Annotated in this window: 46 protein-coding genes and 4 pseudogenes (1 of these 50 cut by a window edge); 38 read left to right on the forward strand and 12 right to left on the reverse strand. The window is 73.0% G+C overall.

Annotation, left to right across the window (positions count from 1 at the left end):
- Window positions 1–175, forward strand: partial view of an adenosine deaminase gene (locus tag GVV04_RS25770; RefSeq protein ID WP_161691342.1) — the 3' portion only. Its footprint begins 851 nt before the window's first position; 175 of the gene's 1,026 nt are visible here — the last part of the coding sequence; the start codon falls outside the window, past its left edge; its stop codon occupies window positions 173–175.
- Between the two features lie 238 nt (window positions 176–413).
- On the opposite strand, the gene GVV04_RS25775 is transcribed toward GVV04_RS25770, so the two are convergent.
- A complete protein-coding gene (locus GVV04_RS25775) occupies window positions 414–1,817 on the reverse strand; it encodes a HAMP domain-containing sensor histidine kinase (protein WP_201754131.1) in 1,404 nt (467 codons plus the stop codon).
- Between the two features lie 29 nt (window positions 1,818–1,846).
- Entirely contained in the window at window positions 1,847–2,536 is a 690-nt protein-coding gene (locus GVV04_RS25780; RefSeq protein WP_161691344.1) for a response regulator transcription factor, read from the reverse strand.
- A 72-nt stretch (window positions 2,537–2,608) separates the two neighbouring features.
- Between GVV04_RS25780 and GVV04_RS25785 the strand changes: the two genes are divergently transcribed.
- Together GVV04_RS25785 and thrS are read left to right on the forward strand one after the other, a co-directional pair.
- Window positions 2,609–3,529: an ADP-ribosylglycohydrolase family protein gene (locus GVV04_RS25785; protein WP_161691346.1), complete on the forward strand. Its 921-nt coding sequence runs from the start codon at window positions 2,609–2,611 to the stop codon at window positions 3,527–3,529.
- Window positions 3,530–3,636: 107 nt separating this feature from the next.
- On the forward strand, window positions 3,637–5,646 hold the full coding sequence (gene thrS, locus GVV04_RS25790; RefSeq protein WP_161691348.1) for a threonine--tRNA ligase: 2,010 nt from the start codon (window positions 3,637–3,639) through the stop codon (window positions 5,644–5,646).
- A 78-nt stretch (window positions 5,647–5,724) separates the two neighbouring features.
- Here the strand turns inward: thrS and GVV04_RS25795 are convergent, their stop codons facing one another.
- Entirely contained in the window at window positions 5,725–6,462 is a 738-nt protein-coding gene (locus tag GVV04_RS25795) for a D-Ala-D-Ala carboxypeptidase family metallohydrolase (RefSeq protein WP_328822575.1), read from the reverse strand.
- A 221-nt stretch (window positions 6,463–6,683) separates the two neighbouring features.
- On the opposite strand from GVV04_RS25795, the gene GVV04_RS25800 reads away from it, so the two are divergent.
- Together GVV04_RS25800 and GVV04_RS25805 are read left to right on the forward strand one after the other, a co-directional pair.
- Window positions 6,684–7,196, forward strand: coding sequence for an HIT family protein (locus tag GVV04_RS25800; protein ID WP_161691596.1), 513 nt, complete (start codon window positions 6,684–6,686; stop codon window positions 7,194–7,196).
- Window positions 7,197–7,269: 73 nt separating this feature from the next.
- Complete coding sequence (locus tag GVV04_RS25805) at window positions 7,270–8,328, forward strand: aldo/keto reductase (protein WP_161691352.1); 1,059 nt, start codon at window positions 7,270–7,272, stop codon at window positions 8,326–8,328.
- 156 nt (window positions 8,329–8,484) lie between these two features.
- On the opposite strand, the gene GVV04_RS25810 is transcribed toward GVV04_RS25805, so the two are convergent.
- Window positions 8,485–10,647, reverse strand: coding sequence for an elongation factor G-like protein EF-G2 (locus GVV04_RS25810; protein ID WP_161691354.1), 2,163 nt, complete (start codon window positions 10,645–10,647; stop codon window positions 8,485–8,487).
- Between the two features lie 253 nt (window positions 10,648–10,900).
- Between GVV04_RS25810 and pgsA the strand changes: the two genes are divergently transcribed.
- The 9 genes from pgsA (at window position 10,901) to GVV04_RS25855 (ending at window position 19,178) form a co-directional block, all read left to right on the forward strand.
- Entirely contained in the window at window positions 10,901–11,527 is a 627-nt protein-coding gene (pgsA, locus tag GVV04_RS25815) for a phosphatidylinositol phosphate synthase (RefSeq protein WP_161691356.1), read from the forward strand.
- 2 nt (window positions 11,528–11,529) lie between these two features.
- Window positions 11,530–12,477 carry a phosphatidylinositol mannoside acyltransferase gene (locus GVV04_RS25820; RefSeq protein WP_161691358.1) on the forward strand — a complete coding sequence of 316 codons (948 nt, stop codon included), beginning with the start codon at window positions 11,530–11,532 and terminating at the stop codon, window positions 12,475–12,477.
- A gap of 16 nt (window positions 12,478–12,493) precedes the next feature.
- Window positions 12,494–13,654 (forward strand): glycosyltransferase family 4 protein, encoded by a 1,161-nt coding sequence (locus GVV04_RS25825; protein ID WP_161691360.1) that lies wholly within the window; start codon window positions 12,494–12,496, stop codon window positions 13,652–13,654.
- Window positions 13,655–13,736: 82 nt separating this feature from the next.
- Window positions 13,737–14,237, forward strand: coding sequence for a hypothetical protein (locus tag GVV04_RS25830; protein ID WP_161691362.1), 501 nt, complete (start codon window positions 13,737–13,739; stop codon window positions 14,235–14,237).
- A 162-nt stretch (window positions 14,238–14,399) separates the two neighbouring features.
- Window positions 14,400–15,317 (forward strand): pyridoxal 5'-phosphate synthase lyase subunit PdxS, encoded by a 918-nt coding sequence (gene pdxS, locus GVV04_RS25835; protein WP_161691364.1) that lies wholly within the window; start codon window positions 14,400–14,402, stop codon window positions 15,315–15,317.
- A 72-nt stretch (window positions 15,318–15,389) separates the two neighbouring features.
- Window positions 15,390–15,992, forward strand: coding sequence for a pyridoxal 5'-phosphate synthase glutaminase subunit PdxT (gene pdxT / locus GVV04_RS25840; protein WP_161691366.1), 603 nt, complete (start codon window positions 15,390–15,392; stop codon window positions 15,990–15,992).
- A 242-nt stretch (window positions 15,993–16,234) separates the two neighbouring features.
- A complete protein-coding gene (locus GVV04_RS25845) occupies window positions 16,235–16,984 on the forward strand; it encodes a YebC/PmpR family DNA-binding transcriptional regulator (RefSeq protein WP_161691368.1) in 750 nt (249 codons plus the stop codon).
- A gap of 22 nt (window positions 16,985–17,006) precedes the next feature.
- Complete coding sequence (locus GVV04_RS34855; protein ID WP_161691370.1) at window positions 17,007–17,681, forward strand: recombinase family protein; 675 nt, start codon at window positions 17,007–17,009, stop codon at window positions 17,679–17,681.
- Window positions 17,682–17,921: 240 nt separating this feature from the next.
- Complete coding sequence (locus GVV04_RS25855) at window positions 17,922–19,178, forward strand: hypothetical protein (protein ID WP_201754133.1); 1,257 nt, start codon at window positions 17,922–17,924, stop codon at window positions 19,176–19,178.
- A 59-nt stretch (window positions 19,179–19,237) separates the two neighbouring features.
- Here the strand turns inward: GVV04_RS25855 and GVV04_RS25860 are convergent, their stop codons facing one another.
- Window positions 19,238–20,185: a permease prefix domain 1-containing protein gene (locus tag GVV04_RS25860; protein WP_161691371.1), complete on the reverse strand. Its 948-nt coding sequence runs from the start codon at window positions 20,183–20,185 to the stop codon at window positions 19,238–19,240.
- Window positions 20,182–20,523 (reverse strand): PadR family transcriptional regulator, encoded by a 342-nt coding sequence (locus tag GVV04_RS25865; protein WP_161691373.1) that lies wholly within the window; start codon window positions 20,521–20,523, stop codon window positions 20,182–20,184. The genes GVV04_RS25860 and GVV04_RS25865 overlap by 4 nt, the downstream gene beginning before the upstream one ends.
- A gap of 195 nt (window positions 20,524–20,718) precedes the next feature.
- Between GVV04_RS25865 and dnaE the strand changes: the two genes are divergently transcribed.
- Window positions 20,719–24,252 carry a DNA polymerase III subunit alpha gene (gene dnaE / locus GVV04_RS25870; RefSeq protein ID WP_161691375.1) on the forward strand — a complete coding sequence of 1,178 codons (3,534 nt, stop codon included), beginning with the start codon at window positions 20,719–20,721 and terminating at the stop codon, window positions 24,250–24,252.
- A gap of 217 nt (window positions 24,253–24,469) precedes the next feature.
- Window positions 24,470–25,507 (forward strand): aminotransferase class V-fold PLP-dependent enzyme, encoded by a 1,038-nt coding sequence (locus tag GVV04_RS25875; protein ID WP_161691377.1) that lies wholly within the window; start codon window positions 24,470–24,472, stop codon window positions 25,505–25,507.
- A gap of 39 nt (window positions 25,508–25,546) precedes the next feature.
- Here GVV04_RS25875 and GVV04_RS25880 read toward each other — a convergent pair whose 3' ends face one another.
- Both GVV04_RS25880 and GVV04_RS25885 read right to left on the reverse strand, forming a co-directional pair.
- On the reverse strand, window positions 25,547–26,407 hold the full coding sequence (locus GVV04_RS25880; protein WP_161691379.1) for an SPFH domain-containing protein: 861 nt from the start codon (window positions 26,405–26,407) through the stop codon (window positions 25,547–25,549).
- A gap of 853 nt (window positions 26,408–27,260) precedes the next feature.
- A complete protein-coding gene (locus tag GVV04_RS25885; RefSeq protein ID WP_161691381.1) occupies window positions 27,261–27,860 on the reverse strand; it encodes a hypothetical protein in 600 nt (199 codons plus the stop codon).
- A 552-nt stretch (window positions 27,861–28,412) separates the two neighbouring features.
- Between GVV04_RS25885 and GVV04_RS25890 the strand changes: the two genes are divergently transcribed.
- The 12 genes and pseudogenes from GVV04_RS25890 to GVV04_RS25940 all read left to right on the forward strand — a co-directional run.
- The gene (locus GVV04_RS25890) at window positions 28,413–29,984 is read left to right on the forward strand and encodes an MFS transporter (RefSeq protein ID WP_161691383.1); all 1,572 of its coding nucleotides are present in this window, start codon (window positions 28,413–28,415) and stop codon (window positions 29,982–29,984) included.
- Window positions 29,985–29,995: 11 nt separating this feature from the next.
- Window positions 29,996–30,604 carry a TetR/AcrR family transcriptional regulator gene (locus GVV04_RS25895; RefSeq protein WP_161691385.1) on the forward strand — a complete coding sequence of 203 codons (609 nt, stop codon included), beginning with the start codon at window positions 29,996–29,998 and terminating at the stop codon, window positions 30,602–30,604.
- Between the two features lie 135 nt (window positions 30,605–30,739).
- Window positions 30,740–31,267 (forward strand): crossover junction endodeoxyribonuclease RuvC, encoded by a 528-nt coding sequence (gene ruvC, locus GVV04_RS25900; RefSeq protein ID WP_161691387.1) that lies wholly within the window; start codon window positions 30,740–30,742, stop codon window positions 31,265–31,267.
- Window positions 31,264–31,866: a Holliday junction branch migration protein RuvA gene (gene ruvA / locus GVV04_RS25905; RefSeq protein ID WP_161691389.1), complete on the forward strand. Its 603-nt coding sequence runs from the start codon at window positions 31,264–31,266 to the stop codon at window positions 31,864–31,866. The genes ruvC and ruvA overlap by 4 nt, the downstream gene beginning before the upstream one ends.
- Window positions 31,863–32,085, forward strand: a pseudogene (locus tag GVV04_RS25910) (Holliday junction branch migration DNA helicase RuvB); the annotation flags it as partial. The gene ruvA and the pseudogene GVV04_RS25910, both read left to right, overlap by 4 nt.
- A gap of 164 nt (window positions 32,086–32,249) precedes the next feature.
- A pseudogene (locus tag GVV04_RS34860) lies at window positions 32,250–32,891 on the forward strand (LAGLIDADG family homing endonuclease); the annotation flags it as partial.
- A gap of 81 nt (window positions 32,892–32,972) precedes the next feature.
- Window positions 32,973–33,947: pseudogene (gene ruvB / locus GVV04_RS33520) on the forward strand (Holliday junction branch migration DNA helicase RuvB); the annotation flags it as partial.
- Between the two features lie 140 nt (window positions 33,948–34,087).
- Complete coding sequence (yajC, locus tag GVV04_RS25920; protein ID WP_161691391.1) at window positions 34,088–34,435, forward strand: preprotein translocase subunit YajC; 348 nt, start codon at window positions 34,088–34,090, stop codon at window positions 34,433–34,435.
- Between the two features lie 220 nt (window positions 34,436–34,655).
- Window positions 34,656–36,569 carry a protein translocase subunit SecD gene (gene secD, locus GVV04_RS25925; RefSeq protein WP_328822578.1) on the forward strand — a complete coding sequence of 638 codons (1,914 nt, stop codon included), beginning with the start codon at window positions 34,656–34,658 and terminating at the stop codon, window positions 36,567–36,569.
- Window position 36,570: 1 nt separating this feature from the next.
- Entirely contained in the window at window positions 36,571–37,761 is a 1,191-nt protein-coding gene (gene secF / locus GVV04_RS25930) for a protein translocase subunit SecF (protein WP_161691393.1), read from the forward strand.
- 103 nt (window positions 37,762–37,864) lie between these two features.
- The gene (locus GVV04_RS25935) at window positions 37,865–38,431 is read left to right on the forward strand and encodes an adenine phosphoribosyltransferase (protein ID WP_161691395.1); all 567 of its coding nucleotides are present in this window, start codon (window positions 37,865–37,867) and stop codon (window positions 38,429–38,431) included.
- Window positions 38,432–38,960: 529 nt separating this feature from the next.
- Window positions 38,961–41,240 (forward strand): annotated as a pseudogene (locus tag GVV04_RS25940) (RelA/SpoT family protein); the annotation flags it as partial.
- Between the two features lie 58 nt (window positions 41,241–41,298).
- Here GVV04_RS25940 and GVV04_RS25945 read toward each other — a convergent pair.
- Both GVV04_RS25945 and GVV04_RS25950 read right to left on the reverse strand, forming a co-directional pair.
- A complete protein-coding gene (locus GVV04_RS25945) occupies window positions 41,299–42,138 on the reverse strand; it encodes a peptidylprolyl isomerase (RefSeq protein ID WP_161691396.1) in 840 nt (279 codons plus the stop codon).
- Window positions 42,139–42,201: 63 nt separating this feature from the next.
- Complete coding sequence (locus tag GVV04_RS25950; RefSeq protein ID WP_161691398.1) at window positions 42,202–43,086, reverse strand: peptidylprolyl isomerase; 885 nt, start codon at window positions 43,084–43,086, stop codon at window positions 42,202–42,204.
- Between the two features lie 262 nt (window positions 43,087–43,348).
- On the opposite strand from GVV04_RS25950, the gene GVV04_RS25955 reads away from it, so the two are divergent.
- The 4 genes from GVV04_RS25955 to GVV04_RS25970 all read left to right on the forward strand — a co-directional run bounded on the left by GVV04_RS25955 (window position 43,349) and on the right by GVV04_RS25970 (window position 48,054).
- Window positions 43,349–44,068 (forward strand): MBL fold metallo-hydrolase, encoded by a 720-nt coding sequence (locus tag GVV04_RS25955; protein WP_161691606.1) that lies wholly within the window; start codon window positions 43,349–43,351, stop codon window positions 44,066–44,068.
- Between the two features lie 70 nt (window positions 44,069–44,138).
- The gene (gene hisS / locus GVV04_RS25960) at window positions 44,139–45,473 is read left to right on the forward strand and encodes a histidine--tRNA ligase (RefSeq protein ID WP_161691400.1); all 1,335 of its coding nucleotides are present in this window, start codon (window positions 44,139–44,141) and stop codon (window positions 45,471–45,473) included.
- A gap of 100 nt (window positions 45,474–45,573) precedes the next feature.
- The gene (locus GVV04_RS25965) at window positions 45,574–46,509 is read left to right on the forward strand and encodes an acyl-ACP desaturase (RefSeq protein ID WP_161691402.1); all 936 of its coding nucleotides are present in this window, start codon (window positions 45,574–45,576) and stop codon (window positions 46,507–46,509) included.
- A 492-nt stretch (window positions 46,510–47,001) separates the two neighbouring features.
- On the forward strand, window positions 47,002–48,054 hold the full coding sequence (locus GVV04_RS25970; protein WP_161691404.1) for a S1 family peptidase: 1,053 nt from the start codon (window positions 47,002–47,004) through the stop codon (window positions 48,052–48,054).
- Window positions 48,055–48,177: 123 nt separating this feature from the next.
- Here the strand turns inward: GVV04_RS25970 and GVV04_RS25975 are convergent, their stop codons facing one another.
- The gene (locus tag GVV04_RS25975; protein WP_161691405.1) at window positions 48,178–48,789 is read right to left on the reverse strand and encodes a DUF998 domain-containing protein; all 612 of its coding nucleotides are present in this window, start codon (window positions 48,787–48,789) and stop codon (window positions 48,178–48,180) included.
- Between the two features lie 190 nt (window positions 48,790–48,979).
- On the opposite strand from GVV04_RS25975, the gene aspS reads away from it, so the two are divergent.
- The 4 genes from aspS (at window position 48,980) to GVV04_RS25995 (ending at window position 53,800) form a co-directional block, all read left to right on the forward strand.
- Window positions 48,980–50,785: an aspartate--tRNA ligase gene (aspS, locus tag GVV04_RS25980; RefSeq protein WP_161691407.1), complete on the forward strand. Its 1,806-nt coding sequence runs from the start codon at window positions 48,980–48,982 to the stop codon at window positions 50,783–50,785.
- 69 nt (window positions 50,786–50,854) lie between these two features.
- Window positions 50,855–51,670 carry a sugar nucleotide-binding protein gene (locus tag GVV04_RS25985; RefSeq protein ID WP_161691409.1) on the forward strand — a complete coding sequence of 272 codons (816 nt, stop codon included), beginning with the start codon at window positions 50,855–50,857 and terminating at the stop codon, window positions 51,668–51,670.
- Between the two features lie 85 nt (window positions 51,671–51,755).
- A complete protein-coding gene (locus tag GVV04_RS25990) occupies window positions 51,756–52,349 on the forward strand; it encodes a winged helix-turn-helix domain-containing protein (RefSeq protein ID WP_161691411.1) in 594 nt (197 codons plus the stop codon).
- Window positions 52,346–53,800, forward strand: coding sequence for an MFS transporter (locus GVV04_RS25995; protein WP_161691413.1), 1,455 nt, complete (start codon window positions 52,346–52,348; stop codon window positions 53,798–53,800). Before GVV04_RS25990 ends, GVV04_RS25995 begins: the two co-directional genes overlap by 4 nt.
- Window positions 53,801–53,848: 48 nt before the next feature.
- On the opposite strand, the gene GVV04_RS26000 is transcribed toward GVV04_RS25995, so the two are convergent.
- A complete protein-coding gene (locus GVV04_RS26000; RefSeq protein ID WP_161691415.1) occupies window positions 53,849–54,589 on the reverse strand; it encodes a GNAT family N-acetyltransferase in 741 nt (246 codons plus the stop codon).
- A 138-nt stretch (window positions 54,590–54,727) separates the two neighbouring features.
- Here GVV04_RS26000 and GVV04_RS26005 point away from each other — a divergent pair, with 138 nt between their 5' ends.
- Complete coding sequence (locus GVV04_RS26005) at window positions 54,728–54,958, forward strand: hypothetical protein (RefSeq protein WP_161691417.1); 231 nt, start codon at window positions 54,728–54,730, stop codon at window positions 54,956–54,958.
- 75 nt (window positions 54,959–55,033) lie between these two features.
- Window positions 55,034–56,530, forward strand: a complete 1,497-nt coding sequence (locus GVV04_RS26010) for a replication-associated recombination protein A (RefSeq protein ID WP_161691419.1) — start codon at window positions 55,034–55,036, stop codon at window positions 56,528–56,530.
- The last annotated feature ends 1,141 nt before the right edge of the window (window positions 56,531–57,671 follow it).

Genomic DNA, 57,671 nt, shown 5'->3' on the forward strand with positions numbered 1-57,671 from the left:
GTTCGGCACCACCCTCGACGACGAGTACGCGGTGGCCGCCCGGCTGCTCGGGATCGGCCCCGAGGGAGTGGCCGCGCTGGCCAACGCCGCGGTGACCGCCGCGTTCCTGGAACCGGGGGAGAAGTCGCGGCTCACCGCCGAGATCGACGGCTACCTGGCTGCGGCGACCCGCTGACCCACCGCCGCCTGCCGGTGGGAGCCGGTTGTGGTGTCGGCGCGCGCGGCGGGAGCCGGTTGTGGGGAAACCGGGCTCCCGCCGCGTGCACGGACTCCACCGGCCAGGGGGTGGATCCGGGAGCGGCCGGTGGAACTGGTGGGTTCGCTCCTCGATCCTGTCAGGCCGCGCCCGGCCCACCGGTGCCGTTAATCCGAATCTAAGAAAGACTTGCGTCTGCCCACAGGCGGGAAGGCGGTCAGCCGTCCGTGGGGCGCTGCCGGGGCCAGCGGCGGCCCCCGCTCTTCTGCTCCCGCGCCTCCCTGGCCATCCGGCCGACCAGGCCGAACCGGCTGACCTGCCTCGGGGTGGCCTCCGGGTCGGCCAGCAGCATCACCACGCTGGCCCCGCCGAGCCGGGCCCGGTCGATGCTCACCGACCCGTTGGCCTGCAAGGCCACCCGCTTGGCGATGTCCAGGCCCAGCCCCGTGGAGCCCTGGTCGCTGGCCCCCCGGCGCAGCGCCCGGTCCGGGTCGGCGATACCCGGGCCGGCGTCGTCGATGCGGATCGCCACGTACCCGTCCCGGCGGGAGACCGCGAGCTCGAACGCGGTGCCCTGCGGGGTGTAGCGGAACACGTTGCCGATCACCGCGTCGAGGGCGGCGGCCAGCTCGGCCCGGGGCACGGGCGCCGGGATGCGCAGCTGCGCCCCGCTGACCCGGTGTGGCCGGTTCTGGTCCCCCGCGAGGGCCGACCAGAACACCATCCGGTCCCGGACCAGCTCGCTGACGTCACACATCGCCGGGCCGGCCTCGTGGGCGACCGTCTTGCGGGTCGTCTTGATCAGCACGTCGATCTCGCCCTCAAGGGTCACGATGGCCTGCCGGATCCGCCGGATGGTGCGCCGCCGGTCCAGCTCCGCCTCCGTGAACGAGCCCACGCTGGTGTCGTCGGAGTCCAGCCCCTCGGCGTCCAGCCGCAGCACCGTCAGTGGCGTACGCAGCCGGTGCGACAGGTCCGCCACCAGTTCCCGCTCGGCGGTGTGCGCCGCCGCCATCCGGTCGGCCATCCGGTTGAACGCGTAGCCGGCCTCGGCCAGCTCGCGCGGGCCGCTCGGCTCGACGCGTACCCCGAGGTCGCCGTCGCCCACCGCGAGAGCGGCCTTCACCAGCCCCCGGGTCGAGTCGACCGCGCGGGCGGCGACCCGGTCCACCACCAGCACGGCTGCCCCGGCCAGGGCCACCGCCACCGCGGCCAGCAGCAGCCAGCGGCCCCCGGAACCCTCGTCGAGCGCGGAGTCCGGCACGAAGACCTCGACCACGGCCACCGTGTCGCCGAGCACCACCGGATCCAGCCGCAGCGCCCCGCCGGGCACGTCGACGACCATCGAGCGCCGGCCCTCGGTGGCCCTGGCCAGCGCCGCCGCGTCGGCCCGGCCGGCCGGCGCGGCACCGCCCAGCCCGTGCACCACCGGCCGGGTCGCCGGGTCCGCGCCGCTGGCCTCCACCGCGCGGCGCACCACCGCCGGCTCGGTGCTGACCGCGAGCGCGCCGGTGACCAGCGCGCCGCGCCGGGCGGCGTCGGCGAGGGCCTCCTGACGGGTCTGCTCGCTCAGGCTGATGCCGAGGGGGACCAGGAACGCCAGCGCGACGAGCGCGCACATGCCGGCCGTGAGCCAGGCCAGCGCGACCCTCAGTCCGGGGCCACCAACCGGAAGCCGACCCCCCGCACGGTGCGCAGGTAGCGCGGCTTCGCCGCGGACTCGCCCATTTTGCGGCGCAGCCAGTACAGGTGAACGTCGATGGTCTGGTCCTCGCCGACCGACGGCTGGCGCCATACCTCCTCCAAGAGTTCCCGGCGGGAAACCACCCGCCCCGGTCGGGCGGCGAGATACGCCAGCAGGTCGAATTCCTTGCGGGTCAGCACGAGCGCCATCCCGTCGAGCTGGGCGCTGCGCTCGCCGACGTCCACCCGCAGGCCGCCGACGGTGTGCACGGCCGGCTGCACCGTCCGGCTGGCCCGGCCGGCCCGGCGCAGCACCGTGGTGATCCGGGCGTCCAGGTGCGCGCCGGTGAACGGCTTGACCATGTAGTCGTCCGCGCCCGCCCGCAGCAGGCGCACCACCGACTGCTCGTCGTCGCGGGCGGTGGCGATGATGATCGGCACGTCGGTGATGCCGCGCAGCATCCGCAGCGCGTCCGAGCCGTCCAGGTCCGGCAGGCCGAGGTCGAGCACCACCAGGTCGGGGGTCTCCGCGGCCACCCGGCGCAGCGCGTCCAGCGCCGTTCCGACGGCGTGCACGGCGTGCCCCCGGTCGGCGAGGGACCGCAGCATAGCGCCGCGTACGACGTGGTCGTCTTCGACCAGGAGCACCGTGGCCACGTCAGCACCGTACTCGGCAGGGCAAGCTGACACGTTGCGGCGCACCCGCGAACCGGGCAAGCTGGTACGACCATGTCCTTCACGCTCTTCCCGGACACCCGACTGGCGCTCGCCCGGGACAGCCTCGCCGGGCTCTCCGTCGGCGACGCCCTCGGCTCCCAGTTCTTCGTGCCGGGGCACCGGCCCGCTGACCTCGCCGCCGGCCGGCTCCCCGCGCCGCCCTGGCAGTGGACCGACGACACCGAGATGGCGTGCTCCGTGCTGGCCGAACTGGCCGGCGCCGGGGAGGTCGACCGGGACCGGCTGGCGCTGGCGTTCGCGCACCGGTGCGAGCCGTACCGCGGCTACGGCCCCGGGGCGGTGACCATCCTGCGCCTGATCCGCACCGGCACGCCGTGGCCCGTCGCCGCGGCCTCCGCGTTCGACGGGCAGGGCTCGTGCGGCAACGGCGCGGCGATGCGGGTCGGGCCGCTCGGGGCGTGGTTCGCCGACTCGACGCGGCGGGCGGCGGCCCAGGCCCGGGCGTCCGCCGAGGTCACCCACGCCCACCCGGAGGGGATCGCCGGCGCGGTGGCGGTGGCGGTGGCCGCCGCCCTGGCCGCCCGGGCCCGCCTCGACGGGGACCGCCCGCCGCCGTCGCGGCTGCTCGCCGCGGTGGCCGCCGCCCTCGATCCGGGCGGTCAGGTGCACCAGGGGGTCCTCCGGGCCGCCGGCCTGCTGGGCCGCCCGGTGGCGGTCGCGGCCGACGCGCTCGGCAACGGCTCCCGGGTGACGGCGCAGGACACCGTCCCGTTCACGCTCTGGGTCGCCGCCACGCGCCTCGACGACTACCCGGCCGCGGTCCGGGCGTGCGTCGAGGCGGGCGGGGACGTGGACACCACGGCGGCGATCGCCGGCGCGGTGGTGGCCGCCCACACCGGCGTCGGCTCGCCGGGCGGGGTGCCCGCCGACTGGCTCGCCGCCCGCGAGCCGCTGCCCGACTGGGCGGGCTGACCCCCCCGCGCCTTCACCGAATGCGACAAGAAGGGGCCCCTCGCTGCCCGCTAGCATCAGCGGGGGCGGTCGTTCGGCCGCGTCCGTCGTCAGCTGAAGGAGTCACCGTGTCCGCACCCCGTACCCCCGTCGTGGCCGACCCCGTCGTCGTCGCCGCCGGGACGACGGCGGCCGACGCGGTGGCCGCGGCCGGCCTGCCGGCCAGCGGCCCCAAGGCGGTCGTCGTGGTCCGCGACCCGCAGGGCCAGCTCCGCGACCTGGACTGGTCGCCGGCCGAGGACGTCACCGTCGAGCCGGTCGCCCTCGACTCGCCGGACGGGCTGAACGTGCTGCGCCACTCGACCGCGCACGTGCTCGCCCAGGCCGTGCAGGACCTCTTCCCCGAGGCGAAGCTCGGCATCGGCCCGCCGATCGAGAACGGCTTCTACTACGACTTCGCCGTGGCCACGCCGTTCCAGCCCGACGACCTGGCGAAGCTCGAGAAGCGGATGCAGGAGATCGTCAAGTCCGGGCAGCGGTTCCGGCGGCGGCGCTTCGACAGCCTGGACGAGGCGAAGGCCGAGCTGGCCGCCGAGCCGTTCAAGCTGGAGCTGATCGAGGTCAAGGGCGAGGGGCTGGACTCGGCCGAGGTGATGGAGGTGGGCGCCGGCGAGCTGACCATCTACGACAACCTCGCCGCCAAGGAGGACAAGGTCTGCTGGTCGGACCTGTGCCGGGGCCCGCACCTGCCCAACACCCGGCTGATCGGGGCGTTCAAGCTGATGCGCTCGGCCGCCGCGTACTGGCGGGGATCGGAGAAGAACCCGCAGCTCCAGCGGGTGTACGGCACCGCGTGGCCGACCCGCGACGAGCTGAAGGCGTACCTGAAGCTGTTGGAGGAGGCCGCCCGGCGCGACCACCGCAAGCTCGGCGCGGACCTGGACCTGTTCAGCTTCCCCGACGAGATCGGCTCCGGCCTGGCGGTCTTCCACCCCAAGGGCGGCATCATCCGCCGGGAGATGGAGAACTACTCGCGCCGCCGGCACGAGGACGCGGGGTACGAGTTCGTCAACACCCCGCACATCACCAAGGCGCAGCTCTTCGAGACCTCCGGCCACCTGCCGTACTACGCCGACACCATGTTCCCGCCCATGCAGTTCGAGGGCGTGGACTACATGCTCAAGGCGATGAACTGCCCGATGCACAACCTGATCTTCAGGTCGCGCGGGCGGTCCTACCGGGAGCTGCCGCTGCGGCTGTTCGAGTTCGGCACGGTGTACCGGTACGAGAAGTCCGGCGTGGTGCACGGCCTGACCCGGGTGCGGGGGCTGACCCAGGACGACTCGCACATCTACTGCACCCGGGAGCAGATGCCCGGCGAGCTCTCCGACCTGCTCACCTTCGTGCTGGACCTGCTGCGCGACTACGGCCTGGACGACTTCTACCTGGAGCTCTCCACCCGGGACGACTCGCCGAAGTTCATCGGCGACGACGCCGACTGGGAGGAGGCGACCGAGGCGCTGCGCAGCACCGCCGAGGCGTCCGGGCTGGAGCTGGTGCCCGACCCGGGCGGCGCGGCCTTCTACGGCCCGAAGATCTCGGTGCAGGCCCGGGACGCGATCGGCCGGACCTGGCAGATGTCGACGATCCAGCTCGATCTCAACCAGCCGGCCCGGTTCGGGCTGGAGTACCAGGCCGCCGACGGCACCCGTAAGCAGCCGGTCATGATCCACCGGGCGCTCTTCGGCTCGATCGAGCGGTTCTTCGGGGTGCTCACCGAGCACTACGCCGGGGCGTTCCCGGCGTGGCTGGCCCCGGTGCAGGTGGTGGGCATCCCGATCCGCGAGGACCACACCGACTACCTGCACGGGTTCGTCGCGGCGCTGCGCGCCGAGGGCATCCGCGCCCAGGTGGACGCGGGCGACGACCGGATGCAGAAGAAGATCCGCACCGCGCAGCAGCAGAAGATCCCGTTCATGGTGATCGCCGGCGACGACGACGTGGCCGCCGGGACCGTGTCGTTCCGGTACCGGGACGGCTCGCAGCGCAACGGGGTGCCGATCGCCGACGCGGTGACCCACGTGCTCGACGTGGTCACCTCCCGCAGCAACACCGGGCCCTCCGCAGCCGAGGGCTGACCGGCCCGGCGCACGGCACGGCGGGGCGTCCCTGAGCCGGGACGTCCCGCCGTGCCGTCTACGTGCGGGTGATCAGGTTCAGATGCCGCAGCTCGACGCCGACCAGCCCCCGACGGCCCCGACGTGCGTGTGGGTGCTGTGGCCCGGGTAGCCGGGGCCGAGGATGTTCCCGAAACCGTGGTAGCGGGCCTGCTGGGCCATCCGGCAGAACGACGGGGAACCGACCAGGTCCACCCCGTCGCCGTACATGTGCCGGCTGTTGGACGCCCCGCCGACCGCGTTGTTGCAGGCGACGCTGCGGAAGCCGCTGCTGATTTGGATGGACACGTCCCCGAGGGCGTGCCGCATGGCCTGGAGCTTCCACATCGAGACGAGCGCGTTGAACTTGGCGGTGCTCGCCGCGACCGCCCCGCCGGCCCAGGTGCTGTTGCACCGGTTCAGCTCGGCGTAGGTGAAGTTGATCGGCGTGCAGTCGTCGTCCTGGAGGGCGTACAGCTTGCTGAAGGTCTGCGCGCCGGCGATGCCGTCGGCGGCCAGACCGTACGCCTGCTGGAAGCGGATCACCGCCGCGTGTGTCGCCGCGCCGAACACGCCGTCGAGGCCGAGCACCGAGTTGTAGCCGGGGTAGCCGGCGAGCCGGATCTGGAGCTGGCGGACGTCCTCGCCGGTCGAGCCCTGGGCGAGCCCCCGGCCCCAGGTGTAGCAGCCGTCGGCGTGCGCGGCACCGGTGGTCACGGTCAGGCCCACCAGGGTGGTGGCGGCGGCGAGCACGCAGGCGGCGAGAACTCTGCCGATCCGGCGGAATGCGGTCTTCACAGGTTGGCTCCCATCGATGGTTATCAGGGTCGATTGAAATGGAAGTTTCATTTACCGCCGTCTCTGCGTCAAGAATTTTCACCCCCTATTCGTCCCGGTGACGCCCCGTCTCAAACCGACGGCCACCCCTGGCGGGTCCCGTACTCCGGCGCTGGGGCGGAGCCGGGCGGGAACGTAGGATCGGTGGCGTGACAGGGGAGGAACGGCTCAGGGACAGCGGCATGGCCGACGGGTTGGAGCGGCTCTGGACTCCGCACCGGATGGCCTACGTCTCCGGTGGGGACCGGCCCGAGGGCGGGTACGAAAAGCCCGCCGGCTGCCCGTTCTGCCGGGCGCCGGGGCTGCCGCCGGAGGAGAGCCTGGTGGTGGCCCGGGGTGAGCACGTGTTCGCGGTGCTCAACCTCTACCCCTACAACCCGGGGCACCTGCTGGTCTGCCCCTACCGGCACGTGGCCGACTACACCGACCTGGCCCTGCCGGAGACCGCCGAGCTGGCGGCGTTCACCCAGATTGCGATGCGGGTGGTGCGCAAGGTCAGCAGCGCGCACGGATTCAACCTGGGCATGAACCAGGGCGGGGTGGCCGGCGCCGGGATCGCCGAGCACCTGCACCAGCACGTGGTGCCCCGCTGGGGCGGCGACGCCAACTTCATGCCGGTGATCGGGCGGACCAAGGTCCTGCCGCAGTTGCTCACCGACACCCGCGAGCTGTTCACCCGCGCCTGGCCGGGCTGACCCTACGTAGTCACCCGAATCCTTTCGGCCAACCCGCTGCCCTCGGTCGCCCCCGGGATGGCACGATCGGGCGATGGCAGTGACGACACGGACATTGGGTCGCAGCGGCATCGAGGTCAGCGCCCTCGGCATGGGGTGCTGGGCGATCGGCGGCCCCTGGGCCGAGGGCATCCAGCCGCTCGGCTGGGGTGCGGTCGACGACGACGAGTCCGTCCGCGCCGTGCGCCGCGCGCTCGATCTCGGGGTCACCCTCTTCGACACCGCCGACACGTACGGGGCCGGGCACGGCGAGCGGGTCCTCGGCCGGGCCCTCGCTGGCCGGCGCGACGAGGCCGTGATCGCCACCAAGTGGGGCTACACGTTCGACGAGGGCGCCCGCCAGGCCACCGGGGAGGACCACTCGCCGGAGTACCTGCGCCGGGCGGTTACCGACTCCCTGCGCCGGCTGGACACCGACCGCATCGACCTCTACCAGCTGCACCTGGGTGACCTGCCGGTGCCGAGGGTCGAGGCGCTGCTCGGCGTCTGCGAGGACCTCGTCGCCGACGGCCTGGTCCGGGCGTACGGGTGGAGCACCGACCGGGTCGACCGGGCCACCTGGTTCGGGCAGGGCGCCCGGCACGCCACCGCCGTGCAGCACACCCTGTCGGTGCTGCGCGACGCCCCCGACCTGCTCGCCGTCTGCGACAAGTACGACCTGGCCAGCGTCAACCGCAGTCCGCTGGGGATGGGCCTGCTCACCGGCAAGTACGGGGCCGGCTCCACGCTGCCCCGCGACGATGTGCGGGGGGCCACGGCGAACTGGCTGGAGTGGTTCCGCAGCGGCCGACCCGCCCCGGAGTGGCTGCGCCGGGTCGGCGCGGTCCGGGGGGCGCTCACCGCCGACGGGCGCACCCTGGCCCAGGGCGCGCTGGGCTGGATCTGGGCGCGCAGCGACCGTACGGTCCCGATCCCCGGCTGCCGCACCGTCGCCCAGGTCGAGGAGAACGCCGCCGCCCTGGCCCTCGGCCCGCTCGCCCCCGACCAGTTCGCCGAGGTGGAACGTCAACTGGCGGCCATCCGCGCAGCCGCCATCCGCTTTGCCGACCGCCCCCACTGGCCCATGCCCCCCACCCCCTCGGCCCGCCCCTGACCCCCACCCCGGCCCACCCACCCCGGCCCCCCACCCCGGCCCGTCGATCTTGCAGTTGCGGCCCTCGGAACGAGGCTTTTGCGCCCTTTGCCGAGGCCCCAACTGCGTGATCGACGCGGGGGGTGTGGGGCCGGGGTGGAGGGAGGGAGGCAGGGGTCAGGGGGTGGGGGGGTGGTCGTTGCGGGTCTGGTCGGACAGGTGGGTGGGCATCGGGTCGTGGCGGGTGAAGTGGCGGCGGAAGGTGCCGGTGCCGGAGGTCAGGGCGCGTAGCTCGATCGAGTACCGGAGCAGCTCGACGGCCGGGACCTCGGCGCGGACCACGGTCCGGCCGTCGGCGTCCGGGTCCGGCTCGGTGCCGAGCACCCGGCCGCGCCGGCCGGAGAGGTCGCCCAGCACCGCGCCGACGGTGTGGTCCGGCACCCGGACGGCCACCTCGTCCACCGGCTCCAACAGGGTCGGCTGGCCCTTCTCGGCGGCGTCGCGCAGCGCCAGCGCCCCGGCGGTCTGGAACGCCGCGTCGGAGGAGTCGACGCTGTGCGCCTTGCCGTCGACGAGGGTCACCCGCAGGTCCACCACCGGGTGCCCGGCGACCAGGCCGCGTTCCAGCTGGGCCCGCACGCCCTTCTCCACCGACGGGACGTAGTTGTGCGGCACGGCGCCGCCGACCACCCGGTCGACGAACTCGAAGCCGGCCCCCCGGGGCAGCGGCTCCACCTCGATGTCGCAGACGGCGTACTGGCCGTGGCCGCCGGACTGCTTGACGTGCCGGCCGTGCCCGGTGGCCGGGGCGGCGAGGGTCTCCCGCAGCGCCACCCGTACCGGCTCGGTGTCCAGCTCGACGCCGCCACCGCGCAGCCGGTCGAGCGCCACGTCGGCGTGCGCCTCGCCCATGCACCACAGGACGAGCTGGTGGGTTTCCGGATTGCGTTCCAGCCGCAGCGTCGGGTCCCCGGCGACCAGCCGGGCCAGGTTGCGGGAGAGGGTGTCCTCGTCGGCCCGGCTGCGCGCGGCGACCGCCACCGGCAGCAGCGGCTCGGGCATCTCCCACGGGGCCACCAGCAGCGGGTCGTCCTTGGCGGAGATCGTGTCGCCGGTCTCCGCGCTGCCCGACTTGGTGATCGCGCAGATGTCGCCGGCCACGCAGGCCGGCACCTCGCGCAGGGTCGCCCCCAGCGGCGTGTGGAGGTGCCCGACCCGCTCGTCCGCGTCGTGGTCGGGGTGCCCCCGCTCGGCCAGGCCGTGGCCGGCTACGTGCATCGTCCGGTCTGGGCGCAGGGTGCCGGAGAAGACCCGGACCAGGGAGACCCGGCCGACGTGCCGGTCCACCGTGGTGCGGACCACCTCGGCGACGAGCGGGCCGTCCGGGTCGCAGGTCAGCGGCGGCCGGGGGGAGCCGTCCACGCCGGTGACGGCGGGCAGCTCGTGCTCCAGCGGCGAGGGGAACGCCGACACGAGGCCGTCGAGCAGCACGTCCAGCCCGACGCCGGTCGCCGCGCAGACCGGCACCACCGGGTGGAAGTGCCCCCGGGCGACCGCCTTCTCCAGGTCGGCCACCAGCACCTGCGGGTCGATCTCCTCGCCGGCCAGGTAGCGGTCCATCAGGGACTCGTCCTCGCTCTCGGCGATGATCCCCTCGATCAGCTCGTTGCGGGACTCGGCGATCGCCGGCAGGTGCTCCAGGTCGGGCTCGCGCACCTGGGCCGGCAGCCCGGCGGTGTAGTCGAAGACCCGGCGGGTGACCAGGCCGAGCAGTCCGACGACGGACTCGCCGTCGTCGCCGAGCATCGTCAGGTGCAGGGGGACCACGTTGTCGCCGAAGACCCGCTGGCACAGCGCCACGGCCTCGTCGAAGTCCGCGCGGGGGTGGTCCAGCCGGGTCACCGCGACCGCCCGGGGCATGCCCACCGCGGCGCACTCCTCCCAGAGTGCGGCGGTGGCGGCGTCCATCCCGTCGACGGCGGAGACCACGAACAGCGCGGCGTCGGCGGCCCGCAGGCCGGCGCGCAGCTCGCCGACGAAGTCGGCGTAGCCCGGGGTGTCCAACAGGTTGATCTTGACGCCGTCGTGCACCAGCGGGGCGCAGGCCAGGCTCACCGAGCGCTGTTGGCGCACGGCGGCCGGGTCGTGGTCGCAGACCGTGGTGCCGTCGGTGACCGTGCCGGCCCGCCCGATCGTGCCGGTCGCCGCGAGCAGTGCCTCGACCAGGGTCGTCTTGCCCGCCCCGGAGTGCCCGACGAGCACCACGTTGCGAATCCTGGCGGGCTCGGTCACCACCGGCACGCCGCCGGTGACCCCCTTGTCCTGATTCCTCTGCGCCATGGGGCGCACCTCCCTCAGCCGGTGGTTGGTGGCGACCGCCGCGCGCGACGGGGAAGCGGCCCGGTGCGGAAGCTCCGCGGCGCCATCCTCCGGTGATCTGCGGTGCGGCGGGTACGGGACGGTCGGTCGGGTGAGCTGGCTCACCCTCAGGCTCGATCTCACACCCGTCGGGGGGCCAGCACAAGACTTCCCCGGGCGGGTCGGCGACCGGGGCGTGCCGTCGCCGGGGGTCGGCCGTTATCGTGGGACCGCCATGGCGAAGATCTTCCAAGTGTCGGTCCGGGCGGGGATGACCCGCGTCGTTGAGCCGATCGCGCGCGGCCTGCTCCGGGTAGGCGTGTCCCCCAATGCCGTCACCGTCACCGGCACCCTCGGGGTGCTGGCCGGGGCGCTCGGCTTCGGTGCCCGCGGCCATCTGGTCGCCGGTGCCCTCATCGTGACGTTCTTCGCGCTGACCGACCTGCTCGACGGGACGATGGCCCGGATGAGCGGCGGCTCGACGAGATTCGGGGCGTTCCTCGACTCAAGCATGGACCGGGTCGCCGACAGCGCCGTCTTCGGCGCGGTCGCGTACTGGCTGGCCACCGAGGGCGACCACGCCGGGGTCGCCGCCGCGCTGCTCTGCCTGGCCGCCGGCGGCCTGGTCTCCTACGTCAAGGCCCGCGCCGAGGGGCTCGGGATGACCTGCAACGTGGGCATCGCCGAGCGCACCGAGCGGCTGCTCATCGTCGGCGTGGGCGGAATCCTCACCGGCGTCGGCGTCCCGCACGCCCTGCAGGTCGCGCTCTGGCTGCTGGCCGCCGTCTCGATCTTCACCGTGGGCCAGCGGATCGCCCACGTGTACCGGCAGGCCCGCGAGACCGCCCCGGACGGATCGTAGGGGTGAACCTCACCGAGCTCGGCTACATCGCCGGCTGGCGGCTGGTCCGCGCGTTGCCCCGGCCCGTGGTGGCCGCGGCCTTCCAGGCGGGCGCCGACCGCGCCCACCGCTCCGGCGGCGGGGGTACGGCCCGACTGCGCGCCAACCTGCGCCGGGTGGTCGGCCCCGAGCTGCCCGAGGCCGAGCTGGACGACCTGCTCCGGCGCGGCCTGCGCTCGTACGCCCGGTACTGGATGGAGGCGTTCCGGCTGCCGGCGCTGAGCCGCGACCAGCTCCTCGCCGGTTTCCGGCTCGCCCCCGAGGGGGTCGACCTGCTCGCCGCCGACGTGGCCGCCGGCCGGGGCGCGGTGGTGGCGCTGCCGCACTCCGGCAACTGGGACGCCGCCGGGGCCTGGGTGGCGGCCACCGGCTGGCCGATCACCACGGTCGCCGAGCGGCTCAAGCCCGAGGCCGTCTACCAGCGCTTCCTCGCCTTCCGGCGAGGGCTGGGCATGGAGATCCTGCCCACCCACGGCGGCGATCGGCCCGCGTTCGACGTGCTGGTGGACCGGCTGCGCGCCGGCGCGGTGGTGCCGCTGCTGGCCGACCGGGACCTCTCCGCCCGGGGGATCGAGGTCGACTTCTTCGGCGCGCGGACCCGGATGCCGGCCGGTCCGGCGCTGCTGGCGCTGCGCACCGGGGCACCGCTCTACGTCGCCTCATTGTGGTACGAAACGGACGCGGCGTGCGCCTCGATCGAGCCGCTGCCCGTGCCCTCGGAGGACAGCGGGCCGCTGGACCAGCGGGTCCGGGCGCTGACCCAGCGGATCGCCGACGAGCTGGCGGCGGGCATCGCCCGGCATCCGGAAGACTGGCACATGTTGCAACGGATGTGGCTGGACCAGCGCGGCGCCGGCGCCGGCGAGCCCCGGTCCGTGTCCACGCCGCCGACCGTCGCCGGACCGGTCTGAGGCGGAGGGCGCTCACATGCGGATCGGCATCGTGTGCCCGTACTCCTTCGACGTGCCCGGCGGGGTGCAGAACCACGTGATGGACCTGGCCGAGGCGCTGATCCGGCTCGGGCACGAGGTGAGCGTCCTGGCCCCCGCCGACGAGGACTCCCCACTCCCGCCGTACGTGGTGTCGGCGGGCCGGGCCGTGCCGCTGCCGTACAACGGGTCGGTGGCCCGGATCGCGTTCGGCCCGGTCTCCACCACCCGGGTCCGGCGGTGGATCGCCCGGGGCGAGTTCGACGTGCTGCACGTGCACGAGCCGCTGACGCTGAGCCTGTCGATGCTCGCCGTGCTCTCGGCGCGGGGGCCGGTGGTGGCGACCTTCCACACCGCGATGACGCGCTCCCGGGTGCTCGCCGCCGCGCAGGGCCTGCTGCAGATCGTGCTGGAGCGGATCACCGCCCGGATCGCGGTCAGCGCCCTGGCCCGCAAGGTGCAGGTCGAGCACATGGACGGCGGCGCGGTGGAGATCCCCAACGGGGTCACCGTGGCCAAGTTCAGCCACGCGACACCGCTGCCCGGCTGGCCGGGGGAGGGTGACCTCGGGGAGGGCGGCACGCTCGGCTTCCTCGGCCGGTTCACCGAGGCCCGCAAGGGCTTCCCGATCCTGCGCGACGCGTTCGTCGAGCTGGCCCGCTCCCGCCCGGGCCTGCGGCTGCTGGTGGCCGGGCCGGGCGACCCGGACGACCTGTTCGACCAGTTCCCCGCCGAGCTGCGCGACCGGGTCACCTTCCTCGGCCTGGTCTCCGAGGAGGACAAGGCGCGCATGCTGCGCAGCGTCCACCTCTACGTGGCCCCGAACACCGGCGGGGAGTCGTTCGGGATGATCCTCACCGAGGCCCTCGCCGCCGGCACCACGGTGGTGGCCAGCGACCTGGACGCGTTCCGCCGGGTGCTCGACGGCGGCCGGGCCGGGCTGCTCTTCCCCACCGGCGACGCGGTGGGTCTGCGGGCGGCCCTGGTCGGGCTGCTGGACGACCCGGCGCGGCGGGCCGAGCTGACCGCGTGCGGTGACCAGGTGGTGGCGCACTTCGACTGGCCGGTGGTCGCCCGCCGGGTGCTGGAGGTGTACGCGGCGGCGATCGAGGCGACCGACGGGCGGGTGATCGACCAGGAGTGGGCGGGGCTGGGCTGACGGCCGTGACCGGGGGTGCCGGTGGGACGCAGGTGCCGGGGCGGGTCGCGCCCCGGCCGGAGGCGAACGGAGCAGCACTACGATGCCGGGCATGTGGTGGTGGGTGGGCGCGAGTCTCGTCGTGGGGCTGCTCGCGGCGTACCTGACCTGGACCGTCGGCCGGGTCGAGCGGCTGCGCCTGCGCGCGGAGGCGGCGGCCCGGGCCCTGGAGGCGCACCTGCTGCGCCGGGCCGCCGCCGCCGCGGTGCTGGCCGAGCGGCGCTACGGCGTGGAGTTGTACGCGGCGGCCCGGATCGCGCTGGACGCCGAGCCGGAGGAGCGCGAGGCCGCGGAGAACGACCTCACCCGGCAGCTGCGGGCGGTGCGGCTGGACCCGGCCGACCCGGACTGCGAGACGGTGATCGCCGCGAGTCGGCGGCTCGCGCTGGCCCGCCAGGTGCACACCGACCTGGTCCGGGACGCCCGCGCGGCGCGGGGACGGCGGCTGGTGCGGCTGTTGCGGATGGGCAGCCGGCACCCGTGGCCGCGCTACTTCGACATCGACGATCCGACCCTCGCGCTCCCCGCCGACGTGCCCGCCTGAGCGGTGCCCGCCGCAGCCCGGGCCCGTCGGCCGGCGGCCGGGCCGGGGTGATGACGGCCACAGAGCAGGCCACCCGGGGTCTGATTGGCTGTCGGACCGGCGTTGACCCCGTCGTAGCATTCAGCTGAGCCACCCCCCGAGCACGCCGAGGAGCGATAACCCGTGCCCGAAACCACTTCCCCGAACGCCAGCGCCACCCCCGTCGTCGGCACCGCCCGCGTCAAGCGCGGCATGGCCGAGATGCTCAAGGGCGGCGTGATCATGGACGTGGTCACCGCCGAGCAGGCCAAGATCGCCGAGGACGCCGGAGCCGTCGCGGTGATGGCCCTGGAGCGCGTGCCCGCCGACATCCGCGCCCAGGGCGGGGTGTCCCGGATGAGCGACCCCGACATGATCGACAGCATCATCAACGCCGTCTCGATCCCCGTGATGGCCAAGGCCCGGATCGGCCACTTCGTCGAGGCCCGGATCCTCCAGTCGCTCGGCGTGGACTACGTCGACGAGTCCGAGGTGCTCACCCCGGCCGACTACGCCAACCACATCGACAAGTGGGCGTTCACCGTCCCCTTCGTGTGTGGGGCGACCAACCTGGGCGAGGCGCTGCGCCGGATCACCGAGGGCGCGGCCATGATCCGCTCCAAGGGTGAGGCCGGCACGGGCGACGTCTCCAACGCCACCATGCACATGCGCAAGATCCGTCAGGAGATCGCGCGGCTCAGCTCGCTGCCGGCCGACGAGCTGTTCGTCGCGGCCAAGGAGCTCCAGGCCCCGTACGACCTGGTCAAGGAGGTCGCCGAGACCGGCAAGCTCCCGGTGGTGCTGTTCACCGCCGGTGGCATCGCCACGCCGGCCGACGCCGCGATGATGATGCAGCTCGGCGCCGAGGGCGTCTTCGTCGGTTCCGGCATCTTCAAGTCCGGTAACCCGGCCCAGCGGGCCGCCGCGATCGTCAAGGCCACCACCTTCCACGACGACCCGGACGTGCTGGCCAAGGTCTCCCGGGGCCTCGGCGAGGCGATGGTCGGCATCAGCGTCGACGAGATCCCGCAGCCGCACCGCCTGGCCGAGCGCGGCTGGTGATGTGAGAGGAGGCCCCTGCTCGCCGCCTCAGGCGGAGCGGGGGCCTCTTTCTGACACCCGAGAGGAGTGAACGTGACGGCACCGGTCATCGGTGTGCTCGCCCTGCAGGGTGACGTCCGCGAGCACGTGGGCGCGCTGGCCGGGGCCGGGGCGGACGCCCGCCCGATCCGCCGCCCGGGCGAACTGGACGCGGTCGACGGGCTGGTCATCCCCGGGGGCGAGTCCACCACGATCAGCAAGCTCGTCGACATCTTCGAGATGCGGGAGCCGATCGACAAGCGGATCGCCGCCGGGATGCCGGTCTACGGCTCCTGCGCCGGCATGATCATGCTGGCCACGGAGGTGCTCGACGGCCGCCCCGACCAGCGCGGCTTCGCCGGCATCGAGATGACCGTGCGGCGCAACGCGTTCGGTCGGCAGGTCGACTCGTTCGAGGCGTCGGTGGAGATCGCCGGGGTGCAGGGCGCGGCGTTCCACGCGGTCTTCATCCGGGCGCCCTGGGTCGAGCGGGTCGGCCCGGGCGTCGAGGTGCTGGGTCGGGTCACCGACAGGCCCGTCGGGGACCGGATCGTCGCGGTCCGGCAGGGCAACCTGCTGGCGACCTCCTTCCATCCGGAGCTGACCGGCGACCTGCGCCTGCACCGCTACTTCGTGGACCTGGTCCGCGCCGCCTGAGCCGCCGCCGAGGGGCCCCTCCCGTGCCGGGGGCGGGCCCCTCGGCGTGCCGGCTGCCGGGCCCGCCGGTGCCGGGTGTGACACCGACCCGCCCCGCCTCGGTAGGATTGCCGCGGTTCGGCAGGGTCCAGCGCCCGCCGCGGCCATCCACGCAGAGCCGACCGGCCCCGTCCTGGGCCGGTGGAGAAGTGGAGTTGGCGCGGGCCGTCGACGCAGGCGTGATCAACAGACGGAGGTAGCAGATGTCCGGCCACTCAAAGTGGGCGACCACCAAGCACAAGAAGGCCGTGATCGACGCCAAGCGCGGCAAGATGTTCGCCAAGCTGATCAAAAACGTCGAGGTCGCGGCCCGCATCGGCGGCGGCGACCCGGCTGGCAACCCCACCCTCTACGACGCCATCCAGAAGGCGAAGAAGAACTCCGTACCCAACGACAACATCGACCGGGCGGTCAAGCGCGGCTCCGGCCTGGAGGCCGGCGGCGCCGACTGGCAGACGATCATGTACGAGGGGTACGGCCCGAACGGCGTGGCGATGCTCATCGAGTGCCTCACGGACAACCGCAACCGGGCCGCGACCGAGGTGCGCACCGCGTTGACCCGCAACGGCGGATCGCTCGCCGACGCAGGCTCGGTGTCCTACATGTTCTCCCGCAAGGGCATGGTGATCGTGCCCAAGGCCGGGACCACCGAGGACGACGTGATGATGGCGGTCCTCGACGCCGGGGCGGAGGAGGTCAACGACCTCGGCGAGGCGTACGAGGTGGTCTCCGAGCCGACCGACCTGATCGCCGTGCGCACGGCCCTGCAGGACGCGGGCATCGAGTACGAGTCGGCCGAGTCCTCCCTCATCCCCAGCATGAACGTGCCGCTGGAGGAGGAGGGAGCCCGCAAGATCTTCAAGCTGATCGATGTCCTGGAGGACTGCGACGACGTGCAGAACGTCTACGCGAACTTCGACGTCTCCGACGAGATACTTGCACAACTCCCCTGAGGGGGTGTCTAGCCTGCCGGTCATGACTGGTAGGAGTGCTCTGCGGGCGAGTCTGTACGTCCGCCTGTCCAAAGCCGCTGATGAGCGCAGCCTGTCCATGCAGGGCATGGTTGATGATCTTCGGCGGCTTTGTGCTGCTCACGGGTTCGCTGAGGCGGCGTTGCGTATCGATGACGGCAGTTCGGGAGGCATTCGCAATCGTCCAGCGTTCCGAGAATGGCTCGCTGACGCCACTGAGGGCAACGCTGACGTGCTGGTGGCCTGGCACGTAGACCGGCTGTCCCGTGAAGGGCTGAACGTGGCAGCGACCATCTTGGACGTGATTGAGGGCAAAGATCCTGAGACAGGCCGTGTGGTCCGCCCTCCGGTGGGGCTGATCGGCTACGACGACCGGCTTGACTCCGCAGACGGGGAAGGCTTCCGGCTGAACTTCCTCGTCAAGGCCGAGATTGCCCGCGCTGAGCTTCAACGGATGAAGTCACGTAGCCAGGGCTTGGCTACCGCCAACGGTGCCGAGAGCGAGAAGCCAGCAGCGCCGATCAGCATGGCGACCGGAAACTCGATGCTCTTGGCGGCACGTCGGTTGCTGCGGATGGTCAGCAGGGAGGCGATCGGCACAAGCTCGGAGATGCAGGCGTTTGCCCATCCGAACCAATCAGGCGTGCCGATAGGGCTGTTGCTCATCGTCCAGTCGTGAACGTGGGTGAAGCTGGCTGCTCCCGCCGCCAGGCCTACGACAGCCACGATGGCTAGCCCCCGGCCTGGCCGGTGCCGACGCTGCCCGCGGGGTGGGACACCGTTCCCTGCTGACCCCGGCCGCGCGGCCCGCCTGCCTACCGGTACTCTTCATCCTTGTTTAACCTGTTCGTGGGGGTTCGTGCCCAGTGTTCGGATAGGGTCTGCGACCGTCCGGTCACCGGAGCATCTCGGAGTAACAGTGCGCAGGAACGCCGCCGCCGTCGTCGTCGCGGCAGTGCTGCCCATCGTGGCAGCGCTCGCCCCGGTCCACGCCCTGGCCCAGTCGGCCCGCGCCGTCCTCGCCCCGCTGGGCGTGGGCGTGCTGGCCGACGCCATGCCGGACCGGCCGTCCCGGGCCGCCGCCCGTCCGCGCCGAGGGCCGGGGGAACTGCCGGCGACGATCTACGGCGGCGCCTGGCCGACCTCGCACGTGCAGGGCATCGCGGTCGACCAGCGCCGCGGGTCGGTCTACTGGTCCTTCACCGAGGTGCTGGTCAGGACGGACCTTGGTGGCCGGGTGCTCGGCACGGTCACCGGGATCACCGGGCACCTGGGCGACCTCGATCTCGATCGGCGCGACGGCCGGGTGTACGCCTCGCTGGAGTACCGCGACGCCGGCGCGTTCTACGTGGCGATCTTCGACGGCGCCCGGATCGACCGGGTCGGCATCGACGCCCAGACCGGCGGGGTGCTGACCACCGTGCACCTGCGCGACGTGGCCAGGGACTTCGCCGCCGGGGCGGACGGGGACGGCGGGTCGGCCGGCGGCACGCCACGACGGCACCGCTACGGCGCCAGCGGCGTGGACGGCATCTCGTTCGGGCCGCCGCTGGGCGACCCGGACGGCCCGGACGTGTTGATGGTGGCGTACGGCGTCTACCCCGACCTCCGTCGCCGCGACAACGACCACCAGGTGCTGCTCGCCTACGACGTGCGCGACTGGCAGCGCTTCGCCCGGCCGCTGGACGAGCGGCACCCGCACCGCAGCGGGCCCCAGGCGGCCGACGACAAGGTCTTCGTCCGCACCGGCAACACCGCCTACGGCGTGCAGACCCTGGAGTACGACCGGCACACCGGCCGGTGGCTGATGGCCGTGTACCCCGGCGGCAAGCAGGGCTGGCCGAACTACTCGCTCTATGCCGTCGACGGGGCGACCCCGCCGAGGCGGGGCGTGGTGCGCGGGCAGCCGGCGGGGGAGACCGGCCGGCTCGCCACCCTCGCCCCGGCCGGCCTGTCCGACCGGCGCACCGGGGTCCGGGGCTGGATGTCCCCCGGCAGTCGGGGCCTGGAGTCGCTCGGTGACGGCAGCTTCTACCTGGTGACCGGCGGGTGGATCATGGTGGACGGGCAGCGCCGCCAGGACGCGACGGCGACGCTGCACCGGTGGACCGGCGACACCCCGATGCCGTTCGACCGGGTGTCGACGGCGAAGGCCCGCCCGTCGTACCCGCTCTGATCCGTCGCGGCGGCCCGGCCCGCCGGTGACGACGTGCCGGGCCGGGGCGGCGGGGGCGGTCAGCCCGCGCGTCGGGCCTTGACCCCGGAGTCGATCAGGTCCCAGACCAGGATCACCACCGTGGTGATGATCGTGATCACGGTGATCGACCGTAGGTTGCCCTCGTCCTGGAGCCAGGAAAAGCGCTCGATCAGGTCCGGGTTGAGCAGCCGGTCGTTCGCCAGCAGCCAGACCACGGGCACCGAGAACGCCAGGTCCAGCACGGCCTTCACCGCGACCAGCGGCCAGGTCCAGCGCCCGACGCGGTACTTGACCAGCTCGAAGACCACGCCGGCCAGCAGCACGGCCATCAGCACCGGCAGCCACGACCGCCACAGCACCGGGTCGAGCAGCGGGATGCGCTCGCCGTCGACCTGCCGCGCCCACGACCAGAAGTGCTGCCAGGGCAGGAAGGCCGCGGCGAACAGCAGGAAGGCGGCGGACGCGGCGATGTCGGTCAGGGTCATGTCCTGCTTCTCGGACACCTCGGGCAGTTGGTCGACCGTCCACGCCGGCAGCTTCAGCGCCGGGTCGGCGCGCTCGATGATCGCGAAGGTCAGGGTCACCCAGAACGTGACCTGGATCGCGACCTCGAAGGCGGTGCCGAACCCGGAGGTGATCGCGGCGGCCGGGCCGTCTCCGGTGGCCGCCCCGGCCACCCCGACCAGCGTGCCCACCAGCGCCGGGACGAAGGTGAGCAGCAGCCGCAGCAGTCGCTGCCAGTGCAGGTAGTAGGTGGGGCCGATGAGTTGCAACCGGCGGTCGGCGTACCGGGCGGCGAGGCGGTCGGGGTTGCCGAGCTCGTTGAGCACCTCGCGCTCGGCGGTGGCGGCGTCCTGCCCGGCTCCCGTCCGGCCCTCGATCATGTCCTCGATCGAGCCGCGCAGCTCGGTGGCGATCTCCTCCCGCCGGGGGGCGGGCACCGCGCGCAGGGTGGCGGAGAGGTAGCGGTCGGTCAGCGAACTCATCGATCCAGTCCTTCGATCAGGCCGGTAAGGGATTTCTGCACGGCGGAGAGGTCGGTCAGCAGCAGACGCAGCACCGTCTCGCCGTCGTCGCTGGTCTGGTAGAACTTCCGCGGCCGGCGCTCCTCGGTGTTCCACTCGCTGGTCAGCAGCCCCTGCTCCTCCAGTCGGCGGAGCAGGGGGTAGAGCGTGTTGGCGTCCACCGGGAAGCCGTGGTCGGCGAGCCGCTGGAGCAGCGCGTAGCCGTAGCCCGGCTGGCGCAGCGCGACCAGGCTCGCCACCACCACCGTCCCCCGGCGCAGCTCCTGTAGATGGGTCCGCAGGATGTCGTCGCTCACCATGCCTCACACCATACTGTATGCCACACACTATTGTCATCTGGCACATCGTTGTTCCCGGCCGACCACGTTCGGGTGGCCCGTGGAGACGCGGGCCACCACCCCCGGCGCGGACGGTGGAGCCGGCCCGGTCGCCTCGGTAGGGTGGTGCCCGGCCAGTCCGGCCGACCCATGATTCGACCCGGGGGGGCGCTCTGCATGGGCGATTCGTTCGCGCATCTGCACGTGCACACCGAGTACTCGATGCTCGACGGTGCGGCCAGGCTCAAGGACCTGTTCGCCGAGGCCAGCCGGCTCGGCATGTCGGCGGTCGCGATGACCGACCACGGCAACATGCACGGCGCGAACGACTTCTACAAGCAGGCGATGGCCGCCGGGATCACCCCGATCCTGGGCGTCGAGGCGTACGTCGCGCCGGAGTCGCGCTACCACAAGGCGCGGGTCAAGTGGGGCCGGCCGGAGCAGAAGAGCGACGACATCTCCGGCAACGGCGCGATCACCCACAAGACGATGTGGGCGGCCAACAAGACGGGCCTGCACAACCTGTTCACGCTCAACTCGCGCGCCTCCATGGAGGGTCACTACGTCAAGTGGCCCCGGATGGACATGGAGCTGATCTCCGAGCACGCCGAGGGGATCATGGCCACCACCGGCTGCCCCTCCGGCGCGGTGCAGACCCGGCTGCGGCTCGGCCAGTTCGACGAGGCCCTCAAGGTCGCCTCCGCGTACCAGGACATCTTCGGCAAGGAGAACTACTTCCTGGAGCTGATGGACCACGGGCTGAGCATCGAGCATCGGGTCCGTGAGGGGCTCACCGAGATCGGGAAGAAGCTCGGCATCCCGCCGGTGGTCACCAACGACTCGCACTACACCCACGAGGCCCAGGCCGAGGCGCACGACGTCCTGCTCTGCGTGCAGACCGGCAGCAACATCGCCGACCCGAACCGGTTCCGCTTCGAGGGCGGCGGCTACTTCATCAAGTCCGCCGACCAGATGCGCGCCGTGGACTCCTCGGAACTGTGGTTGGAGGGCTGCCGCAACACCCTGCTGGTCGCCGAGAAGGTCGACCCGACCGGGATGTTCGAGTTCCACAACCTGATGCCCCGCTTCCCCGTGCCGGAGGGGGAGACCGAGGAGTCCTGGTTCCGCAAGGAGACCTTCGTCGGCCTGGCCCGCCGCTACCCCGGCGGCATCCCCGAGGGCCACCTCGTCCAGGCCGAGTACGAGCTGGGCGTCATCAACCAGATGGGCTTCCCGTCGTACTTCCTCGTGGTCGCCGACTTCATCCAGTGGGCGAAGAACCAGGGCATCGCGGTCGGTCCGGGCCGTGGCTCGGCCGCCGGCTCCCTCGTCGCGTACGCGCTGGGCATCACCGACCTGGACCCGATCCTGCACGGGCTGATCTTCGAGCGGTTCCTCAACCCCGAGCGCGTCTCGATGCCCGACGTCGACATCGACTTCGACGAGCGCCGGCGCGGCGAGGTGATCAAGTACGTCACCGACAAGTGGGGCGAGGACAAGGTCGCCCAGATCGCCACCTTCGGCACGATCAAGGCGAAGGCCGCGATCAAGGACTCGGCCCGGGTGCTCGGCTTCCCGTACGCCGTCGGCGACCGGATCACCAAGGCCATGCCCCCGGCGGTGATGGGCAAGGACATCCCGCTCACCGGCATCTTCGACCCGAAGCACCCCCGCTACGCCGAGGCCGGCGAGATCCGTGGCCTGTACGAGTCGGACCCGGACGTGCGCAAGGTCATCGACACGGCGAAGGGCATCGAGGGGCTGATCCGGCAGACCGGCGTGCACGCCGCCGGCGTGATCATGTCCGCCGAGCCGATCATCGAGCACATCCCGCTGACCCGCCGGGACGCCGACGGGGCCATCATCACCCAGTTCGACTACCCGACGTGCGAGTCGCTCGGGCTGTTGAAGATGGACTTCCTCGGCCTGCGCAACCTGACGATCATCGACGACGCGGTCAAGAACATCCAGCTCAACCACGGCCTGGAACTGGACCTGTTGGCGTTGCCGCTCGACGACAAGGCCGCCTACGAGCTGCTGGCCCGGGGCGACACCCTGGGGGTTTTCCAGCTCGACGGCGGGCCGATGCGGTCGCTGCTGCGGCTGATGAAGCCGGACAACTTCGAGGACATCTCCGCCGTCCTGGCGCTCTACCGGCCCGGCCCGATGGGCGTCGACTCGCACACCAACTACGCGCTGCGCAAGAACGGCCTCCAGGAGATCACCCCGATCCACCCGGAGCTGGAGGAGCCGCTGCGGGAGATCCTCGCCCCCACCCACGGCCTGATCGTCTACCAGGAGCAGGTGCAGCGCGCCGCGCAGATCCTCGCCGGCTACACCCTCGGCCAGGCCGACCTGCTGCGCCGGGCGATGGGCAAGAAGAAGAAGGAGATCCTCGACAAGGAGTTCGTGCCGTTCCGCGACGGCTGCCGCGAGCGCGGCTACTCCGACGAGGCCATCCAGGCCGTGTGGGACGTGCTGGTCCCGTTCGCCGGGTACGCCTTCAACAAGGCCCACTCCGCCGCCTACGGGCTGGTCTCCTACTGGACGGCGTACCTCAAGGCGCACTACCCGGCCGAGTACATGGGCGGGCTGCTCACCTCCGTCGGCGACGACAAGGACAAGATGGCGCTCTACCTGTCGGAGTGCCGGCGGATGGGCATCCAGGTCCTCCCGCCCGACGTGAACACCTCGGCCGGGCCGTTCACCCCGGTCGGCAAGGACATCCGGTTCGGCCTCGCCGCGATCCGCAACGTCGGCGCGAACGTCGTCGCCGCGATCATGCGCTGCCGCCAGGAGAAGGGCGAGTACGCCGACTTCTACGACTTCCTGTCCAAGGTCGACGCGGTGGTCTGCAACAAGAAGACCATCGAATCGCTGATCAAGGCCGGCGCGTTCGACGTCATGAACCACCCCCGCAAGGGCCTGCTCTCCGTGCACGCCGACGCCATCGACGCGTACGCCGACGTCAAGCGCAAGGAGGCCGTCGGCCAGTACGACCTGTTCGGCGCCGGCTTCGGCGACACCGAGGCGGCCGGCAGCACCACGGTCATGCCGACCATCGGCGAGGCCGAGTGGGACAAGCGTGACAAGCTCGCCTTCGAGCGCGAGATGCTCGGCCTGTACGTCTCCGACCACCCGCTGTTCGGCCTGGAACACGTGCTCGGCGCGGCGGCGGACTGCACCATCGCCTCCCTGTCCGAGGAGGGCACCGTCCCCGACGGCGCGGTGGTCACCCTCGCCGGCATCCTCTCCGGCGTGCAGCGGCGGGTCACCAAGCAGGGCCGGGCCTGGGCGTCGGCCACCCTGGAGGACCTGGCCGGCGGCGTGGAGGCGCTGTTCTTCCCGAACACGTACGAGGTGATCGGCCAGTACATCGCCGAGGACGCGATCGTGGTCGTCAAGGGGCGGGTGGACCGCCGCGACGACACCCCGCGCATCATGGCGATGGACATGCAGCTTCCGGACGTCAGCAGCACCCCGGGCAGCAAACCGGTCACCCTCACCATCCCGGTGCACCGGTGCACGCCGCCACTGGTGAAGCAGATCAAGGAGACCCTGGTGCTGCACCCCGGCGACACCGAGGTGCACGTCAAGCTGCTCAACGGCGGCAAGACCACCACGCTGCGGCTCGGCCCGTTCCGGGTCGCCGCCACCACGGCGCTGATGGGGGACCTGAAGAGCGTCCTCGGCCCCGCCAACGTCACCTGACGCCACGGCCCCGCGTCCCCAGCATGGGGACGATTCCCTGCGCCCCGGCCCGGCGACACCCACGGCCCTCGCGGTGCCCGGCCCGCGCGAGGGTCGCCGGGAGCCGCCGGGCGGGGCGCGGGTGGGCTCCCACCGCGCCAGGGGACGACCGGTGCGGAGGCCGCGAGCGCGGGATTGGCCGTCCCGGTACGCGGCGCGGGTGACTAGCGTCGGCAGGGTGGAGATCGCACAGGCGCAGACGTTGTGGCAGCCGCAGCCGGGCTGGCTGAACACCGCGAGTTACGGGCTGCCGCCCGAGCCGGCGTGGGACGCGGTGCAGGAGGCGCTGGCCGACTGGCGGGCGGGGCGTACCTCGTGGGAGGGCTGGGGGCAGGCCACCGAGCGGTCCCGGGTCGCCTTCGCCGGTCTGGTCGGGGTGCCGGTCGCCGACGTCGCGGTCGGCAGCACGGTCTCCCAACTGCTGGCCCCGGTCGCCGCCGCCCTGCCCGTCGGCGCGACCGTCGTGGTGCCGGAGGTCGAGTTCACCTCCAACCTCTTCCCGTGGCTGGTGCAGGCCGAGCGGGGTGTCCGGGTGCGCACCGTGCCGCTGGCGGGGCTGGTCGACGCGATCGACGCCGACACCGACCTGGTCGCGTTCAGTCTGGTGCAGTCGGCCGACGGCGCGATCGCCCCGTACGACGAGATCGTCGCGGCGGCCCGGGCGCACGGCGCGCTCGTCGCCGTCGACGCCACCCAGGCGTGCGGCTGGCTGCCGTTCGACGCGGGCCTCGCCGACGTGGTCGTGGTGGGGGCGTACAAGTGGCTGATGGCTCCGCGCGGCTCGGCGTTCGCCTACCTCGCGCCCGCGCTGCGCGAGCGGCTACGCCCCGACGCCGCCAACTGGTACGCGGGGGAGGACCCGCACGCCTCCTACTACGGCCCGCCGCTGCGCCTGGCCGACGACGCCCGCCGGTTCGACATCTCGCCGGCCTGGTTCAGCTGGGTCGGTACGACCCCCGCCCTGGAACTGGTCGCCGAGATCGGCGTGCCGGCCGTGCAGGCGTACGACGTCGCGCTGGCCAACCGGTTCCTCACCGGGCTGGGCCGGCCGCCGGGGGAGAGCGCGATCGTCACCGTGGAGGTGCCCGGCGCGGCGGAGCGGCTGGAGCGGGCCGGCATCCGGGCGGCGGTCCGCGCCGGCCGGGTCAGGGCGTCCTTCCACGTCTACTCGACCGAGGACGACGTCGACCTCGCCCTGGACGCGCTCACCGGCTGAACCGGGGCGCGTCCGGGCGGGGTCAGCTCCGGTCGGCCGTCACTTGGCGCCGGTGATGATCCCGGGATTGATGCAGAGGCCGGGGTTGCTGCCGTTGCGCTCGGCGATCTCCAGGCACCGCGACACCTTGTCGACCTTCGCGTTCGTCTCGGTGATCTGCTTCTGGATGGCGGCGTTCTTCCGGTCCTGCTCCAGGTTCCGGGTCTGGGCGAGCTTGTCCTGGAAGGCCTTGATGTTGCCCTCGGTCTTGTCGTCGTGGTTGACCCGGGTGATCGTGACCGACAGGATGTCGACGTCAGTGGAGAGCCGCGCCTCCGCGCTGGTCTTGATGCTCTCCGCGAAGGGCTTCAGCTCCACGTTCAGGTTGCCCGTGTTGGCGTCGATCCGCTCCAGCGGGTTGTAGCTGGCGAAGGCGTCGTTGACGGCGCTGTCGAGCTGGACGCCCACCCGCTGGCCCCGGAAGCTGTCGAAGTCGCCCTTGTAGTCCATGAACTGCTTCGGCGCGTTCTCCGGCTTGACCTGCCACTCGATGAGCACCTCGACGCAGGCGTCGGCGAGCGTGCCGGTGCGGACCCGGACGCAGTGGTCGCCGCCGATGTGGTCGTACTTCTGCCGACCGGCGTCCCATTCGCCGACCTTCTGCCAGGGGGCGACCCACTTCAGGCCGGAGCCGGTGACCTTCCCCGTCGGCTTGCCGAAGCTGGTGACGATCCCGACCGAGCGGATCGGCACGGAGTGGGCGCTGGAGCCGACGACGAACACCACCGCGCCGACGAGGCAACCGAGTGCCACCAGGGTGGCGGTCCGCTTCGTCGACCTGCTCGGGGCGGCGAGCGCGAGCAGGCCGGAGATCGCCAGGGCGACGACAAAGATGATCGTGACGGTGAAGCCGAAGGGCATTCGTCCGGCTCCTTTCGAGGGGAGTGGGCCATCACCTTAGGGGCACCTGTCAAGGCGGAGCGCAGGCGGGTCCGAGCGGTCGTCTCGGCGCGCACGGTGAAGGTGACAACCATGCCCGAGGCTAGACGGCCACCCGCTCCACCAACTCCCCGAACACCGGCCTGCGCCGCAACCTCGCCTGCGACTGCGGGTGCAACTCCAGGGCGCGCTGCTGTGCGCCCTCGGCCTTGGGCCTCGGCAGTCGTGAGAGTCTCCGGCTTGGCAGGTCCCAGGGGATACGCGCGCTACCGACGCTATCGGCTCCTGTCGGGTCGGCTCCTGTCGGGTCGGCTCCTGTCGGGTCGGCTCCTGTCGGGTCGGCCCTTGTCGGGTCGGCCCTTGTCGGGTCGGCCCCTGTCGGGTCGGCCCTTGTCGGGTCGGTCCGCCCTCCGTCGGCCCCTTTGGAGCTGCCCCGTTTGTGCTACCGATGAAGCGGGCGCGTAAACGGGGCAGCTCCAAAGGGGCCGACAGGCAGGTCCCCGACCGGTCGCGAGGGGCAGCCGTCCGGCCGCCACCCGACTCTCCGATGCGCGTGGCGGCATAAGCGGCGTGGCGGCGACCTCCCGGAGCATTCGCGGGAGCGGAAACAGCGACGGCACAGGAGATCGAGACCGAGGCTCCGGCCATGGATCCCACGCCCTTGCCCGGACCGCACTGAGTTTTTGGCGTAACGACTTGTGGCGGTGGGTGATCACGTTGTGCGGCCGGCACCCGTGTCGGGGTGCCGGCCGCTGGTGTGGATGTGGATGTGCCGCTGGCCGGCACCGAGTCGTCGGTGCCGGCCAGCGATTCCCCTTGTGGTGGAAGGTTCGGGTCAGCTGTTCCAGTGCTGGGTGACGAGGTCGGCGGCCTGCTGTTCCCACTGGGCGTACGCGTCGGGGTAGGCCGACACCTGGACGGTCTGTGCGGCGTCGGTCAGGGGCATGTCCTGCCAGCCGTCGACCTGCTTCAGGCCCTTCAGGAACGCCAGGGTCGAGTGCTCGGGGTCGGTGATCTGCTCCGGGGTGCCCCAACCAGACGTCGGGCGCTGCTGGAACAGGCCCAGCGAGTCGTGGTCGTTGCGGTCACCGAGGTGGCCCAGGTTCTCCAGCTTCGACTCCTGCAGGGACGTGCCGATGGAGATCACGGCGGCCCGCTCGTCCAGGCCGGCCTTCTTCGTGGCGGCGATGATCGCCTTCACGTTGGCGGTCTCCTCGTCACCGAGGTCGATGCGGGACTGCTCACCCTGCACACCGTGCGGGATCAGCTTGCCCTTGTCCACGCCGGGCTTGTCGGCCTGCACGGCCACAGCGGTCGTCGGGGTCGCCGACTCGGGGGTGGGGGTGGCGTGGGCGGTGGCCGGGCCGGCGAACACGCCACCGGCGAAGGCCAGACCAGCGATACCGAGAACGCTCTTACGCATGATCGTGTTCATGGGGGTGACTCCAATCGGGGGTCGACACACACACCACCCCAGGGGAAGGGGCGGGGGTGTGAGCACCACGTCGAGGCGCCCAAAAGATCAAAAAGGGGGAAAGCCATCCGGACTGCTCACCGCACCGGGGGGTGCTCGTGGCGCCGGGACCATGTGTAACGACCGGCCACCGACCCGCATTCCCTGGGTCCGGGGGGTCAGTAGCGGTGTGCGCTACTCGATCGTCTGCCAGGTGTAACGACCCGGGGCCGGCCGATGTTCCGCCGACCGGATGCCACCGGCCAACACCCCACCCTCCCCAAACCCCCCACCCCGCCCGCGCCCCACACCTGCGCCCGCCTCACGCGTTGATCGTCGGATTCGGGGCCGCCGTCCCAACACGAACTTCTTGATCATCGCGGAGGTCCGTGGGGTGGGGCGAAAGTGTGAGGTGGGGCACAGGCGATACGAGGCGGTTCCGTATCGAAAAAGGTTCGCTTAGGATCGCTCAGGTTACGAGTACGTCCCGTTTCGTAATTGCGTCGCGGGCGGATCCGGGGGAGAGCTAGCCAAATGCAACTTCACGAAAACACCGGACACCCGAGGAGGTGGGCGATCCTCGGGGTGCTGGTGATCAGTCTCCTCGTCGTCGTCCTCGACAACACCATCCTCAACGTCGCCCTGCGTACCCTCGCCGACCCGGTGCACGGCCTCGGTGCCAGCCAGGGCGAGCTGGAGTGGTCCATCAACTCCTACACGCTCGTCTTCGCCGGTCTGCTGTTCACCTTCGGCGTGCTCGGCGACCGCGCCGGGCGCAAGCGGTTCCTGGTGGCCGGCCTGGTGTTCTTCGGCCTCGCCTCGCTGCTGTCCGCGTACGCGCAGAACCCGGCCCAGCTGATCGGGACCCGCGCGCTGATGGGCCTGGGCGGCGCGGCGATCATGCCGGCGACCCTGTCGATCATCTCCAACGTCTTCGACCCCCGGGAACGAGGCCGGGCGATCGGCATCTGGGCCGGCGCGGTCGGCCTGGCCGTGGCGATCGGCCCGATCCTCGGCGGCGCGCTGCTGGAGCACTTCTGGTGGGGCTCGGTCTTCCTGATCAACGTGCCGGTCGTCGCGCTCGGCGTGGTCCTGGTCGCCCTGCTGGTCCCCGAGTCGCGCGACCCCGACCCGGGCCGGGTCGACGTCCCCGGCGTGCTGCTGTCGGTGGTGGGCCTGGTCGCGCTGACCTACGGCATCATCGACGGCGGCGAGCACGGCTTCGACCGGCCCCTGGTCTGGGCGTCGATCGTCGGCGGCCTGGCCGTGCTGGCCTGCTTCGTGGTGCTGGAGCTGCGCAGCGACCACCCGTCGCTGGACGTCCGGCTGTTCCGGCTGCCGCGGTTCGCCGCGCCGGTGGCACTGGTCGGGCTGATCTTCTTCGCCGCCATGGGCGTGATGTTCTTCGGCTCGTTCTATCTTCAGCTGGTCCGCGGGTACAGCCCGTTGGAGACCGGCCTGCTCTTCCTTCCCTTCGCCGCTGCCCAGCTCATCTTCGCCCCGCGCAGCGCGGCGATGGTCCGCAGGTACGGGGGCAGGGCGGTCGCGATCGTCGGCCTGGCGCTGACCGTGGTGTCGCTGGGGGCGTTCGCGTTCATCGACACGGACACGCCGATCTGGGCGGTCCTGGTGTGCTTCTTCCTCCAGGGCGCGGGGATGGCGAACGTCATGCCGCCGGCCACCGAGTCGATCATGTCCGCGCTGCCGAGGCAGAAGGCGGGGGTCGGCTCGGCGGTCAGCAACACGGTTCGGCAGGTCGCCGGCGCGCTCGGCGTGGCCGTGCTCGGCTCGGTCCTGTCCGCGCTGTACCGCCAGGACGTCTCCCCGGCCCTGCGGGACCTGCCGGCGGCGGCGCACGAGGCGGCCGGTGAGTCGATCTCCGGTGCGTACGCTGCGGCCGGGCAGCTCGGCCCGGCCGGGCCGGCGCTGGTCACGGCGGCCAACCATGCCTTCGTCTCGGCGATGCACTGGGCGGCGGCCCTCTCGGCGGCGGTCGCCGCGCTCGGCATCGTGGTCGCGCTGCGCTGGATGCCCGGCCGGGATCACGGGCAGCCGCCGGTCGCGACGCCGGCGGCCGGGACACCGGAGTTGGCCGGAACCGCATAGGTAAGGGAAGAATGTCGGACATGACTTCCAACGCCGACGCTCCGCGGTCGCCCGGCAGGCCGCGGAGCGTCCGCGCGGACGAGGCGATCGTGGAGGCCGTTCTCGATCTGCTCGCCGAGGGCAGCACGATCGATGCGTTGTCCATCGAGGGCATCGCCGCCCGGGCCGGGGTGGGCAAGGCCACCATCTACCGGCGCTGGTCGGGCAAGGACGCGCTGATGCTCGACGCACTGCGCCGACTCAAGGGAATCCTGCCGCAGCCGGCCGGGCACTCCCTCCGGGAGGACCTGGTGCTGCTGGTCGGCGCGATCGGGCACAACGTCGACCCTCGGGCCGCGAAGATCATGCCCTGCCTCGTGCCGGAGGTGAACCGCAGCCCGGACCACTTCCGGGTCTACCAGAACATCATCGAGCCCCGCCGGCAGCTCATGCGCGGGGTGCTCCGCTGGGGGATGCGCAGCGGCGAGCTGCGCGCCGACCTCGACATCGAGGTGGTGCTGGCGCTGCTCTCCGGGCCGATGCTGGTGCAGCGGATGCTGCGCTGGAACCCCGAGCTGGACGACGACTCCCTGCCCGGCAGGATCGTCGACAGCGTCCTGGACGGCATCCGGGCCCGCTGACCCCTCCGGACCCGGCCCCCGGCCCGGCCCCCGACGCCCCGGCCCGGCCGCCGGCGTGTCCCCGGCGGAGGGTGTCCGGGGCGACCAGTAGGGTGTCGAACACACGTACTGCTGGCGGCTGGGGGAGGAGGCGGCGTGCGCGTGCTCGGCGTCGACCCGGGGCTGACCCGGTGCGGGGTGGGCGTGGTCGAGGGCGTGCCGGGCCGGCCCTGCACCCTGATCGCCTACCACGTCGTGCGCACCGACCCCGACGACGACCTGCCGCTGCGCCTGCTGCACCTGGACCGCTCGCTCGCCGACCTGGTCGCCGAGCACCAGCCGGACGCCGTCGCCGTGGAGCGGGTGTTCAGCCAGCACAACGTCCGCACCGTGATGGGCACCGCCCAGGCCAGCGGGATCGCCGTGCTGGCCGGCGCGCGGGCCGGGCTGCCCGTGCGCACCTACACCCCGAGCGAGGTCAAGGCCGCCGTCACCGGCTCCGGCACGGCCGACAAGGCGCAGATCACGGCCATGGTCACCCGGCTGTTGCGGCTGGCCGAGCCACCGAAGCCGGCCGACGCGGCCGACGCCCTCGCGCTGGCCATCTGCCACGTCTGGCGCGGCGGCACCCGCTCGAAGCTGGCCGAGGCGGCCGACCGGGCACGACGAGGAGGAGCACGATGATCGCCAGTGTGCGCGGCACGGTGACCGCGACGGGCCCCGATCACGCCGTGGTCGAGGTCGGCGGGGTGGGCCTGGCGGTGTACTGCGCCCCCGGCACGCTCGCCGACCTGCGGGTCGGCCAGCCCGCCCGGCTGGCCACCAGCCTGGTGGTCCGGGAGGACTCACTCACCCTCTACGGCTTCGCCGACGACGACGCCAAGCAGCTGTTCGAGCTGCTCCAGACCGCCAGCGGGGTGGGCCCCCGGTTGGCCCAGGCGGTGCTCGCCGTGCACACCCCGGACTCGGTGCGCAAGGCGGTCGCCAATGCCGACACGGCGGCGCTGACCCGGGTCCCGGGCATCGGCAAGAAGGGTGCCGAGCGCCTGGTGCTGGAGCTGCGCGACCGGATCGGCCCGGTGCCGGTGGGCACCGACGGCGCGGCCGGGGTGACCAGGGGCGCCTGGCCCGATCAGGTCCGCCAGGCCCTGGTCGGGCTCGGCTGGACGGCCGGCCAGGCCGACCAGGCGGTTGCCGCCGTGGCGGAGACCGTCGACGGGCCGCCCCCGCCCGTGCCGGTGCTGCTCAAGCAGGCCATCCGTCTCCTCGGCCGGACCCGATGACGGGCCCCGACGGCGGTGGCGACCTGGTCTCGGCGTACGCCACCGACGCCGAGCGGGACGCCGAGGCCAGCGTCCGGCCGAAGCGGCTGGAGGAGTTCATCGCCCAGCACCGGGTCCGCGACCAGCTCGACCTGCTGCTCCAGGGCGCGATGCGGCGCGGCTCCCCGCCCGACCACATCCTGCTGTCGGGCCCGCCCGGCCTGGGCAAGCCCGTCTCCGTCGACGCTCTGGTGCTGCTGGAGGACGGCTCCCGACGCCGGCTCGGCGACGTCGTGGTGGGCGACCGGGTCATCACTCGCACGGGCGCCGGTGCGACGGTGACGGCGGTGCACGAGCAGGGCGAGTTGGATTCCGTCCGCATCCGTACGACCAGCGGTCGCGCGGTGATCGCCGCACCCGACCACCCGTTCTGGACGCCCGACGGGTGGCTGAAGGCCGGCGACCTCACCGAACGGGACTTCCTGGCCAACGTGCTGTGCCCCGACCTGATCGCGGACGGCACCGCGGCCCTGGACGAGTACAAGCTCGCCGGATACCTGATCGGTGACGGGTGCACGAGCAACCACGTCACCTTCACCGGCGGCGATGAGAGCGTCCTGGCCGACTTCCGGTCGGTCTGCGACCGACTGGGCCATCCGCACAACACCCGGCCGAACAGCCCTCGCAGCTCCCTGATCAGGGTCTCCGGGCTCCGGCCGTGGCTTGCCGAGCACGGGCTGTTGGACAAGACCGCCTGGCTGAAGCGGGTGCCCGAGTTCGTCCACCGTGGCGACGCCTGGCAGGTCGGGGCCTTCCTCGGCGCGTACTTCGCCTGCGACGGCACGGTCAGCCGGCGGGGTCAGGGCCGGTACGACCTAATCGTCGAGTACTACAGCGTGTCCCGGGAGCTGCTGGCCGACGTGCAGCACCTCCTGCTCCGGCTCGGCATCCAGTCCCATCTCAAGCTCAAGCGTGGTCGCTACCAGGGCAGACCGCACGAGTCGTGGCGGCTCAGCGTCACCAGCCAGGACGATGTGGCGCGGTTCGTCGAGCGGATCACCGTGGTCGGCGAACGGGGCGCGCGGCTCGCCGAGTGGGCCCCGCGCCGGGACCGCTTCGAAGAGCGCCTCGCCGTCGACCGGGTCGCCTCGGTGGAGCCCGTCGGCCTGCACGAGTGCCGCTGCCTGACGGTCGACGGCGACCACACGTTCACGGTCAACGACCTGGTCGTCCACAACACCACCCTGGCCAACATCGTGGCGGCCGAGTTGGGCGCGGGCCTGCGGGTGACCAGCGGGCCGGTGATCGAGCGCTCCGGTGACCTCGCGGCGATCCTGACCAGCCTCGCCGAGGGCGACGTGCTGTTCATCGACGAGATTCACCGGATCGCCAAGCCGGCCGAGGAGCTGCTCTACAGCGCGATGGAGGACTTCCGGGTCGACGTGATCGTCGGCAAGGGGCCGGGGGCCACCGCCATCCCGCTGGACGTGGAGCCGTTCACCCTGGTCGGCGCGACGACCCGGTCCGGCCTGCTGACCGGGCCGATGCGGGACCGGTTCGGCTTCGTCGCACACCTGGACTTCTACTCCCCGGCCGACCTGGAGGTGCTGCTGCGCCGCTCGGCGCGGATCCTGGGCGTGCCGATCACCGACGACGGCGCCGTCGAGATCGCCGGCCGGTCCCGGGGCACCCCCCGGATCGCCAACCGGCTGCTGCGCCGGGTGCGGGACTTCGCCGAGGTCCGCGCCGACGGCGTGGTCACCCTGGAGACCGCCCGGGCCGCCCTCACGGTGTACGACGTCGACGCGCTCGGGCTGGACCGACTGGACCGGGCCGTGCTCACCGCGCTGGTCGATTCGTTCCGGGGCGGGCCCGTCGGGTTGTCCACCCTGGCGGTGGCGGTGGGGGAGCAGCCGGACACGGTCGAGGAGGTCTGCGAACCGTTCCTGGTCCGGGCGGGGCTGCTCGCCCGCACGCCGCGAGGCCGGGTGGCGACGGAGGCGGCCTGGCGGCACCTGGGCCGAACCCCACCGAATGGTACATTTGGCACCGATGTTCCTGTCGCGCCCGATCTGTTCTCCGCCACGCCCGATCAGCCGTGATCCGAACGTGATCTGTGCCGCATTCGGCGTTCCCAGGTGCAGGGACTAGACTTCGCCGCGGTTTGTACAGGACGTGAGACTCCGCCTCCGCTCCGGTGCCTGTCGCGCCGAGCCGGAGGCCAATCGGAAGGTCAGTAACAGTGCTCTACGCAGCAGGGGGCGGAGGGGGAGCCGGCGGTCTTACGCCGATCCTCATGATCGCCCTGCTCTTCGGCGTCATGTACTTCATGATGATCCGTCCTCAGCAGAAGCGCCGCCGCGAGGCGGAGCAGATGCAGTCCGCCCTTGGCGCCGGCGACGAGGTGGTCACCATCGGCGGTCTCTACGGCACGGTCACCGACGTGGACGACGACACCGTCCTGCTCGAGGTCGCACCCGGCGTGCAGACCCGGTACGCCCGCCCGGCCATCGCCAAGGTGGTCAACCGGGCCGAGCGGGTCGAGTCGACCGAGCTGGTCAGCGAGGAAGCCGAGACCGTCAAGGAGTGACCGCCTCCCCGACGGGGCAGCGGAGACGCCGTTAAAACTGGATAGTTGGGTCGACACCTGACGCCGACACCCGCAGGTTGCCGGTCGACGCCCCCGCGTCGGCCTTGGTCAGCCGTGTCGGCGTCGGGTCGCCGGCCCCGGACAGCCGTCGCCGGGACCCCCGGCCCGACATTCGCGCCGCCGTGTCGGCGGCGCGACCCTAACAGGGAGACAGACAGCCGTGGCACCACCTCAGGGACAGATGCGGCCCGGACGGCAACTCGCCGTGCTCGGCCTCATCTTCGTCGTCCTCTATCTCATGGTGTTCTTCTCGGGCGGCGCCAGTGGTGGCTTGAAGGATCGGCTCGAGCCCCGGCTCGGCCTGGACCTGATCGGCGGCACCCGGCTGACGCTCGAGGCGACGAACAGCATCGACGGCAAGCCCCCGACGGCGGAGAACCTCGAAGAGGCCCGCCAGATCATCGAAAACCGGGTCAACGCGTACGGCGTGGCCGAGGCCGAGGTGGTCACCGAGGGCAACCGGAACATCGTCATCTCCCTGCCCGGCGAGAACCGCGACCTCACCGACGTCGGCAGCGCCGCCGAGCTGCGCTTCCGCAAGGTGCTGAAGGCCGGCGACGGCACCGGCGCGGTGGCCCCCCCGGCGGCCACGCCGACCCCAGCCCCGTCCGGCAGCGTCTCCCCGGCCCCGTCGGGCAGCGCCAGCCCCAAGCCGGCGGTCAGCTCGCCGGCCGGGGCGAAGGCGACCGCGTCGCCGAGCGCCAGCGGTCAGGGCGGCGGGGCCGCGGCCCCGAGCGCCAGCGCCACCCCGCCGGCCTCGCCGAGCGCCGCCGCGCCGTCGCCGAGCGCCAGCGCCGAGCCGGTGCCGCAGAGCGTCGAGGATCAGCGCAAGGCCGTCCAGCAGAAGGTCGGGGCCGCTGCCTGGCAGGCCGCCAGCGGCCTGCAGGCCCCGGCCGACCTGACCACCGACCCGTCGCTGGGCGCGACCCTCAAGCCGTTCGGCACGCTCTCCCCGGCCGAGGTCGCGGTGCTGCCGGCCGAGATGCAGTTCAACGTCCCGACGATCGGCTGCGCCCAGCTCGACAAGCGCCCGGCGGCGTCGATCAAGGACGAGAAGCAGAAGGCGGTCGCCTGCGAGGACGGCGTCCAGAAGTACCTGCTCGACGTGGCGAAGGTGCTCGGCACCGACGTCGGCGACGCCAACGCGGTGCTCGACCAGACCAGCTCCTGGGTGGTCAGCCTCGACTTCAAGGGCAAGGGCCAGGAGAAGTGGACCGCCCTGACCCGGGAGGCGTTCACCAACGAGGGCCAGGCGTGCGACCAGACCGCGTTGGGCCAGGACGGCAAGTGTCGGGTCGCCGTCGTCCTCGACAACAAGGTGGTCTCCTCGCCGGAGATCCAGGGCGTGCTCACCGGTGACTCGCAGATCACCGGAAGCTTCGACAACAAGACGGCCAGCGCCCTGGCCAGCCAGCTGCGCTACGGCGCCCTGCCGGTGACCTTCGAGCCGCAGGAGCAGCAGAACGTCACCGCGACCCTCGGCGCCAGCCACCTGCGCGCGGGCCTGCTCGCCGCCGGCATCGGCATGCTGCTGGTCATCATCTACTCGTTCTTCTACTACCGGCTGCTCGGCTCGGTCATCTTCCTGAGCCTGGTGCTGTCGGCGCTGCTGGTCTTCGGCGCGCTGGTGGTGCTCGGCCGGCAGATCGGCTTCACGCTCACCCTCGCCGGCATCGCCGGCATGATCGTCTCGCTCGGTGTGGCGGCGGACTCGTTCGTCATCTACTTCGAGCGGCTCAAGGACGAGATCCGCGAGGGACGCAGCCCGCGCAGCGCGGTGCCGCGGGCCTGGATCCGGGCCCGCCGGACGATCATCTCGGCCAACGCGATCACCCTCATGTCGGCCGTGGTGCTCTACGTCGTCTCGGTCGGCGCGGTGAAGGGCTTCGCCTTCGCGCTCGGCCTGGCCACGGTGCTCGACCTGGTCGTGGTCTTCCTCTTCCGTCACCCGATCATGACGATGTTCGCCCGTACCAAGGCGTTCCTTTCCCCTCGGGTCAGCGGTCTCGGCCGGGCCCTTCCCGCTCGGACCACCGAGCAGGCCACCCGCACCTCGCGCGTCAAGGAGGCCTGAGATGGCTAAGACTGGATTGGCGAGCCGCCTCTACCGGGGCGAGGCCGGCGTCGACGTCATCGGCAAGCGCAAGCTGTGGTTCACCGTCGCCGGGGTGCTGATCCTGATCTCGGTGCTCAGCTTCGCCGTGCGCGGCTTCAGCCTGGGCATCGAGTTCGCCGGCGGCAACTCGTTCCAGGTGCCGGCCAGCGTCGGGACGCTGGAGCAGGCCGAGGAGAAGGTCGACGCGGCGCTGGCGAGCACCGCGGGCGGCGCCGAGGTGGTCACCGCGCAGAAGGTCGGCGGCACCGGCGGCGACTACTACGAGCTGCGCACCTCGCAGCTCACCGCCGAGCAGGCCAACGCGGCCAAGGCGGAGATGGCCCGGGAGTTCGGCATCCAGCCGGACCAGATCAGCGGCAACCAGGTCAGCGAGGCGTGGGGCAGCCAGGTCACCTCCCGCGCGCTGCTCGGCCTGGTGATCTTCGTCGCGCTGGTGATGGTCTACCTGATCCTGCGCTTCGAGTGGCGGATGGCGGTGGCGGCCGTCTCCTCGCTGTTCATGAACCTGATCCTCACCGCCGGCATCTACTCGCTGGTCGGCTTCGAGGTGACCCCGTCGACGATCATCGGGTTCCTCACCATCCTGGGCTTCGCGCTCTACGACGTGGTGGTGGTCTTCGACAAGGTCCAGGAGAACACCCGGGGCATCACGGCGAACAACAACCAGACGTACGGCGAGGCGGCCAACCTGGCGATCAACCAGAGCCTCATGCGGTCGCTGAACACGTCGGTGGTCGCCCTGCTTCCCGTCGGCGGTCTGCTCTTCATCGGCGCGGGCCTGCTGGGCGCGGGCACCCTGAAGGACCTCGGCCTGGTGCTCTTCGTCGGTATGGCGATCGCGTTCCTGACCTCGATCCTGCTGGCCACCCCGCTGCTGGTGCTGCTGAAGAGCTACGAGCCGCGGATCCAGGCCCACAACAAGCGGGTGCTGGCCCGACGGGGCGCCCTGGCCCGGGGCGAGATCACCCCGAAGGGCGCGCCGCGCCCGGCCGGGGAGGACGACGAGCCCATCGACCCGGAGGAGGCGGCCCTGGCCGGGGCCGCGCCGAAGGTGGGCAGCCGGCCCGCCGGCAAGCGTCCGAGCGGCGCCCGGGGCGGTCGCCCCGCCGGCGGCGGCGGTAACCGGCCGGGCGGCGCGAAGCGCCGCTGACGCGACCGGGTAGACACCCGCCGGAGACGGTGACGACGGCGTCCTTCATGCTGTGCGAGCGGCGTGGAGGACGCCGTCGTCGTACGAAGGGAGACGGGCCGCCGTGACGGAGACGCGCAGCGCCGGGGTACGGGGAGACAGCGGCCCACAGGTCGCCGAGCTGGTCGCCAGCCGTGTGCTGGACGTGCCGGACTTCCCGAAGCCAGGCGTCATGTTCAAGGACCTGATGCCGCTGTTCGCCGACGGAGCGGTGTTCCGCCAGGTGGTCGACGGGATCGTGGCCTACCACGGGCGGGACTCGTTCGACGCCGTGGTCGGGATCGAGGCCCGGGGCTTCGTGATCGCGGCGGCCGTCGCGTACGCCACCGGGGTCGGCGTGGTGCCGGTGCGCAAGGCCGGCAAGCTGCCCCGCCCCGCCTACTCGGCCTCGTACGCGCTGGAGTACGGCGAGGCGACGCTGGAGCTGCACGAGGATGCGTTCACCGCCGGGCACCGGGTGCTGGTGGTCGACGACGTGCTCGCCACCGGGGGGACCGCCGAGGCCACCCTCGACCTGGTGGAGCGGGCCGGCGGCACGATCGCCGGCTTCACCGTGCTGCTGGAGCTCGGTTTCCTCGGTGGCCGCGAGCGGCTCGCCCCGCGCCCGGTGCACGCCCTGCTGGAGGTCTGAGCGCCCCAGCAGCGGCCGGCGGCCCCGTCCAGGCGGCCCGGTGGCCCCGCCCAGCGGCCTCGTTCATGCGGCCCGGTGGGCCCGGCCGGTGGCCCCCGTCCAGGCGGCCCGCAGCGGGGCGGCGCCCGGTCCGTGCCCTGCTGACCGATTGGTCGCGATGGCCGCCGGGCGGACCCCGGTGCGGTCCGTCCGGCCGAGCGGCGGGGCACGGTGCGTACGGGTAGCATTGCCCTTTGCTGACCGGCCGGGAGACCGCCGGGCGGCGGAAGACCAGGCCGGCCGGCGCACGGTCGGCGTACCCCGGCGAGCGGTGAGGAGGCCGGTGTCCCACGATGTCGTCCCTCCGGTGGAGGGCATGGAGGGCACGGTGCACCCGACAGGCGACGCTGACGGTCCGGTGACCGACAAGGGAGCCGACCTGCGGGCCGCGGCCCTCGTGGGCGAGGCGGCTTCCGCCCATGTCGACGGCGACACCCCGGCGGGCGGCGTCCTGGAGCCGCTGTCGGCCGACGACTCCGGCGACCCGTCGCCGAGCGGCGGCTTCGCCCTCTCCAACGCGCCCACCGGCCGGCGGGTGCGGGCCCGGCTGGCCCGGTTCAACGCTCCCTGGCAGACCTCGCAGGTCAGCGAGGTGCTGGAGCCGCTGATCTCCTCCCACCGGGTGAACCACCCCAAGGCCGACGCCCGGCTGCTCCAGCGGGCGTTCGACACGGCGGCCCGGTGGCACTCGGGCCAGTACCGCAAGTCCGGCGACCCGTACATCACCCACCCCCTGGCGGTGGCCACCATCCTGGCGAACCTGGGGATGGACACCACCACCCTGGTCGCCGCGCTGCTGCACGACACGATCGAGGACACCGAGTACACCCTCGACCAGATGAAGGTGGACTTCGGCGGCGAGGTCGCGCTGCTCGTCGACGGGGTGACGAAGCTCGACAAGGTCAAGCTTGGCGACGCGGCAAAGGCGGAGACGATCCGCAAGATGGTCGTGGCGATGGCGAAGGACCCGCGGGTCCTGGTGATCAAGCTGGCCGACCGGCTGCACAACATGCGCACCCTGACCTTCCTGCCCCGCCCGAAGCAGGAGCAGAAGGCGAAGGAGACGCTGGAGATCCTGGCCCCCCTGGCCCACCGGCTGGGCATGAACACGATCAAGTGGGAGCTGGAGGACCTCTCGTTCGGCACGCTGTTCCCGAAGCGGTACGAGGAGATCCTTCGCCTGATCGGGGAGCACCAGCCGCAGCGGGAGGCGCTGCTGCGACAGGTCACCCAGAAGGTGCAGACCGACCTGAAGGCCGCCAAGATCAAGGCGGAGACGACGGGCCGGCCGAAGCACCTCTACTCGATCTACCAGAAGATGATCGTGCGTGGCCGCGAGTTCAACGACATCTACGACCTGGTGGGCGTGCGGATCCTGGTCGACACGGTGCGGGACTGCTACGCGGCGCTGGGCGTGATCCACGCCAACTGGCAGCCGGTGCCGGGTCGGTTCAAGGACTACATCGCGATGCCCAAGTTCAACATGTACCAATCGCTGCACACGACGGTGATCGGGCCCACCGGCAAGCCGGTGGAGATGCAGATCCGCACGTTCGCGATGCACCGCACCGCCGAGTTCGGCATCGCCGCGCACTGGAAGTACAAGGAGCACAAGGGCACCCAGGTCGTCGGCCCGCCGGCACACATCGACGAGATGACCTGGCTGCGGCAGCTGCTGGACTGGCAGCGGGAGGCGGCGGACCCGAGCGAGTTCCTGGACGCGCTGCGCTTCGACCTGTCCAGCCAGGAGGTGTACGTCTTCACGCCGAAGGGCGACGTCATCCCCCTGCCGACGGGGTCGACGCCGGTGGACTTCGCGTACGCGGTGCACACCGAGGTGGGGCACAAGTGCATCGGGGCGCGGGTCAACGGCAAGCTGGTGCCCCTGGAATCGACGCTGTCCAACGGCGACGTGATCGAGATCTTCACGTCGAAGTCCGAGACGGCGGGGCCGACGCAGGACTGGCTGGGCTTCGTGAAGAGCCCCCGGGCGCGCACGAAGATCCGGCAGTACTTCAACAAGGAGCGGCGCGAGGAGGCGATCGAGGCCGGCAAGGACTCGATCGTCAAGGCGATGCGCAAGCAGGGCATGCCGTTGCAGCGGATGCTCACCTCGGACGCGTTGATGACGATCGCCCGGGACCTGCACCTGGCCGACGTGGCGTCGCTGTACGCGGCGGTCGGCGACAGTCAGGTCTCCGCCCAGTCGGTGGTGCAGAAGCTGATGGCCGCGTACGGCGGCGAGGAGGGCGCGGCGGAGGATATCGCCGAGACCGCCGTCGCCACCCGGCCACCGCGCAGCCGGCAGAGCAGCTCCGACCCGGGCGTGGTGGTGCGCGGCGTCAGCGACGTCTGGATCAAGCTGGCCCGGTGCTGCACGCCGGTGCCGCCGGACGCGGTCTTCGGGTTCGTCACCCGCTCCGGCGGGGTCAGCGTGCACCGGGACGACTGCGCCAACGCCGAGGACCTGCGTGCCCAGGACGAGCGGGTGGTCGAGGTCAGCTGGAAGCTCACCTCCGCCTCGACGTTCCTGGTGGCCATCCAGGTGGAGGCACTGGACCGGCACAAGCTGCTGGCGGACGTGACCCGGGTGCTCTCCGAGGAGCGGGTCAACATCCTGTCCGCCACGGTCACCACCACCCGGGACCGGGTGGCGGTCAGCCGGTTCAGCTTCGAGATGGCCGACCCGAAGCACCTGGGCCACCTGCTGGCCGCCGTCCGCAAGGTCGACGGCGTCTTCGACGCGTACCGGGTCACCTCGGGGTCCTGATCCGCACACGACAGCGCCCGCCGGCTCAGCCGGCGGGCGCTTCGTCGTGGTGGAGGGCTCAGCCCTGCGGCTCGCTCATCGTCAGCTTCTTGATGACGATTTCCTTCTTGGGGTGGCCGCCGCCGGCCTGCTGGGCGAACGCCTTGTCGTCGCCGGCCTTGGCGACGGCCTCGACGATGTCCATCCCGCCGGTGATCGTGCCCAGGACGGTGTAGTTCGGGTCGAGCTGCGAGTCGCCGTAGACGATGAAGAACTGGCTGCCGGTGCTGCCGGGCTGCCCCGAGTTGGCCATCGCGATGACCCCCTTCGGGTAGGCGGGGCGCTTGTCGGTGGGCAGGTTCTCCTCGGTCATCTTGTACGCCGGGCCACCGGTGCCGTCGGTGTCCCGCCAGCCCTTGCCGGTCGCGCTCGGGTCACCGCACTGGAGCACCTGGATTCCCTCGGTGACCAGGCGGTGGCACTTGCTGTTGTCGAAGAAGTTCTTGCTCGCCAGGTGGGTGAAGCTGGCCGCGGTGCACGGCGAGGCGGCCCGGTCGACCTTGGCGGTGATCGGGCCCAGGCTGGTGTCCATCGTCAGGGTCTGGACGCCGGTGCTCGCCTGCTGGTTCTGCGGCAGCCCGACGTCCTTGATCTCCTTGGTCCGGCTCTCCTTGGGGATCTCGGTGAACGCGCACTGCACGAGACCGCTCGCAGCGCCGGCTTTCTGCTTGTCGTCGTCGTCACCGACGACGGTGGTGGCCAGCCACACGGTGCCGGCGACCACGAGCAACAGGGCCGCTCCGGCGCCGACGACCGCCTGCGTCTGCCGGCGCTTGCGTGCCCTGGTCGCCTGCGCGGCCATGTTCCGCTGAAGTCGGGCCTTCGCCGCCGCGCGCTGCCGCTCTTTCGTGGACGTCACGGTCGATCCTCCTGGACTGTGTCTCTGGCGCGGTCGGTGCCGCAGTGTGTGGGGCGGGGCCGGTCAGCCGGCGTTCGGGCTGGCCGCCGGAGCGCCCGACGCCGGGGCGGTCGCGGCCGGCGCCGTCGTCGGCTCGCCGACGGTGAGACTCTGGATCACCACGTCGGTCTTCGGCTTGACCTTTGCTCCGCTCCCATTGTCCACGGTCGGGAGGGCGCCGATCTTCGTGATCACGTCGAGCCCGCCGGTGACCTTGCCGATCACCGGGTACACCGGCTTGGCGGGATTGAAGTCCTTGAAGAAGACGAGGAACTGGCCGCCGTTGGCGCCCGGCGGGTTGGCCATCATCGCGACCGTGCCCTTCGGGTACGCCGGGGGCTGGCCGGGGGCGGGGCTGGCCGACGGGCTCGCCTCGGGCTGCACGGGGACGTTCTCGTCGTAGAACGAGTAGGTCGGGCCGCCCAGGCCGGTGCCGCTCGGGTCACCGCAGCGCAACGCGCCCTCGGCGGTGATCTCGTGGCACGTGGCGTTGTCGTAGAAGCCCCGGCTGGCCAGGTGGGCGATGCTCGCCCCGGCGCAGGGGGCCGAGGCGAGGTCGAGCTCCGCGGTGATCGGCGCGCCCTGGTTGGTGGTGACGGTCATCGCCCGGGTGCCGGTGGTCGGCAGGCCGGTGGTGGCCGGGGTGCCGACGTCCTTGAGGTTGGTGTTCGCGGTGGCGTCCTGCGGGGTCCAGATGCAGACGTCCTCGGCGGCCGTGTTCTTCTCCGGGCCTTCGTCGAAGGCGCCCAGCGCCCACGCGGAGCCGGCCACGATCAGCGCGAGCACCACGGCGGCGCCGACGCCGGCCTGGATCTGCCGACGGCGCCTGGTCCGGGAGGCCCGTCGGGCCAACTGTCGATCGAGCTTGGCCCGCGCCAGTTTGCGCTGCCGGTCCCTGCTGGAAGCCACCCGTGCTCCCCCTCCTCTACCCTGACGGTCACCGGCGGGTCGGGCGTCGCACCCTGTCTGGTGGCACGTGCGCCACGCCACACGCCCGCCAGAGTGTACGGGTACGGACTGGGAATGTGGTGTACCAGGTCCTCGCGGGGTTTATCGGGGGGTGTCACTGTGCCCGGCGGGGCCCGCGGGGCGGGTGGGCCGACGGAATTCGCGTGCCGTTGCCGCTAGGCTGCCAGTGCAGGGACGACAGCTCGACGGAAGGGGAGCGGACGTGCTCGTGGCCGGCTTTCCCGCGGATGCCTTCGGCACCAACTGTTACGTGGTGGCGACCGCGCCGGGGGAGCAGTGCGTGGTGGTCGACCCGGGCATCGGGGTGCTCGACCGGCTTGACGCCGTGCTCGCCGAGCACCGCCTGCACCCGGCCGCCGTGCTGCTCACCCACGGCCACCTCGACCACACCTTCTCCGTCGCGCCGGTCTGCGGCGCCCGGGGCATCACCGCGTACGTCCACCCCGACGACCGGGAGTTGCTGGCCGATCCGGGCAAGGCGCTGTCGATGGACCTCACCCAGCTCTTCGGTGGCCGGCTGCCCTATACCGAGCCCGACGACGTCGCCGAGCTGACCGACGGGGCCACCCTCGCCCTGGCCGGCCTGGAGATCACCGTCGACCACGCCCCGGGCCATACCGGCGGGTCGGTGCTGTTCCGGCTGCCCGGCGCCGGTTCGCCCTGGGAGGCCGAGCAGGTCTGCCTCTCCGGCGACGTGCTCTTCGCCGGCTCGATCGGCCGCACCGATCTGTGGGGCGGCAGCATGCCCCGGATGCTCGCCAGCCTGCGAGACAAGATCCTCCCGCTGGCCGACGACACGGTGGTGCTGCCCGGCCACGGCCCCGCGACCACCATCGGCCGCGAGCGCGCGAGCAACCCGTACCTCGTCGAGGTGGCGGGCTCCGGCGGCGCGCGCCCCGCCGCGCCCGTCCGCGGCCTCTAGATCCTCTGCCCGCGTCGCGCGGGCCACGACCTCACCGCGCCCGGCGGCGCGGAGCTGCAAGGAGTACGCCATGAGCAAGCCCACGCCCCTCTCCGGTTTCCCCGAGTGGACGCCGGCGCAGCGGATGATCGAGCAGTTCGTCCTCGACCGGATCCGCGCCACCTTCGAGCTGTACGGCTTCGCCCCCCTGGAGACCCGCTCGGTGGAGCCGCTGGACCAGCTCCTGCGCAAGGGGGAGACCTCGAAGGAGGTCTACCTGCTGCGCCGGCTCCAGGCCGACGCCGAGGGCCCGGCCGGGGACGACGCCCTCGGCCTGCACTTCGACCTGACCGTCCCGTTCGCCCGCTACGTGCTGGAGAACGCCGGCAAGCTCCAGTTCCCGTTCCGCCGCTACCAGATCCAGAAGGTGTGGCGGGGCGAGCGCCCGCAGGAGGGCCGCTACCGGGAGTTCCTCCAGGCCGACATCGACATCGTCGACCGGGACACCCTGCCCGCCCACTTCGAGGCCGAGATGCCGCTGGTCATCGGCGACGCGCTGCGGTCGCTGCCGATCCCGCCGGTGCGGATCCAGGTCAACAACCGCAAGATCTGTGAGGGCTTCTACCTGGGCATCGGGCTGACCGATCCGGAGGCCGCCCTGCGCGCCGTCGACAAGCTCGACAAGATCGGCCCGGCGAAGGTGGCCGAGGTGCTGGCCGAGACGGCCGGGGCGAGCGAGGCGCAGGCCAGGGCGTGCCTGTCCCTGGCCGAGATCTCCGCCCCGGACGCCTCCTTCGCCGACGCGGTGCGCGCCCTCGGGGTGAGCCACCCGTTGCTGGACGAGGGCGTCGCCGAGCTGGTCGCGGTGGTGGAGACCGCCGCCGCGCACTCGCCGGGACTGTGTGTGGCAGACCTGCGCATCGCCCGTGGCCTGGACTACTACACCGGCACGGTCTACGAGACGCAGCTCGTGGGCTACGAGCGGTTCGGCTCGATCTGCTCCGGCGGCCGGTACGACAACCTGGCCAGCTCGGGGGCCGCCCGGTTCCCCGGGGTGGGCATCTCGATCGGGGTGACCCGGCTGCTCGGCCTGCTCTTCGGCGCCGACGCGCTGTCGGTGTCCCGCAGCGTGCCGACCTGCGTGCTGGTGGCGGTCACCGCCGAGGAGCAGCGGGCGGCCAGCAACGCCGTCGCCGACGCGCTGCGCAGCCGGGGCGTGCCCACCGAGGTGTCGCCGAGCGCGGCGAAGTTCGGCAAGCAGATTCGCTACGCCGAGCGGCGCGGCATCCCGTACGTGTGGTTCCCGGGGGCCGAGGGCGCGGCGGACGAGGTGAAGGACATCCGCTCCGGCGAGCAGGTGGCCGCGTCGGCGGGGGAGTGGACCCCGCCCCGGGCGGACCTGCGGCCGCTGGTCGGCGAGGGCTGAGGACCCGCCGGCAACGCCTACGAGCTGGGCGTTACTGGCGCGTACGTCGGCGAGGACCTACGGTGGCGTAAGTTACGCCACCGTAGGTAGGGAGATCGTCGTGACCGCACTGAGCCAGACCGCCCTGCTCGTCGAGCTCGAGCCCGTCGTGGAGAAGAACCTCGACCGGCACCTCTCGATGGCCAAGGAGTGGTTCCCGCACGAGTACGTGCCGTGGGGCGAGGGTCGCACCTTCGACGGCCCGCTCGGCGGCGAGGCGTGGTCGGCGTCGGACTCGACGATCCCCGAGGTGGCGCGCACCGCGCTGATCGTGAACCTGCTCACCGAGGACAACCTCCCCTCGTACCACCACCAGATCGCCACCCTCTTCGGCCCCGACGGGGCGTGGGGGACCTGGGTGGGCCGGTGGACGGCGGAGGAGGGGCGGCACGGCACCGCAATCCGGGACTACCTGACCGTGACCCGGGCGGTCGACCCGGTGGCCCTGGAGCGGGCCCGGATGGTGCACATGACGGCCGGGTACTCCAACTCCCACGACGACTCGATGCTGCGCTCGCTGGCGTACGTGTCGTTCCAGGAGCTGGCCACTCGGATCTCGCACCGCAACACCGGCCGGGTGACCGGCGACCCGGCCTGCGAGGCGCTGCTGGCCCGCGTCGCGGCCGACGAGAACCTGCACATGGTCTTCTACCGCAATCTGCTCGCCGCCGCCCTGGACCTCGACCCGAGCCAGACGATGCGGGCGATCGCCGAGGTGCTGGCGGACTTCCAGATGCCCGGCGTGGGCATCGAGGGCTTCGCCCGCAAGTCGGTGGCGATCGCCCTCGCCGGCATCTACGACCTGCGCCAGCACCGCGACGAGGTGGTCGTCCCGGTGCTGCGTCAGTGGGACGTGTTCAACGTCTCGGGCCTGGACGCCGACGGCGAGGCGGCCCGCGACCAGATCGCCGCCCACCTCGACACCCTGGAGACCCACGCGTCCCGCTTCGAGGAGAAGCGCGACGCCCGAGCCGCCCGCCTAGCCGCCACCCGCTAACCCCACCCCACCCCACCCCACCCCACCCCGGCCCCCGCCCCACCCCCGCGATCTTGCGGTTGGGGCCCCGGCAAAGGCCGCGTAACGCCCAGCTCGCGGGCCCCAAGTGCAAGATCGCCGGGGGTTGGTGTGCTGCCCCGGCGCCGGCCGCCGGGAGGGCTGACGGTCCCGGGCGTGCGCATCCGCTGGGCGGTGGTCAGGCGTGACATCAGGTGGGGCGAGCGCGTCCATCGCCGGGGGCGGGTGTGTCGGGACCTGTGGTCACTAGCCGAGGCCGGCGTGGGCGCTGCCGCTGTCCTCGCTGCCCGTGGCCACAATGTTGCTGGTCCGCGTCGTGCGCGGCTCGGCGGGGCAGGCGGTGCGGGGTCTTGCTAGTGATCTTAAATATGTGAATACTTCACTACCAGGTCGGTTCCCCCCAGATCCGGTCGTCTGGTCCTCGGGTCCGTCACCCTCGGCGCGACCCGTCACCCCCCTCCGGGAGGTTGTTACATGCGACCCACGAGGTCATCGCTCCTCCGCGCCGCGTCCGTAGCCGCAGCCGGAACCCTGGTCGCCGGCGCGCTGATCGGCGCGCCCGCCCAGGCCGCACCCTCGCCCGCTTCGCCCGACGCCGCGGCCACCCTGGCCGAGCGGCTCGGTGACCGCTCCGCCGGCACGTACGCCGACGCCAGCGGCAAGATGGTCGTCACCGTGACCGACGAGGCCGCCGCCCGTCAGGTCCGCGCCTCCGGCGCGACCGCGAAGATCGTGAAGCGGGGCGCCGTGGAGCTCAACCGGGCCACCGCCGAGCTGGAGCGCTCGGCGAAGATCCCGGGCACCGCCTGGTGGACCGACGCGGTCACCAACCAGGTCGTCGTCTCCGTCGACAGCACCGTGACCGGCGCCAAGCTGGAGCAGGTCAAGGCCGCCGCCGCCCGCACCGGCGGCGCGGTCCGCGTCGAGGCCGAGGCCGGCGTGCTGAGCACCCGGATCTCCGGCGGCCAGGCGATCTACGCCGCCGGCGGCGGTCGCTGCTCGCTCGGCTTCAACGTCCGCAACAGCGCCGGCACGACCTTCTTCCTGACCGCCGGGCACTGCACCAACATCGCCTCGACCTGGTACTCCAACTCGGGCCAGACCAGCGTCCTGGGCACCCGCGCCGGCAGCAGCTTCCCGGGCAACGACTACGGCATCGTGCGGCACAGCAACTCCGGCAACGCCACGGGCAACGTATCCCTCTACAACGGCGTCTACCGGGACGTCACCGGTGCCGCCAACGCGTACGTCGGCCAGAGCGTGCAGCGTTCCGGCAGCACCACCGGCCTGAAGGGCGGCTCGGTGACCGCCACCAACGCCACGGTCAACTACGCCGAGGGCAGCGTCTCCGGCCTGATCCGCACCACCGTCTGCGCCGAGCCGGGCGACAGCGGCGGCTCGCTGTTCAGCGCCGGCAGCGCCGTCGGCCTCACCTCCGGCGGCAGCGGCAACTGCACCTCCGGCGGCACCACGTACTTCCAGCCGGTGACCGAGCCGATGAGCGTCTACGGCGTCAGCATCATCTGATCCACCGCACCGTCCGCGAAGCGGGTCGCCGGCCTCCCGGTGGCCCGCTTCGCGCGTGCCGGGAGGGGCGGCGACCGGCGGGACGGGCCCGAGGAGCGCGCCCGGGTGCCGGCCGAGGGCCGGTCACGGTGAATCACCTGCCGGCCGACGGCCAGCGCCGAGGGCCAGCACCGCCAGCAGCGGGCAGAGCGCCTCGGCCCCGGCCACCACCCGCTCGGCCAGGCCGAGCCAGGCGCCGCCGCCGACCAGCTCCACGACCAGCCAGCCCGCCAGGACCAGCAGCAGCGCCGTAGCGACCAAACCGTGGGACGCCGGCACCGCGGCGGCGTCGCCGGGCGGGCGGCGCGTGGGCGCGGCGAGGGCCGGCCAGAGCGCCAGCGTGCCGAAGGAGACCACGGCGGCGGCGCGGTGCGGGGCGGAGGCACCGCTCATGGCCGGCAGCGGGAGGGCCGCGACGGCCAGCGTGGCCACCCCACCGAGGGCGAGCAGCAGGCGGCCGGCGGGCCGTGCCGACCGGAGCCCGGCCGCGGTCAGGCAGTGACACAGCCCCAGGCCGAGCAGCCCGATGGTCATGATCCACCGATCCGCGGCGTCGACCGCCGCGAGCGCGCTGATCGTGTCGCCCACCTGGTCGAAGCCGCCCGGCTGCCGGCTCGCCGCGAGCGTCCAGCCGCCGATTAGGAACACCGGGGCGGCGGCGGAGGAGAGCAGGGCCCAGCGGGGTACGGCGCGCATCGCCACACGGTACGTGGGCGAGCCTCGCGACCGCTGCCGGCGGCGCGGGACGGGGCCCGGCCCGGCGGGTGCCGGGCTCGCCCGGTGGCGGCGCCGTCCGGGTGCCGTCGGCCGCCCGGTGGCGGCGGGGGGCGGGGCGCCCTGACAGAATGCGGGGGCAGACCGACCGCAGATGAGGGAGACGCAAGCCGTGATCCGTACCCATGACGCCGGCAGCCTGCGCGCGACGGACGCCGGCACCACGGTGACGCTCGCCGGGTGGGTGGCCCGCCGGCGCGACCACGGCGGTGTCATCTTCGTCGACCTGCGCGACGGCTCCGGCATCGTCCAGGTGGTCTTCCGCGAGGAGGACGCCCACGCGCTGCGCAACGAGTTCTGCGTGAAGGTGACCGGCGAGGTGACCCGCCGCCCCGAGGGCAACGAGAACCCGGAGCTGCCCACCGGCGAGGTCGAGGTGACCGCCAGCGAGCTGGAGGTGCTCTCGGAGGCCGCGCCGCTGCCGCTGCCCGTCGACGACCAGATCGAGGCCGGCGACGACATCCGGCTCAAGTACCGCTACCTCGACCTGCGCCGGGGCGGCCCGGCGAAGGCGATGCGGCTGCGCTCGCGGGCCAACCAGCTCGCCCGGGGCGTGCTGCACGACCGGGACTTCCTGGAGATCGAGACCCCGACGCTGACCCGGTCCACCCCGGAGGGCGCCCGCGACTTCCTGGTCCCGGTCCGCCTCCAGCCCGGCAGCTGGTACGCCCTGCCGCAGTCCCCGCAGCTGTTCAAGCAGCTGCTGATGGTCGGCGGCATGGAGCGGTACTACCAGATCGCCCGCTGCTACCGGGACGAGGACTTCCGCGCCGACCGGCAGCCGGAGTTCACCCAGCTCGACATCGAGATGTCCTTCGTCACCGAGGACGACGTGATCGACCTCGGCGAGGCGATCGTCTCGGCGCTGTGGAAGGACCTCGCCGACCACGAGATCTCCCGGCCGATCCCGCGGATCACCTGGCACGACGCCATGGCCCGGTACGGCTCCGACAAGCCCGACCTGCGCTACGGCGTCGAGCTGACCGAGCTGACCGACTACCTGCGCGGCACCGCGTTCCGGGTCTTCGCCGGCGCGATCGACGCGGGCGGGTACGTCGGCGCGGTCGTCATGCCGGGCGGGGCCGGCCAGAGCCGCAAGGAGCTGGACGGCTGGCAGGACTGGGCCAAGGCGCGCGGCGCGAAGGGTCTGGCTTACGTGGTGCTCGACGCCGAGACCGGCGAGGCGCGCGGCCCGGTGGCGAAGAACCTCTCCGCCGAGCACCTGGCCGGGCTGGCCGACGCGGTCGGCGCGAAGCCGGGCGACGCGGTCTTCTTCGCCGCCAGCACGGTCACCCGGGAGGCGCAGGAGCTGCTCGGCGCGGCCCGGATCGAGATCGCCAAGCGGGCCAAGCTGATCGACGAGTCCGCCTGGGCGTTCTGCTGGGTCGTCGACGCGCCCATGTTCGAGAAGACGGACGAGGGTGGCTGGACGGCCGTGCACCACCCGTTCACCTCCCCGAACACCGAGTGGGTCGACCGGTTCGAGGAGGCCCCGGACCGGGCCCTGGCCTACGCGTACGACATCGTCTGCAACGGCAACGAGATCGGTGGCGGGTCTATCCGTATCCACCGGGGGGACGTGCAGAAGCGGGTGTTCGACCTGCTCGGCATCACCCCCGAGGAGGCGCAGGACAAGTTCGGCTTCCTGCTGGAGGCGTTCAAGTACGGCGCCCCGCCGCACGGCGGCATCGCGTTCGGCTGGGACCGGGTCTGCATGCTGCTGGCCGGCGCGGACTCGATCCGCGAGGTCATCGCGTTCCCGAAGACCCGGGGCGGGTTCGACCCGCTGACCGGCGCGCCGACCCCGATCACCGGGCAGCAGCGTGCCGAGGCGGGCATCGACGCCAAGCCGAAGCCGGCCGCCGCCGCGCACACCGGCACCGCCGGCCCGGCCGCCCCGGTGGCCGACCCGGTCTGAGTCGGTCTTTCGCAGGGTTCGGCGGGGCGTCACCGAGGTGGCGCCCCGCCGCCTTGGAGGGGGAGTCGCGTGACGCTGCTCGTGGTGGGTGCCAGCGGGCACCTCGGCGCCGAGGTGTGCCGGCAGGCCGTCGCGGCCCGACGGCGGGTGGTCGGCACGTACCATGCGAACCCCGTCGAGCTGGCCGGGGTCGAGGCGCGTCGGGTCGACGTGACCGACCGGGCCGCCGTGCGCGCGCTGGTCGCGGCGGTGCGGCCGGCCGCCGTGGTGAGCACCCCCTACCGGTACGACGACTGGACGGTCACCGCCGACGGCGCGGCCCACGTCGCGTACGCCGCCGCCGAGGCGGGGGCCCGGCTGGTGCACCTGTCCAGCGACGCGCTGCACGCCGGCCGGCCCGAGCCGTACGCCGACGACGAGGTGCCCACCCCGGTCTTCGCGTACGGGGCGGCGAAGGCGGCGGCGGAGACCGCCGTGCGGGCGATCGACCCGGGGGCGGCGCTGGTGCGTACCTCGCTGATCGTGGGCGACGAGCGGAGCAAGCAGATCCGGCTCTGCCTGGACGCCCTGGCCGGCCGGGCGAGCCTGTTCACCGACGAGGTCCGCTGCCCGGTCGACGTGGCCGACCTGGCCGCCGCCGTGCTGGAGCTGGTGGAGGGCGACCACGCCGGCCTGCTCAACGTGGCCGGGCCGGAGGCGGTCAGCCGCGCCGAGCTGGGGCTGCTGGTGGCCCGCCGGTTCGGCATCGACCCGGCCGGCCTGAGGACCGCCACCAGCGCCGCGTCGGGCCTGGTCCGCCCCATCGAGGTACGCCTCGACAGCTCCCGCGCCACCGGCCTGCTGCGTGTTCGCCTGCGCGGGGTCAGCGAGATTCTCGCCCCCTGACTGTCCCCACCGCCACTGTCGGATCACGCACACTTTCCATGCATGACTATTGTGCACAGAAAGTGTGCAGAGATATTGTGCAGGCATGGACAGCGAAATCTCGCCAGGAGCGCCCAGTGTCGTCCGGCTGGACCATCGACAGGTGCGGGTGCTGGCGCATCCGCTGCGGCTGCGGCTGCTCGGCGCGCTGCGGGCCGACGGCCCGGCGACCGCCACGGCCCTCGCCGGGAAGCTCGACACCAACACCGGCGCCACCAGCTACCACCTGCGGCAGCTCGCCGAGGTGGGGCTGGTCGTGGAGGACCCGGATCGGGCCACGGGCCGGCAGCGCTGGTGGCGCGCCGCGCACGACGTCAGCGACTGGGAGCCGACGGACTTCGACGACGACCCGGACGCCCGGGCCGCGAGCGAGTGGATCCAGGGAGACCAGGTGCGGCTGCTCGTCGAGCGGGCGGAGCGGTGGTTCGCCGCCCGCCCCGAATGGTCGCCCGCGTGGCGGGACGCCGCCGGCCTGAGCGACGCCCTGCTCCACCTGGGACCGGGCCGGCTCCAGGCGCTCGAAGCGGAGGTGTGGCAGGTCCTCATGCGCTACCGCGAGGAGTCCGTCCCCGACGAGCCGGACGCCCAGCCGGTGCACGTCTTCCTGGCCGGGTACCCGATGATCGGTAAGGCCCGGTGAGCGCCCTCACCGTGCGCCAGGTCCGGTTCCGCTACCTCGCCCTCTACGGCCTGCGCTGGCTGCCCACCGGCCTGCTGATCCCGGTCATGATCCTGCTGATGCAGGAGCGCGGCCTGACGCTGTCCCAGATCGGCCTGGCCGTCACCGCGCAGGGCCTGGTGGTGCTGGCGCTGGAGCTGCCCACCGGCGGGGTCGCCGACGCGCTGGGCCGCAAGCCGGTGCTGGTCACCGCCGGGGTGCTCAACCTGGTCTCCCTGGCGCTCTTCGCGGTGGCCGACTCCGTCGCCCTGTTCTTCCTGGTCTTTGCGGTGCAGGGGGCCTACCGGGCGCTCGACAGCGGCCCTCTGGAGTCCTGGTACGTCGACGCCACCCTCGCGGCCGACCCCGACGCCGAGTACGAGCGCGGCCTCGGCCACGCCGGCACGGTCGCCGGTGTCGCCATCGCCGGCGGCGCGCTGCTCAGCGGTGGCCTCATCGCGCTCGGCCCGGTCGGCCCGGTGAGCGCGCTGACCGGGCCGGTGCTGGTCGCCATCGCGTTGCAGGCCGTGGCGCTGGCCGCGCTGATGACGCTGCTGGTCGAGGTCCGGCCCGGCCGGGGGTCCGGGGCGCTGCGCACGTCGGTCGCCGAGGCGCCCCGGATGGTCGGGCAGGCGTTCGGCCTGCTGCGCCGCTCCCGGGTGCTGCTCGCCCTGGTCGCGGTGGAGCTGTTCTGGGGCTTCGGCATGGTCACCTTCGAGTCGCTGCTGCCGGTCCGGCTCGCCGAGGTGGTCGGCGACCCCGACCGGGCCGCCGCGCTGCTGGGCCCCGCGAGCTCCGCCGCCTGGCTCGCCTCGGCGGCCGGGGCCGCGCTGACCCCGCTGCTGCTGCGCTGGCCGGGGGCGGCACCCGGCGCCGCGCTGCTGCGGGTCCTCCAGGGCGCGACCGTGGTCGGGATGGGGCTGCTCGCCGGCCCCGTCGGGGTGCTGGTGGCGTACCTGGCCTGCTACACCGTGCACGGCGCGTCGAACCCGCTGCACCTGGGGCTGCTGCACCGGCAGGTCGACGGCCCGTACCGGACCAGCGTGCTCTCGCTGAACTCGATGATGGGCCAGCCGGCCGGCGCCCTGGGCGCGGTGGCACTGACCGTGCTGGCCGACCGCACCAACGTCAGCACGGCGATGCTGGTCGGCGCGGTGGTGCTCGCCCTGGCCGCGCCGCTCTACCTGCCGGCCTGGCGGGCCGCCCGTCGCGCGACCCCGGCCCCCGCCGCCGCGCCGCCGGCCGGTTCCGCCGTTGCTCCCGACGCGGGCCCTGTCGTCGCGCCGCCGGCCGGTTCCTCCGTCGACCCGACGGCTGGTTCCTCCGTCGACCCGTCGGCCGGTTCCTCCGTCGACCCGACGGCCGGGTCCGCTCCCGGGTCCGGCGGCGTTCCCGCCGGGGCGGTCGTCGGGTCCGCCGACCCCGGCCGGTAGCGCGGTTGCTCCGCCGCCGGGCGTCGGGAAGATCCCCTGTGGACCGCCTCAGGCCAGGTGCACCGAGCTGCGGGCCAGGCTGTCGCGGAAGCCGAGGCGCCGGTAGAGCCGTGCCGCCCCCACGTTGTGCGTGTAGACGCCGAGCGCGACCTGGTCGTACCGGGCGGACAGCGCCCGGGTCATCCCGGCGGTGAGGGCCGCGCCGAGGCCCCGGCCCCGGGCGGCGGGGGCGACGGTCAGCCCGGACAGGAAGCCGATGTCGCCCCGGCTGCGGTCCGCGCCGCAGGCGACCAGCCGGTCGCCGTCGCGGATGCCGTACCAGTCGACGACGCGCGGGTCGCCCGGGCGGGAGGTCGTGGTCGGGAAGGCCTCCTCGATCAGCTCCGCCAGCGCCGGGTGGTCCGCGCCGGTGAGCCGGACCACCCGCTCCTCGCCGGGCTGCGGGGGCGGGGGAGCGGCGGTCCACCGGAAGTCCCAGTGGTCGATCCGGGTCGCGGCCAGCCGGCCGGACAGCTCTGCGGCGTCGAGACGGGGCAGGTGCAGCAACTGGTCGGGCCGGACCTCCCCGGCGGCGACCAGCTCGGCGAAGAGGTCCACCGCAGGCCCCGCGCCGCCGAGCGCGCCGCCGGCCGCGCCCTGGCCCGGCGGGAGCAGCCACGCCACGGCGTCGGCCAGTCGCCAGCCGCGCGGCTCGTCGCCGCGCCACAGCGAGTGCCGGGCGTACGGATGCTGGCCGGCGGCGTCGAGAATGGCGGCCCGCCCCTCCAGGGCCTGGTCGGCGGTGATCATGTCGCCAGCCTAGAACCCGTCCGGGCCCGGCCGGCGACTGACCTGCGCGGACGGCCCATCCACGGTGGAGATTGGCGAACGGGCCGGTGGGGTACATCACGCTCCGACCTACTGTGAACCCCCCACCGGAGGACCGACATGCTCGCCATTCTCGCGGCCATCGTCTTCGGCTTCGCCCTGTTGATCGACCTGCTCGACACCAACTTCGGCGCGCCGGACCTGTTCAACGTGCACACCCTGCTGATGCTCGGTCTGCTGCTGCTCTCCCTCTACCTGGCCGGCGTCGGCAGCGGCCCGCGCGGCGGTGGCGGCGGTGGCGGCGGTGGCCGCGGCCGCTGGTACCGGGGCCGGCGCCCCGGCCGGGGCTGACCGGAATTGATCACTCCGGGTCGGGCCCGCGCCGCAGTTCCGGCGGCGCGGACCCGGCCCGGTAGTGTCTTTCTGATGGAGTCCGACGCCCTCTTCTCCCTCGGTGCGCCCGCCGGTGCGCCCAGCGCCCCCACGGGCTCCGTCGGCGTCGACGGCTTCACCCCGGTGTCGGCCGACTCGCCCCTGCCCGTCCGGATGCGTCCGGCCGGCATCGACGAGCTCGTCGGGCAGGACCACCTCCTCGCCCCGGGGGCCCCGCTACGCCAGCTCGTCGGCGGCGTCACCCCGATGTCGGTGATCCTCTGGGGCCCGCCGGGCAGCGGCAAGACCACCATCGCCCACCTGGTGGCCCGGGCCACCGACCGCCGCTTCGTGGCGATGTCGGCGCTCTCCGCCGGGGTGAAGGACGTCCGCGCGGTCATCGACACCGCCCGCCGGCAGCGCCGCTCGGGCGGCCCGCCGACCGTGCTGTTCATCGACGAGGTGCACCGGTTCAGCAAGACCCAGCAGGACTCGCTGCTCGCCGCCGTCGAGGACCGCACGGTCACCCTGCTCGCGGCGACCACCGAGAACCCGTACTTCTCGGTCATCTCGCCGCTGCTGTCCCGGTGCGTGCTGCTCACCCTCCAGCCGCTGGACGACGCCGCCGTGCGCGGCCTGCTGCGCCGCGCGGTCACCGACCCCCGCGGCCTCGCCGGCGCGCTCACCCTGGAGACCGAGGCCGAGGACCACCTGGTCCGCCTCGCCGGCGGCGACGTGCGCAAGGCGCTGACCGCGCTGGAGGCGGCCGCCGCCTCGGCCACCGCGCTGGGCGCCGAGCGGATCGAGCTGGCCACCGCCGAACAGGCGGTGGACGTCGCCGCGGTGCGCTACGACCGGGCCGGCGACGCCCACTACGACGTCACCAGCGCCCTGATCAAGAGCATGCGCGGCTCCGACGTGGACGCCGCGCTGCACTGGCTGGCCCGGATGCTGGTGGCCGGTGAGGACGCCCGGTTCATCGTCCGCCGCCTGGTCATCTTCGCCAGCGAGGACGTCGGGATGGCCGACCCGACCGCGTTGGGCGTGGCCACCGCCGCCGCCCACGCGGTCGAGTTCGTCGGCCTGCCCGAGGCCCAGCTCAACCTCGCCCAGGCGGTGATCCACCTGGCCACCGCGCCGAAGTCCAACTCGGCGACCAGCGCGATCGGGGCCGCCATGGCCGACGTCCGCGCCGGGCGGGGCGGGCCGGTGCCCCGCAACCTGCGCGACGCCCACTACTCCGGGGCCCGGGGGCTCGGCCACGGCGTGGGCTACCGGTACCCGCACGACGACCCCCGAGGTGTCGTCACCCAGCAGTACGCTCCGGACGACCTTGTCGGGGCCGACTACTACCGTCCCAGCGGACACGGTGCCGAGCGAACGGTGGCCAACCGGCTGCCGTTGCTGCGCGGGATCGTCCGGGGACTGCCCGCCCCGGCACGTCCGGACGCGCCGGTCCCCGCCGGGAACGGCCGCCACCCGTCGGGCAACGGGCACGCCACCGTGGCGGACGAGGACGGCGCAGACGCCGTCGGGGAGGGTCAGCAGTGAGATCCCGTGGTTCGGAGCGACCGGAGGACGGCCCCGACGACCGGCGCGAACAGCGCGCCAAGGGGCGCCGGTGGGGCCGGGGCCGACCCGACAGTGAGCCCGAGGAGCCGGTAAGCGGCGAGGAGTTCGGCTGGATCGACGACCTGCGGTCCGCCAAGCAGCAGCGCGCCGAGCTGGGCCCGGACGGCCTCCCGCCCGGCGCGGTGCCGCCGCCGGGCCGCCCCGACCCGGAGGCCCGGCGCGGCCCGGCCGGCCCGCCGGCCACGCCCCCGGTGCGCGGCGGTGAACCCGGTCCCGCCCGGCCCCGCCCGGTCGACGGGCCGTGGCCCGGTTCGCCGGAGCCTGGCCGCCGCCCCGCCTCGGCCGAGCCGCCCCGCCCGCCGCGCGGCACGCCCCCGCCATCGGCGGCCCCGCCGGTCCGCCCGGCTCAGGGCCCGACCCCGCCCTCCACACCACCGACCGATCCGGCCCGCCCGCCGTACCCTGCGGCGCAGCCGGCCCGGCCGCCGTACCCGGCAGACGCCGCGCCCCGGCCTCCGCAGGTCGGCCCGGAGCCGGCCCGCGACCAGTCTCGTCCGGCCGGCCCCGGCGGGCCGCCGGGGGACCAGCCCCGCCCGCAGGGAGCGACGCCGGTGGCCGGTGCCCCCGGGCACCCCCCTCGCCCACCGGGCCCGCCGGCAGCTCCGGCCGTAAGCGGGGGCCAGCCACCGACCGGCGGCTGGCCGGTCGGCCCGGGTGGGCCGCCGCCCGCCGGCCGGGCCACCGCAGCCGCGCGCCGCCCCACCCCGGAGTCGGCCCCGCCGCCCAGCCGCGCCACGCAGGCGCACCCCCCCGTCGTCGGTGCGCCCCACCCGGCCCCGGCCGACTCGCCTCGGCACGAGCCGGGGGAGCGCCCCGGCCGGGTGCCCGGCGGGCCCGTCGTGGCCGGGCCGGACGAGCCGACCGGCCGTGGCATTGCCGGGCCGGTCCCGCCCGTCGCCCGCCCGACCGGTCGCCGGCGTGCCACCGAGGACTCGCCGCCGGTCGTCCCGCTCAGCGGCAACGCCCCCCCGGTGCCCGGGCTGCCCGCCGGTCCGCCGCCGACCGCGGCCCAGGGCGAGGGCGGGCCGTGGCGGGGCCGGCCCGAACCGGGCCCGGACGA

Source organism: Micromonospora rubida (assembly GCF_009908295.1).
Lineage (GTDB): Bacteria > Actinomycetota > Actinomycetes > Mycobacteriales > Micromonosporaceae > Micromonospora > Micromonospora rubida.

Coding starts and splice junctions, on each gene's coding strand:
- GVV04_RS25775 (WP_201754131.1), bottom strand. CDS start 1,817: ATGTGCGCGCTCGTCGCGCTGGCGTTCCTGGTCCCCCTCGGCATCAGC.
- GVV04_RS25785 (WP_161691346.1), top strand. CDS start 2,609: ATGTCCTTCACGCTCTTCCCGGACACCCGACTGGCGCTCGCCCGGGAC.
- GVV04_RS25800 (WP_161691596.1), top strand. CDS start 6,684: ATGGCCGACGGGTTGGAGCGGCTCTGGACTCCGCACCGGATGGCCTAC.
- GVV04_RS25805 (WP_161691352.1), top strand. CDS start 7,270: ATGGCAGTGACGACACGGACATTGGGTCGCAGCGGCATCGAGGTCAGC.
- GVV04_RS25810 (WP_161691354.1), bottom strand. CDS start 10,647: ATGGCGCAGAGGAATCAGGACAAGGGGGTCACCGGCGGCGTGCCGGTG.
- pgsA (WP_161691356.1), top strand. CDS start 10,901: ATGGCGAAGATCTTCCAAGTGTCGGTCCGGGCGGGGATGACCCGCGTC.
- GVV04_RS25825 (WP_161691360.1), top strand. CDS start 12,494: ATGCGGATCGGCATCGTGTGCCCGTACTCCTTCGACGTGCCCGGCGGG.
- GVV04_RS25830 (WP_161691362.1), top strand. CDS start 13,737: ATGCCGGGCATGTGGTGGTGGGTGGGCGCGAGTCTCGTCGTGGGGCTG.
- GVV04_RS25845 (WP_161691368.1), top strand. CDS start 16,235: ATGTCCGGCCACTCAAAGTGGGCGACCACCAAGCACAAGAAGGCCGTG.
- GVV04_RS34855 (WP_161691370.1), top strand. CDS start 17,007: ATGACTGGTAGGAGTGCTCTGCGGGCGAGTCTGTACGTCCGCCTGTCC.
- GVV04_RS25860 (WP_161691371.1), bottom strand. CDS start 20,185: ATGAGTTCGCTGACCGACCGCTACCTCTCCGCCACCCTGCGCGCGGTG.
- GVV04_RS25865 (WP_161691373.1), bottom strand. CDS start 20,523: ATGGTGAGCGACGACATCCTGCGGACCCATCTACAGGAGCTGCGCCGG.
- dnaE (WP_161691375.1), top strand. CDS start 20,719: ATGGGCGATTCGTTCGCGCATCTGCACGTGCACACCGAGTACTCGATG.
- GVV04_RS25880 (WP_161691379.1), bottom strand. CDS start 26,407: ATGCCCTTCGGCTTCACCGTCACGATCATCTTTGTCGTCGCCCTGGCG.
- GVV04_RS25885 (WP_161691381.1), bottom strand. CDS start 27,860: ATGAACACGATCATGCGTAAGAGCGTTCTCGGTATCGCTGGTCTGGCC.
- GVV04_RS25890 (WP_161691383.1), top strand. CDS start 28,413: ATGCAACTTCACGAAAACACCGGACACCCGAGGAGGTGGGCGATCCTC.
- GVV04_RS25895 (WP_161691385.1), top strand. CDS start 29,996: ATGTCGGACATGACTTCCAACGCCGACGCTCCGCGGTCGCCCGGCAGG.
- ruvA (WP_161691389.1), top strand. CDS start 31,264: ATGATCGCCAGTGTGCGCGGCACGGTGACCGCGACGGGCCCCGATCAC.
- secF (WP_161691393.1), top strand. CDS start 36,571: ATGGCTAAGACTGGATTGGCGAGCCGCCTCTACCGGGGCGAGGCCGGC.
- hisS (WP_161691400.1), top strand. CDS start 44,139: ATGAGCAAGCCCACGCCCCTCTCCGGTTTCCCCGAGTGGACGCCGGCG.
- GVV04_RS25970 (WP_161691404.1), top strand. CDS start 47,002: ATGCGACCCACGAGGTCATCGCTCCTCCGCGCCGCGTCCGTAGCCGCA.
- GVV04_RS25975 (WP_161691405.1), bottom strand. CDS start 48,789: ATGCGCGCCGTACCCCGCTGGGCCCTGCTCTCCTCCGCCGCCGCCCCG.
- GVV04_RS25990 (WP_161691411.1), top strand. CDS start 51,756: ATGGACAGCGAAATCTCGCCAGGAGCGCCCAGTGTCGTCCGGCTGGAC.
- GVV04_RS26000 (WP_161691415.1), bottom strand. CDS start 54,589: ATGATCACCGCCGACCAGGCCCTGGAGGGGCGGGCCGCCATTCTCGAC.
- GVV04_RS26005 (WP_161691417.1), top strand. CDS start 54,728: ATGCTCGCCATTCTCGCGGCCATCGTCTTCGGCTTCGCCCTGTTGATC.
- GVV04_RS26010 (WP_161691419.1), top strand. CDS start 55,034: ATGGAGTCCGACGCCCTCTTCTCCCTCGGTGCGCCCGCCGGTGCGCCC.